This window comes from Tenacibaculum sp. FZY0031, assembly GCF_036350695.1.
Taxonomy (GTDB): Bacteria; Bacteroidota; Bacteroidia; order Flavobacteriales; family Flavobacteriaceae; genus Polaribacter.
Genome location: NZ_JAZDVY010000006.1, coordinates 1 through 57,671 on the forward strand (window position 1 = coordinate 1; position 57,671 = coordinate 57,671).

Consider the following 57,671-nt stretch of genomic DNA (forward strand, 5'->3'; position numbering starts at 1 on the left):
GCTTACCGCTGCTCCGTTTGCGGGTGCAAATATAGATACCTTTTTCTTTACAACAATGACTTTTTTTATCTTTTTTTTTAAAAAAAACACAACGTACTAATAACCAGTACTCTTCCTTGCAAACTATTTATTTTTCATGATAGAAAAGTAAAACGCAGCCCCTTTACCCTCTTCGTTCTTCAACCATATCCTCCCTCCTTCTCTCTTTAAAATCTTTTTAACCAAAGCCAACCCTAATCCTATAGACTGAAATGAAGATGTTTCTTCTAACTTTTGAAAAAGGTTGAAAATCTTTTCATGGTTTTTTTGATCTATCCCTGGACCATTATCTTTTACATAAAAAATATATTCTTCATCATATTCTTCACTCCCTATCTCTACATATATATATTCTTTATTATTATGCTTAACCGCGTTCTCTATTAAATTTTTAAATACTTGGGTTAGTTGAGACTCATTATACAGTACTGTTGGTAGTTTGTTCTTTACTACCATAGTGCAATTAGAATCAGAATTCAATTGTATTATTTGCTCTACAACACTGTTTACATTTACTTCTTGTTTTACTTCTCTATCATTCGCCCTTAAAGAATAATCGAGAATACCATTGATTAGTAAATCTATCTGTTCTACCTGTTCTTTCATCATTTGGAGCATATTAGAGTATTCGCTTTTTCCTCGATCATTTCCTTCATCACTCTCCAACATCCACTCTGATAAAGCATGTAAATTTCCTAAAGGAGTTTTTAGGTCATGCGACACTACATAAGCAAATTCTTCTAGGTCTTCGTTTTTTTCTGACAATTCTTTTGCTCTACTTTCTAAATCTCTTGTTCTTTCTTTTACTCTATTTTCTAATGACGAGTTTACTTCTTGTAATTTTTTTCGATACCTTATATGTCCATTCAAAATGATTATTGAAAAAATAAAAATAGTTGATGTAGATATCAATATGGCAGATTCTAATACAATATTTATATTTGACGTAAGGATCCAATAAGTCAGATGCAATAATTGAAAAGTACTAAAAGCAATTACAAACCCTCTATTATTTAGCATTAGTACAGCCCCAAACATCACAATAAAAGTTCCCAACAAATAATCAATTGAAAAATTATTTGTTTTTGTCGTATATATAAGGTAGTGTTGAAACAAGAACAGCACTAAAAAAACCACATAACCATAGTATTTTCTTGCCCATTTCTTTTTTACAAAAGGAATTAATCCTGCTACGAGAAAAACAACGGCAAAAATTTCTCTTAGATAAGGAAATTCTACTGCCTTTTTATTAAAATAAAAAATTAGAAGAGAATAAATATACAACCCAGGTGCCATTAACAACAGAACTGTACTACTATTTTTAATTTCAAACGGCTCAAGCTTACCTTTATTTTTAAAAAACTCAAAAAACATAACTAAAAAATAGATGCTTAAAAAATTAAAAGTAATTAATTCATTTTAAAAAGCATTGGCTCTTTATAATTATTGTAAGAGTGAAATTGATTTTACAATCTTTAATTATTATGTATTGCTTACAAAATGCTTTTACAATATCTTTGCGACTCAAAATTTCCACTTGTAAGGAAATTATAAAAATATACATATATAATGATTGAGATTACACTACCCGACGGGAGCGTCAAAGAATTTGAAATGAACAGCACTCCAATGGATGTTGCTAAAAGTATTAGTGAAGGTTTAGCTAGAAATGTTATTTCTGCTAGTTTTAATGGAACAACTGTTGAAACCTCTACACCTTTAACCACAGATGGCTCGTTGGTTTTATATACATTTAATGATGCTTCTGGTAAAAAGGCTTTTTGGCATTCATCTGCTCACGTATTGGCACAAGCTATTCAAGATTTTTACCCTCATGCAAAATTAACTATTGGCCCTGCTATTGAAAATGGTTTTTATTACGATGTTGATTTTGGAGAGGACACTATTTCTGAAAAAGATTTTGATAAAATAGAAAAGAAATTCTTAGAACGTGCTCGTGAAAAAGCAGAGTTTAAGATGCGTTCTATTTCCAAAGCTGATGCTTTGGCATACTACCAAGCACAAAACAATCAATATAAAGTAGAGCTTATTGAAGGTTTAGAAGATGGCGACATTACTTTTTGTGACCACAGTGATTTTACCGATTTATGCCGTGGAGGTCATATTCCGAATACTGGAATTATCAAAGCAGTGAAAATTATGAATGTTGCTGGAGCTTATTGGCGTGGTGACGAAAAGAATAACCAGTTAACTCGTGTGTATGGAATTTCTTTTCCTAAACAAAAAGAGTTAAAAGAATATTTAGAATTACTTGAAGAAGCAAAAAAACGTGATCATAGAAAACTTGGTAAAGAATTAGAGCTTTTTACTTTTTCTCAAAAAGTGGGGCAAGGCTTACCTTTATGGTTACCAAAGGGAGCTGCTTTACGTGGTCGTTTAGAAGATTTCTTAAAAGCTGCTCAAAAGAAAGCAGGATACGAAATGGTAATGACTCCACATATTGGACAGAAAGAACTATATGTAACTTCTGGGCATTATGCGAAATATGGTGAAGATAGTTTTCAGCCCATTACTACTCCAAAGGAAGACGAGGAGTTTTTACTGAAACCTATGAACTGTCCGCATCACTGCGAAGTGTACAACCATAAACCATATTCATATAAAGACTTACCTAAACGCTTCGCTGAATTTGGCACCGTATATAGATATGAACAGAGTGGTGAATTGCATGGTTTAACTCGTGTTCGTGGTTTTACTCAAGATGATGCACACATTTTCTGTACACCTGAACAATTAGATGAAGAGTTTAAAAATGTAATTGACCTAGTACTTTATGTATTTGGCTCTTTAGGTTTTGAAGATTTTACTGCTCAAGTATCTATTAGAGACATGGAAAACCTTGATAAATATATTGGTTCAGTCGAAAACTGGGAAAAAGCCGAACAAGCAATTATTAATGCAGCTAAAGACAAAGGTTTGGATTACGTAGTTGAAGAAGGTGAAGCTGCTTTTTATGGCCCAAAATTAGACTTCATGGTGAAGGACGCTTTAGGTAGAAGCTGGCAATTAGGAACTATTCAAGTGGATTATAACTTACCAGAACGTTTTGATTTACATTATAAAGGTGCTGATAACCAATTACACCGCCCGGTAATGATTCACCGTGCACCGTTTGGTTCTATGGAGCGTTTCATTGCGGTTTTACTAGAGCATACAGGAGGTAATTTCCCTCTTTGGTTAACTCCTGAGCAAGTTATTGTACTGCCAATCAGTGAGAAATATCAAAAATATACCGAAAAAGTTTTAACTTTGTTAGAAAATTCCGAAATTCGCGCCCTCGTTGATAACCGTAACGAGAAGACAGGAAGAAAGATACGTGATGCTGAAGTTAGCAAAATACCATTCATGGTTATTGTTGGTGAGCAAGAGGAAAAAGATGGCACAGTATCTGTAAGAAAACATGGTGAAGGTGATTTAGGAACATTTACTATAGAAGAGTTCATTTCTCTAATACAGAAAGAAGTTAGTAAAACATTGGTTCCTTTTGGAAGTTAAAAATAGATAGTAATTTAAAATTTATAAGTCATAGCAATTAGAAGAAAAGGCGGTAGAAGACCCGCGAGAGTAATTAAAGAAGATCAACATAGAATTAATGAAAAAATTAGACATGTTGATGAAGTTCGTCTTGTAGGCGATAACGTGGAAGTTGGTGTATATCCATTAGCTAAAGCTAAAGAGATTGCACGAGAGTTAGAATTAGATTTAGTTGAAATTTCGCCTAAAGCTGTTCCTCCTGTTTGTAAAGTTATTGATTACAAAAAGTTCTTATATGAGCAAAAGAAACGTGAAAAAGCTTTAAAAGCTAAAGCTACTAAAGTTACCGTTAAAGAAATTCGTTTCGGACCTCAAACTGACGAACATGATTACGAGTTCAAAAAAAAGCATGCAATTAAGTTCTTACAAGATGGAGCTAAATTAAAGGCTTTTGTATTCTTCAAAGGGCGTTCAATTGTATTTAAAGAACAAGGACAAATTTTACTATTAAAATTAGCTCAAGAATTAGAAGAATATGGTAAGGTAGAGCAAATGCCTAAACTAGAAGGAAAGCGTATGATTATGTTTATTGCTCCTAAAAAGAGTAAATAATACATACAATAATAATATAAGCAAGATAAAACTAAAAAACAAAGATGCCTAAAATTAAAACAAAATCTAGTGCTAAGAAACGTTTCAAGTTAACTGGTACTGGAAAAATCAAAAGAAAGCACGCGTTTAAAAGTCACATTTTAACGAAAAAGTCTAAAAAACGTAAGCTTGCATTAACACACGCTACATTAGTACACAAATCTGATGAAGCAAACATTAAGCAGCAATTAGTTTTAAAATAATTGTTAGCTCAGGGAATTTAATTATTAACCATGGAGTTAGGCTTGTTAAAGAATTATGAATTATGAATTTTAAATTATAGGGTTGTATCAATTCGTAATTATCAATTCACAGTTTCATAATCGCCTACTACAAAAACACATTTGAATTATGCCAAGATCAGTAAATTCAGTAGCTTCAAGAAATAGAAGAAAAAAAATCTTGAAGCAAGCAAAAGGTTACTTTGGACGTCGTAAAAACGTTTACACGGTAGCAAAAAATGCGGTTGAAAAAGGAATGCTATATGCATACCGTGACCGTAAAAACAATAAGAGAAACTTCCGTTCATTATGGATTCAACGTATTAACGCTGGAGCTCGTCTGTACGGAATGTCTTACTCACAGTTTATGGGGAAAGTAAAAGCTAATAATATTGAGTTAAACCGTAAGGTTTTAGCTGATTTAGCGATGAACAACCCAGAAGCTTTTAAGGCCATTGTAGAAAAAGTAAAATAAGTTTCATACCCTTGCTTATACTAAAAACCCAAACCTTAACGTTTGGGTTTTTTTAAACCATCCATATTCATCAATTGAACTAAAATATCAATATTATGAAATTTTTAAAAATAGTATTCATCTTTATCTTCACGCAAAGTATTATTGCTCAAAATAGCCCTTCTGAACAACCAAATACTGTTGAAAACCAATTTATAGAACTTTATAAAAAATCAAACAATTATCAAATTTATAAAGTTGTAAAAAAAAATGAGTACTTAAGACTACAGAATAGTATTTTAGATAGCATAAAAGTTATTAAAACTGATGCCAGTTCGAAACAAATTAAAATAAATGAGCAGCAAAAAAACATAACTGAATTACAAACTAAAATAGACACGTTAAACAAAGACTTAGCTACTTCTATCAACAAAGAAGATGCCATTTCCTTTATTGGTGTTCCATTAAGCAAAGCTACCTACAACTCTATTGTATGGGGTATTATCCTTGTTTTACTGGTTGGGTTGGCTTTCTTTATTTACAGGTTTAAGAATAGCAATGTGGTTACTAAAGAAACCAAAAGCTTGTTAGTTGAAACTGAAGAAGAGTTTGAACAGTACAAAAGAAAATCTATTGAAAAAGAGCAAAAACTACGTAGACAATTACAAGACGAGATCAACAAACAGCGCGGTGTAAGTTAACCTACCTTAACTTAATCATGAACTAGTATAAAACAAAATCCCGAGTATGAATTCGGGATTTTGTTTTATACTAATAAACTGTTGTAATCGATTGGAAAAATATTCCCAACCTCCTTTACAACTTTATCTTATAAATTCTAAAATATTTGTATTTGAGAAATGTTCAATTCCTAAAACTGTTACAGAAAACTGTGTTTCTTCTTTACTAAAAAATTTTACTTCAAAAGTAAGCAACAAGCTTTCATCAATAAATTCAGGATATTTCCATTCACAAAAACTGCTCTTTCTTTGTCAACAACATCTATAACCTTCCAAACATGCAAAAAGTTTTTTCTTCTGATAGCACATTGAACTCCGTGATAAATCCAACTATTAGTTCGAAAGCAGGAATGTTATCAAAAATCATCCTAGCATTAAAGAATAAGTAGTTATCGCTTCCCATACCCTTATCTGTTGAAATCTTCATTACTTAGTTTACAATAAGTAATTTCATCTTTAACACATTAAGATAACCCTGAAATTACCCCGTTATTATCAATGCTCATGTTTTCTGATGCAGGAGTGGCAGGCAACCCAGGCATACGCATCATTTTCCCTAAAATAGGGATGATAAACTGAGCTCCTGCTGCAATTTCTATCTCTCTAACATTTACTGTAAATCCTTCTGGCCTCCCTATTAATTTATCGTTATCAGAAAATGATTTTTGAGTTTTTGCCATACACACAGCAAAATCATTAAATCCTAAACGCTCTATTCTTCGCAAATTTAACTCAGCTTTTTTATCATAGGTTACAGTATCTGCCCCGTAAATTTCTTTAGCAATTTTTTCTATTTTCTCTTTTACAGGACTTTTCCAATTATATAAAGGCTTATATTGTGTAGCTTTATTTTCAACTACATCAACCACAGCTTCGGCTAAATTTTTAGTTCCTTCTCCTCCTTTAGCCCATCCTTCAGAAACAACAGCTTGTACACCTAAATTCTTGCAAGCGTTAATAACAAATTGTACTTCTTCATCAGAATCAGATATAAAAGAATTAATTGCTACTACAGGCTCAATATTGAATTTTCTAATATTTTCAATATGCTTTTCTAAGTTTTTAAACCCGTTTTGTACACGCTCTAAGCTTGGAGTATTGTATTCTTCTTTTGGTGCCCCTCCATGATGACGTAACGCTCGGATTGTTGCTACTAACACCACACATTTTGGATTTAACCCCGCGTATTGTGATTTTATATTTAAGAATTTCTCAGCTCCTAAATCGGCACCAAAACCAGCTTCTGTTACTACGTAATTTGATAACGACAATCCCATTTTAGTTGCAATAATTGTATTGGTTCCTTGCGCAATATTTGCAAAAGGCCCACCATGAATAATCGCTGGATTTTCCTCTAATGTTTGTACCAAGTTTGGTTTTACAGCATCTTTTAGCAAAATAGCCATTGCATCTTGTGCTTTTAAATCACGTGCAAAAACTGGCTTTTTATCAAAAGTAAATCCTATGAAAATATTCCCTAAACGTTCTTTTAAATCATCAAAAGAAGTTGCCATACAAAGAATAGCCATTACTTCTGATGCTGGTGTAATATTGAATCCATCTTCACGTGGTATTCCGTTTGCTGTTCCTCCTAAACCAATTGTAATTTGACGTAACGAACGATCATTCATATCAATTACACGTTTCCATAAAATGGTACGTGGGTCGATATGTAAGCTGTTCGTTCCGCTTTGCAAGTTGTTATCTATTAGAGCAGACAGTAGATTGTTAGCTTTCTCAATAGCGTTAAAATCTCCTGTGAAATGTAAGTTGATATCTTCCATAGGTACAACTTGCGAATATCCACCTCCTGCGGCACCTCCTTTAATTCCAAAAACAGGCCCTAACGAGGGTTCTCTTAACACCACAGTAGCTTGTTTTCCTATGGCATTCAATCCTTCTGTTACCCCTATAGAAACAGTTGTTTTCCCCTCTCCAGCAGGTGTTGGAGTTAATGCTGTTACCAACACTAAATTATTATCTTTTATTTTGTTTTCATCTATTAAGTTTAGAGGTAATTTAGCTTTGTATTTCCCATACATTTCTAAATCATCTTCTCTTACTTGTAACTTATTAGCTATGTATTTAATATGTTGTAATTCTTTTGCTTGAGCAATCTCGATATCGGTTAAATGCGCCATGGCAAATTATTTAAATTTTTAAGTTATTTGTTGTACTAAAAAAAGCAGGTAAATATACGTAATATAATCCCCATAAAAACTGACATTTGTTAGCAAATATTCCTTAATTATTATCTAATAACACAAATATGGTAAAAGAATTGGCTTTTCTTTTAATGAAACGCTATATTTGCACGTTTTTAAAATAAAGTCGATTTAAATTATTTACAATGCAAAACAAAGGATTAATTAAATTATTTGCTATACTTTTTGGTTTAGTAAGTATTTATCAATTATCGTTTACTTTCTTTGCCAATAAGGTAGAAGATAGTGCGAAACAGTATGCCAAGGCTAATGTTAGTGATAACAATGGTAGAGCTTTGGCTAGGTATGAACGAAAATACTTAGATAGCGTAGCTAACAAAGAGATCGTAAATTTAGGATTTGCAAAGTACTCTTACAACGACATCAGAAACAAGGAAATGAACCTTGGTCTTGATTTAAAAGGGGGTATTAATGCAATTTTACAGGTATCAGTAAAAGATATCTTAATTGGGTTATCTAACGATTCTCAAAACACAACTTTTAAGCAAGCATTAACAAATGCTGATGAAGCTCAAAAAGACAGTCAAGAGAATTATTTAGATTTATTCTATAACGAGTTCGAAAAATTAAGTAATGGTAGCGTTAAATTAAGCGACCCAAGTATTTTTGGAACCAAAGCTTTACGTGATAAAATAGACTTCAACAAAACAAACGAGCAGGTTAAATCGACTTTACAAGAAGAAATCAACACTTCTATCAACACTGCTTTTGAAGTATTGCGTAGCCGTATTGACAAATTTGGGGTTGTACAACCAAACATTCAACGTATTGGTAACTCTGGTAGAATTCAAGTAGAATTACCTGGAGCTAAAGATATTGACCGTGTAGAGAAGTTATTACAAAGTACTGCTGAATTACAGTTCTGGGAAGTACATACAAACGCAGACATTCAAAACTTTTTCTTTACAGCAAATGCTAAGGTTGCCGAAATGTTAAAAGATGATTCTGCTACTGAACAAGCAAAAGATACTGCTAAGGAAGGTAATGACATTGATGATTTACTAGGTGAATCAGCTGATTCAACAAAAGTTGAAACTCAAAAGAATTTATTTACATATTTATATCCTAACGTAGCTCAAAGTCCACAACAAGTAAGTTCTTTGGTCGCACAAGCTAGAGTTCAGGATACTGCAAAAGTAAATAGCTTCTTACACAACAAGGAGGTAAGAGCTTTGTTACCTAACAACTTAAAATACACTAAGTTTTTATGGGACTATAAGTCTCAAGCTGGTGCTGATGGAACTGAAATTATTGGTTTATATGCTATTAAATCTAACAGAAAAGACAAAGCTCCAATTGGCGGTGATGTAATTGCTGATGCTAAGCAAGAATACGACCAATTGAGTAAACCTGTAGTATCTATGTTAATGAATGGTTCTGGTACTAAACAATGGGCAAAAATGACTAGCGAAAATGTTGGTAAATTCGTTGCTGTAGTATTAGATAACTACGTATATACTGCTCCTGTAGTAAATGGAGCTATTACAGGTGGTAGTACTCAAATTTCTGGAGGAACAATGACAGTAACGGAAGCACAAGATATTGCCACCGTATTAAAAGCTGGTAAATTACCTGCTCCTGCTCGTATTATTCAAGCTGAAGTTGTTGGACCATCCTTAGGTAAAGAATCTATTGATGCGAGTATGTGGTCATTCGGGTTGGCTATTATTTTAGTCTTAGTTTGGATGTTCTTATACTATGGTAAAGCTGGTATCTATGCTAACATTGCATTAGTAGTTAACATCTTGTTCATTTTCGGGATTTTAGCTTCATTTAATTCGGTATTAACCTTACCTGGTATTGCTGGTATTATCTTAACCATAGGTATGTCGGTAGATGCGAACGTAATTATTTTCGAAAGAATTAAGGAAGCCTTATACGGAGGGAAAAGTTTAGGAGAATCGGTAGATGAAGGATTTAGTATTAAAGGTGCATTATCTGCTATTATTGATGCTAACATTACTACCTTATTAACAGGTATTATTTTATATACTTTTGGTACAGGACCTATTAAAGGTTTCGCGTTAACATTAATGATAGGTATTGCTACTTCTTTATTTACCGCCGTATTTATTACTCGTTTATTTATTGATGGCGCTGTTGAAAGAGGCACCAAATTAACATTCAATACTGGTTTCTCTAAAAATTGGTTTAACAACATTAGTATTGAATTCTTGCAAAAACGCAAGATTGCTTACATCATTTCTGGCTTCTTTATTGTTGTTGGTTTAGTTTCAATATTTACTGTAGGATTAAAGCAAGGAGTAGATTTTAAAGGAGGTCGTTCGTATGTAGTTCGTTTTGATGAGGCTATGAAAGGAAATGAAGTGGCTGAGCAATTAAAAGAAGTATTTGGTACTGCTCCTGAAGTAAAAACTTTTGGTTCTGATCATCAATTAAAAATTACTACTGCCTTTAAAATTGATGAAGAAGGTACTGATGTTGATGAAACTGTACAAAATGCCCTATACAATGGTTTAAAACCATATTTAGGTGATACATCATATGAAAACTTCAAACCTGGTTTTGAAAAAGCAGGAAATGGAATTATGAGCTATATGAAAGTAGAACCAACTATTGCAGATGATATTAAGCAATCAGCTTTATGGGCAGTTTTAGGTTCCTTAATTGTCGTTTTCTTATACATCTTATTACGTTTTAGAAAAATGGCATACTCTATCGGTGCTGTAATAGCAGTTTTCCATGATGTATTAGTGGTATTAGGAGTTTTCTCTTTACTATACAAGTTCATGCCATTTGATATGGAAATTGGTCAATCGTTTATCGCTGCCATCTTAACAGTAGTAGGATATTCATTGAACGATACCGTGGTAATTTTTGATAGAATTAGAGAGTTTACAGAAGGTAAAAACTCTGTTACTGCTAGTTTAGTAAACAAAGCATTAAATAGTACATTAGGAAGAACTATCAACACCTCTTTAACAACATTATTAGTAATGTTAGCTATCTTCTTCTTTGGAGGAGACAGTATTAAAGGATTTATGTTCGCATTAATCGTAGGTGTGGTAGTAGGTACTTACTCTTCTTTATTTGTTGCAACGCCAATTATGTTTGACGTTTCTAAAAAAGAAGAAAATAAGTAACTCATATAAAAGCATACATAAAACCGTTTTGAATAAACTTCAAAACGGTTTTTTCATTTAATATCAAGCAACTATCTTTGCAGTCTGATGAAAATTACAAAACTCCACGATTTATACTTTAAAGAATTTATTTCAGCTGATGAAATTTCTAAAATTGTTAGCTCATTAGCTGAACAAGTAAGAAAAGATTTACCTTCTGATGAAGTGCCTATTTTTATAGGGATTTTAAACGGATGCTTTGTTTTCACCGCTGATTTTTTACGTGAATATAAAGGAAACTGTGAAATTAGTTTTGTTAAGTTGTCTTCATACCAAGGTACTTCTTCAACAGAAAATGTAAAGAACTTAATTGGTCTTAATGAAGATTTATCTGGTCGAACCGTTATTATTTTAGAAGATATTATAGATACTGGTACGACTCTTCAAGAGATTTATGACATCTTTAAAACGAAAAATTTAAAAGAATTAAAAATAGTAACTCTTTTTTACAAACCAGATGTGTATCGTAAAGAGCTGCATATAAACTATATCGGAAAAAGTATTGATGATAAATTTATTGTAGGTTACGGATTAGATTACAAAGGTTATGGTAGAAACTTGCCTGCTATTTATCAATTAACAACACAACCCAATATGAAAAACGTCGTATTATTCGGTCCTCCTGGAGCAGGAAAAGGTACTCAAGCAGAAGTTTTAAGAGAAAAATACAATTTGGTACACATTTCAACTGGAGAAGTTTTCCGATTTAATATTAAAAATGAAACTGAATTAGGACTATTAGCCAAAAAGTATATTGATGCTGGAGATTTAGTTCCTGATGAAGTTACTATTAACATGCTAAAAGAAGAAGTAACTAAAAATGCAGATGCAGCAGGATTTATCTTTGACGGTTTCCCACGTACAGAATCTCAAGCAAAAGCTTTAGATACGTTTTTAGCCGAAAAAGGCGAGCGTATTAACGGAATGGTGGCTTTAGAAGTACCAGAAGATTTATTAGTTGAACGTTTATTAGAAAGAGGTAAAACAAGTGGTCGTTCAGACGACATGGACGAAAGTAAAATTCGTAACCGCTTTAATGAATACAATACTAAAACAGCTGTTTTAAAAGACTATTACCAAGCACAAGGTAATTATTACGGGATAAATGGTGTGGGTTCTATTGAAGAAATTACTCAACGTTTATCAGACGTATTTGATACATTATAACAAACACTTGTTTAATTGTTGAATCGTTTAAACGATTCAACAATTAAACAATTAAACAATTAACAATGACTGAAGGAAATTTTGTCGACTATATTAAAATCTACGCATCATCAGGTAAAGGTGGTCGTGGATCTGCACACTTACATCGCGAAAAATACATTGCGAAAGGTGGACCTGATGGTGGTGACGGTGGTCGAGGTGGTCATATTATATTACGTGGCGATAAAAATATGTGGACACTTTTCCATTTAAAATTTAAACGTCACTTTAGAGCAGAACACGGTGGTGATGGTAGTAGTAGTAGAAGTACTGGGCATGATGGTGCCGATGTTATCATTCCTGTTCCATTAGGAACTATTATTCGGGATGCTGATACTGACGAAATTTTATATGAAGTTATTGAAGACGAACAAGAGATCATCTTATTAGAAGGTGGTAAAGGTGGACGTGGTAACTGGCATTTTAAGTCTTCTACCAATCAAACTCCTCGTTATGCACAACCAGGTATTGATGGACAAGAAGGTTGGTACCGCATTGAATTAAAAATTTTAGCTGATGTTGGTTTAGTTGGTTTCCCTAATGCAGGAAAATCTACTTTATTATCTGTTATTACCGCAGCAAAACCGAAAATCGCTGATTATGCATTTACAACCCTAAAACCTAATTTAGGAATTGTGGAATATCGCAATCATCAAAGTTTTGTCATGGCAGATATTCCTGGAATTATTGAAGGAGCTGCTGAAGGAAAAGGTTTGGGGCATCACTTTTTACGTCATATAGAACGTAACTCTACCCTACTCTTTTTAATTCCTGCTGATAGCGAGGATATAAAAAAGGAGTATGAAATTTTATTGAATGAGCTTCGCAAACACAATCCTGAATTATTGGATAAGGATCGTTTGTTAGCTATTTCAAAATCGGATATGCTAGACGATGAACTAAAAGAAGAAATTAAACACGATTTGCCTGAAGGCATTGAAACGTTATTTATCTCTTCTGTTGCTCAACAAGGCTTAATGGAGCTAAAAGATAAATTGTGGCAAATGCTGAATTAGCTTTTGTTTAAAATACCCCTATAAAAAAACACCTCTACGAGGTGTTTTTTTGTTCTCTTATTCCATCTTCCAAATTCTTCTAAACATTTCTTGAAAAGCAGTTTTTGCATTCTCTTTGGCACTTTTTTCTACATACTCATTTATTAACGCTACCCTATCAGCTGCACTTGGATGCGTAAAAATTTCTGGTCCTAGGAGGCTTTGTAAAACTTCTATATTAGCTATCAACTCATTACCTAACGCTACTTCTTGTGTAGTGAATAAATACATTGCTATGATATCTGCAAGGTATTCTGCTTTCTTATACGCATTTGTTTTAGCTCCATTGGGAATTTCGGTTCCTAAATGAAATTGCTCTGCTTGTTTAAGTGTTACAAGATGCCCCAGCTCATGAGTCAATACAAAAACTTGTATATAATTTTTATCATACTCTATTAACCCCTGACTTACCTCAACATAATTCGTTGCTGCTCCTGCATTCACTGAGAGATCGTTTTTATCTATTCTAAACTCATTAGGAATATCTACTTCTGTAAACTCTTTAAATAACGGCTTTACTGTTTTTAAATATAGTTCCTTTAATTTTTCTTCTTTTGTTAAACTCTCTACAACTTCTTCTTTCTTAGTTTCGACTGTGTTACAGCTTATTACTATAAAAGTGATGATTATTGTTATGATATTTTTCATGATTTTTGGTATAAAAAAACACCCTTAAAATTAAATTTTAAGAGTGCTTACTAGGGGAAACATTAATTAATCAAAATACGTATATGTAATACTAGTATTAAGAAAACCGAATACAACATACGAAGCTGTTAATGGATATCCATCTGTATTATAGGTATAAGTTACTGGAGTATCGCTAGAAAAACTACCTTGTGCTGGATTATTTATATTTACTCCATCTAATCCTGTTCCTACATTAATTTTAGCAAAAGCTGTAGGATAAACTCCTTTAAAAGGATTGTTCTTGTCATCATAGGTGTTTTCTAATGTTTGAGTACCTATTGTCTCTGTTTTTACATTCCCTTCTTCATTGTATGTATAACTTGTGTTAGTTATTTTATCGTTTTCTTTATTTACTCTCTCTTTTTTCTCTAATTTATTTTCAGCATCATACATATAGGTATAAGTATAAGCTTCTATACCGTCTTCCTTCTCAACTGCACTTACAATTAAGCCTTTGTCGTTATACGTATATAGAGTGCTTTTTGTATCTGACTTTACTTCTATTACTTGATTTTTATCATTATAAACAACAGTATAAGTTGTAGTAGCTCCTCCTTCTTCTATAGTATACGAGCTGATAAAATTAGAATTGTCATCGTAGGTATATGTAGTAATACTCTCACTATAATCATCTTTAAAATGATATACTTTTATTTGAGAACCGCTACCTACTTCTCCACGAATGTTAATGGTTACATTGTATACTTTTTCATCACCATTTTCTGCTGTAACTGTAAAAGGCATTGCTTCTCCGTCTACAAAGTTTACTGCTTCTCCAGAAGCTGGTGAAATAGTTGCTTTGTCTGATATCGTGATGTTAGGAATTACTCCTGAAATATTTGTGTTGAAAGGAACACTAATCGTTATATTGTTTCCTAAATCATATATAACATCCTCTTCATTAACTCCTTCAAAATTTATTTTAAAACTTGTAATACTATTTAATGATGATTGTACTACTTTATCGCTATCATCACTAGAGCAACTTACAACTACAAGTGCTATAATTAAAGACAAAAAAGGGAAAACTTTTTTCATAATGTAAATATTTAAATATTAGTAATTGAGCATCAATTTATTTTATTCCGTTTGACACTTACCGGATGTGTATATTAAAAGTTTGGATTATTTATTTTAGCATCATTAGGAAATGGAACTACGTATCTACTATCATTTTGCTGTAATGTGTAGTTTTTTCCTTCATACCATTTTACAATTTCTGGTTGTATCGTTCTTTTTAAATCATTCCAACGTTGACCTTCAATAGCAAATTCACGTGCACGTTCCTCTAATATTTCTTCATACAACTCTTGTTTATTTAAAGCGTTGATATATGTAGTATAATCTGTTATTTTAGCTGGTGTATACCTGTTTTTAGCAAACTCTAATAATTGAGTTCTTGCTAAACTTAATTGATTCTGTTGTGTGTAGGCTTCAGCTAAAATCAAATATAACTCTGCTACTCTAAGGGTTGATTTGTATTTTATATTAGCTGTTTTGGTAGCTCTATATACCGTTCCATCTTTCTTAAAGTACATCTGGAATCGTAAGTCATTTGTTCTATCGTATTTATTGAGTAAATCGTCTGAGATAGCGGCATTACTTGCAATATCAAATGAAGATACCACGTCTAATGCTAAGATTGATTCTACTGAAGTAAACTCTGAAGGCATAATAGCACTATTTGTATTTAAATCTTGTAATGTATGCTGTATAGCCAATGCTTCTTTACTTGCATCAATAGCTTTTTGCCATTGTTTTTTATATAGGTATACTCTGGCTTTTAAACTTTTTAATGCAGCTTTTGAAAACCTGTAATTGAACCCTGTTTCTTGTCGCTCAATGGTTAAAAGTGCTTCTGCCCTAACAAGATCTTCTAAAACTTGCACATACACTTGTTCTAGCGATTGAATATCATATTTTTGATCTAAATTATATTCTGTAACAATAGGCACTCCATTATCACTACTAGCTGTAGTGGCATTATATGCTTTTGCATACAAATTAACTAATTGAAAATATTGTAAGGCTCTCAATGCATATGCTTCTCCAACCAATTGATTAATCTTTGTTACGTCACCTATTATTTCTGTTTGATTATCAATAATATGATTGGTGTGAAAAATTATTTTATAAAAACTGGCATATGAAAAAGAAGTCGTTAAGGGTGATGCACTAGTATCATTCCATAAATACATATCTTCATACTGTTCAATCCCTACAGAACTTTTACTCAACTGTAACTCATCAGCTCTATAAGTAGTTAGTAAATAGTTATTTTTTTCTGTTGCATAGGCTGTTGTTAAAAAGTTTCTATAATCTTCAACAGATTTAGGTATTACCTGTCCTATTGGTTCTACATCTAAGTAATCATCGCATGAAACCATGCTTACGACAGCTATAAATAATATATATATGTGTGTTTTCATTTCTATATTTTTTTTAAAAAGAAAGGTTAAATCCAAAAGAGATAATCTTTGGTATTGGTTGTGAATATGGACTCCCAAAAGTTTCAGGATCAAAATATCCATCATAATCCGTTCCGAAAACAAATAGGTTTCTTCCTTCTAGGTTAAAACTTAATCTCGAAACATGCATACTTTCCAAATACTTGGCAGGTACATTGTATCCAAACTTTATGCTATTAACTCTTATGTATGAAATTTTATCTACCCAAATATCTATATCTCTGAACGTATTCCCTGTATCGTAATTATGATACCAATTATACACTAAATCGGTTTCAAAACCAGGGGTTGTACTTCCTATCAACGCTGGATAATTTCCTGTACCTGCTTTTAAAATTTCCTTATTATAATTATATGTTGGACTTACTTGTGTTGGATGATACGAAGGCGTTCTTTTTACTGTTTGATTTAAATTAAAGTTTGTTGCAATACTTATACTAAATTCTTTATACTGTAACTTATTGATAAATCCTCCGCTAAATTCTGGGTCTCCATTACCTACATAGGTATATAAATTTCTGTGTTCTTCTCTCGTTAGTTGACTTCCGTCTACCCCTTCTGAAAGATTATAAAAATCGACAGCCGTTACTTGCTTTCCATCTTTCCAAAACAAGGGTAATCCATTGCTATCAAGCCCCGCTGTTTTAATAGCAAAAATTGCATTTACACCGTAACCTTGTAGAGAAGGTTTAAAGTCGTTATCTCTAATTTGAATTTTTTCTACCTCGTTTTTATTATGTGAAATATTAAAACTAGTGCTCCAGCTAAAATCGTCTTTAACTATATTTTTAGTATGAATAGCCAACTCTACCCCTTTATTACTTAACGTAGCCCAATTGGTGTTGATAAAATTAAAACCTGATTCTAACGGAATAGCTTGTAAACCTATTAGGTCTGAACTTTTACGGTAATAATAATCTGCCGAGATATAGATGTTATTTTTAAATAAACCTAGGTCAAACCCAACATTTGATGAAATTGTTTTTTCCCAACGTAAGTCTTTATTAGGAGCAGATATAACATTAATTCCTTGCTCAGAATTTCCTGGTAACACTGTTACATCTTCATAGGTTCCGACTACAAAAGGTGATGTTGATTTATCTATATTTCCTTGCACTCCATATGATCCTCTTATTTTAAACTCATTAATTGCTGTTACATCAAAAAAGTTCTCTTTTGTTACATCCCATGAACCAGCAACTGACCATAATGGCAAGTATCTAAATTTTGGATTTACACCAAATAAGTTAGACCCATCGTATCGTAAGCTTCCAAAGATTGTATATTTTCTATCATAGGTATACGAAGCAGTTCCGAAGAAAGAAGCATACGCATTTTCGTTCTTTGTTTTTCTATATGGATTAAACAACTCATTTCCTAAGGCCCTTTCATCTGTTATTGGTATGGTTCTTAAAGTATTACTATTAAATCCAAAGCCCTTTGTATGAATTTCTGTACGCTTATCTTCTCTAAATTCAGTACCTAACATAACATCTACTTCATGTATATTGTTTATTGATGTGTTGTAATTTAGCGTTGTTTTCCAGTTATATTGGAAAGCATCACTATTCCAATTTTGAATTATTCCTCCTTCAGGTAAAAAATACGCATCATTTCCACTTACATCTTGATATCTAGATCCAAACCTATATTTTCTTGTATAGTAACTGTTTTGATCAGCAAATTTTTCTGTTTGATCAAAATCAAACTGCATTCCTAATTGAGTATATAATTTTAAACTATTGTCAAATTTATAAGTAAGATCAATGATAGGCTTAATAGAATATGATGTGAGTTCTTGATTTGTATTTTGTCTTTCTTCTAACGGGTTGTAACGTAGATTTAAATCGGATCTTTCGACTAAATCAGGATCATAATTATATGTACCATCTGCATTGAAAGGCATAAAATAAGGGTTTACCCTTCTTGAGTAATATGCAGGGTTTGTATAAGCGTCTGCTCCAGTAATATAAGATGTACTTTTATTTCTACTTGCAAAAACAGATACTCCTACATTTAACTTATCATTTACGTCGTAATCGTTTTTAAACGTAAGGTTGTATCTATTTAAACCAGTACCTTTGGTTGTTCCCTCTTCATCAAAATATCCTAAAGAGAAATAATACCTCGATTTTTCACTTCCTCCAGAAAGTGTTAGTCCATATTGTTGGTTTATTGCTGCTTGGTACAACTCATTCCCCCAATTGGTTTGTTGGTTTCTTAAACTATTAATTGCATTTTGTGCTAAGGGGCTAATGTTTGAAAAACCATTGTTTTGGAAGTTATCATAAGCTCCATAAGCTTGTAAAATGCGAGCTACTTCTCCTCTTTCCTTTTGATACGTTAAATCTGATCTACGGGCTAAACCTAGTTCAAAGTCTACTTTTTCGCTAGCATTCATTAAGTTTAACTTATCAAAATTAGGACGTAAAGTTAAGAAAGTACTGGCGTTAAAGTTAACTCTCATAGCTCCTTCTTTACCTTTTTTGGTTGTAATTACAATTACTCCATTTGCTGCTCTTGCCCCATATATAGAAGTTGCCGAAGCGTCTTTTAACACTGTTATTTCTTCTATATCTTCTGGGTTAATCCCTGCAATAGGAAAAGATTTTAAATTATCGATATTATCTTTATCTCTAAAATCTTTTGGAATATCATTTCCTTGTAAAGGGATTCCATCTAAAATCCACAAAGGGTCAGAAGAGCCGTTTAAAGTCGACGTTCCTCTAATTTGAATTTTAGCGGGAGCTCCTGGCGCTCCATTAGTGGGTTGTACAAGTACTCCTGAAATTTCCCCAGAAAGCATCTGGTCTATATTAGCTGTACCAGCACGCTTAACATCGTCTGTTTTAATTTTAGCAAATGACGAAGTGATTTTTCTTTTCTCAATTTTTTGATATCCCATAACAATAACCTCTCCTAAAAGTTCTTCTTTCTCTTTTAAGGTTATAATCATGTTAGTGCTTCTATTTTCTACGTTTACTTTCTCTGTTTCAAAGCCTATATATGAGATTATAATATATTTTGTTTCCGCTGGTGCTTTGAATGAAAAATTTCCATCAAAATCAGTAGTTGTTCCAATCATTGAAGCTTGAATAACGCCATCAATATTGGTTTTATTTCCAATCATTTTTGTTGAAGCATAAATACTAACTCCTGGTAAAGTTTCATTTCTAGCTTCGTCGATAACTGTTCCACTTATTGTTTTTGTGTTCTGCGCAAAAACTGAAAAAGGTATAAGAAGCAGTAAGTAAATTATTTTTTTATTCATCATCCTAATTATTCAAATTATACTCAATTCTGGCTATTAAATCGTTGTAATGATTTTTAGTCGTCTTGTTTCCTTTCTTTCTTTTCTTTTTTAATAACTTTAAGATTCTTTCTAATTCTGCTCTTTTATTGGAACCAACATCAGACACTCTTGGTATATAAGAAAAGTGTACATTTTTAAAGCTCTTTTCTGTATGGGTTAATGCTGCTTGTTTCGTCTTTTTTAATAAGGTGTTTCTATCTACAGTTAGTACATCTACATAATTTTTTTGAGTCATGCGATCTAACATGTCTAGCGGTTCATTTTTGATTGTTTTTTTAAAAATGGCCTTGTAAAGTTGATCAAATAAATATTCTTCTGTAAAAATTTCTTCTGTGTTAGAAGCTAGCACCTTGTTTTCTGTAATACGCATTAATCTATCTGTTTCAACCAAGCGATAAATCATATTTGTTTGATATGCACGATGCATCGATATTGGAGAATAAAAACGTTCTCCATCTGGTGCATCTCTTACTGGAAATACCTTATGTATTACATTTGGAGTAAACAACCATTCTTGTGGTAATATCGCCTCATTTATGATGTATTCTAAGGCCTCTTTTTGGATTTTAGCTGGTACTGAGACAAATGTGTTTTTACCATCGCCATAAATGGTGTTGTTAATATACATCCCACCAATATTAGCCATTACATGTCCACTGTATAACTGCCATTGGTCTATTACAGCTTTGTAAAGTTTTGCTGCTTTATAGTAATCTTCCCCTTCTTCTTCTGTCCAACTAATAATATTTGGCACTATTCTTTTTAAGTTTTTTAATCCATACTCACTTGCTTTAACTGCATTATTCCCTAGGTCTTCACTTTGTGATCTTGGATCGATAACTTTACTTTGCTGTGGCCCGTAAAAATACAATGAATCATTTTCGTGTTTTCTTATCCATTGATTTAATATTGGCAACTCTTCATGAGGTGTTTTTACCTCTAACCAACGATACCCCCAGTTAATTGCATACTTATCATACACTCCTATTTTAGGACTAACTTCTGTTATCTTATCTTCAGGTTGTGCAACATAATTATACCGAGCATAATCCATTATAGAAGGTGCTGTTCCTCCCATTTTTTTGGTAAAACTCGCTGATCTCAAAGAATCTACAGGATAACTAAATGATGCTCCCATATTATGCTTTAACCCAAAAGTATGCCCAACTTCATGAGAGGATACAAATCTAATAGATTCCCCCATAATCTCATCTGAAAAAACATTTGCTCTTGCCTCAGGGTTTATAGGACCTGTTTGCACACGAATCCATTGATGTAGTCCTTTCATTAGGTTATGCCACCAAATGATATCCGATTCCAAAATCTCACCACTTCGTGGATCAACAATTGAAGGGCCCATTGCATTTTGTCTTTCTGAAGCCACATAGGTAATTACAGAGTAACGAACGTCATCAATATCGAAATCTTTGTCTTCTTTGGTTACTTCTTTAACAACCACAGCATCTTTAAATCCTGCTTGTTCAAAAGCTTTGTTCCAGTCGTATACTCCATTTTTTATATATGGTATCCATTTTTTAGGAGTTGCAGGATCTATATAATACACTATTTGTTTTTTAGGAGTTACTACAGCTCCTTTTTTATATTTTTCAATATCCTCTTCTTTAGGCTCTAATCTCCAACGAGTGATTAAATCACGGTGTTCTACCTCATGTTGTCTATCAGAATAATAATCCATGGGTTTACTAAAGTACCCTATTCTTTTATCTCCAAAACGAGGTTTCATTATATTTGTTGGTAACAAAACGATATTTGTTGTCACCCCTATAGATAATGGTAATGCTGCACTTTTACCTTCTTTTACAGAAGTTGTTAAAAGTGATTTTACCACAATGTTTCTCGAAAAAGTTTTCACTTTTTCTATCTTAGACAGTTTTGTTTTAATACTCCCTCCTAACCCAATATTCGATAACAAATCATTAAAACTTTTATCTTCCCCATTAAAAACTCTATTTACTTTGATAAGCACCGAGGTAGCGTCTTCGTTTTCAGATTCTATTTTAAATTCTTCTATAATAGATTCTCCAAAATTTTCGTGTACTGAAAGAGTTATAGCGTTGTTCTTTGGTGAAGTTACTCTGGGATTAATTGTTTTTACCCACACCTTTTTTAAGAGTGTATCTTTATAAAATCTAATTAATTTCGTTTCATAAGCCATTCCTTTGTTCAATCCATGTCCATTAAGCGCATATGGAACTTGAGAAACTTTGTTAACTATTAAAAAGTCTTTTGATAATAATGAGTCTGGTATTTCAAAATAGATGTCTTCTTCTAATCTATAAATATTAAATACCCCTCTTTTTTTATTTCCCTCTTTTTGTAGTTTCTTATAAGAAACCTTACTTGTACTCTTAATAGTATCTTTTTCTTCTTCTTTTTGTGCTACAGCTATTGTAGTAAAAAATAAAAAAAACAAGATTAGTACTTTTACATTAATGTTCTTCATCTGAGAATACCTCTTCATAAATTAGTTGTGATTAAGAAGAAACCAAATGTAGCGCTGAAGTTGCTTTTTTAAAATTAAACTAGAGTGAAGTGTGTTATTAAAGGAGTGAATTTTATTATTTTGACAATAAAGGAAGATAACATTTAAAATCTTTATCAAAAACTTCTGTTTTAAATGAGGTTACATTATAAAATGCATAAAAATTACTTAAATAACTCAAACCAACACCATGGCTTTTTTCTTTTTTACTTTTTCTTGGGTTGTAATTATTACTTACCACTATCTTATCCCTTTCTATTAAAACATTAATAAAAAGAGGGTTCTTTTTTGTTATTTCATTATGCTTAATAGCATTTTCAATTAGTGTTTCTAATGCTAAAAATGGAATTTTCTTTAGCAAAGCTTTTCCTTCACTCCTGTCTGTAACACTCAAGTTTATACTGTTATTAAATCTAATTTTTTGCAAAAAGAAATACTGTTCTAAAAAATGCAATTCTTCTTTAACTGTAGTAAAATTAGCTTCTCTATCTTTTAATAAATACCTATAAACTTCAGAAAGCTTTAGAACAAACTGCTGAGACATTGTTTTATCTAGCCCTATTAAAACATGTAAAGAATTTAATGTGTTAAATAAAAAGTGGGGATTTAATTTTTTTCGTAGTTGACTGAGCTGTAATCGTGCATTTTTTTGTTGGTATTGCTCATTACTTATTGCCAATCGTTTTCTTTCTTGTTCGTATTGAAGTGTTCTTAAATGCTGACTTCTTAACTGACTACGCGAGAATCCTAAAATTAACATAAATGTTAGTAATGCTAATAAACTCATCCAAAGCAAATACTGTTTTATATCATTTACAGACTCTTTAATTAAGATATTTAAAGGAAAACTTGTTATTAAAACTAACTCTGACTTACCTACTTGTAATACATTATAATACCTTAATACCTCCAAGTTTAAGTACTCTGAGGTAACAGTTGATTTAATTTGTTGGTTATTTTTTGCTTCCCTGACCTTAAAAGACTTAATAATTTTACTTGGCGTAACGTTGTTAAAAAAAGATTTTTCATATTTCCCTATATAACTAGTATCTGGATGAAGTATACAAACACCTTCCTTATCTGTAACGATAACATAACCTCCATACCCTTTATACTTTTGTGAAAAATAGTTCCAATATTTTAATAAGTTAACATTGTAACCATATATTACCATTGTACCATCTGGTAATTGGTGCGTAATAATTTTTTGATAGTATGTAATACTATTTAACTCTAGTACTGTGTTAAAGGTTTCGTTCTCATTTTTTAATACTGTTATTTTTTCAAGTGTTTTAGCTTCTAACTCCTCAGCCCCTAAAAAGGATGCATAGGTAACTTTATTTTCTTTTAAAAAGTAAATAAAACTGACATCAATTACTTCTTCAGAAAAAGCAAGTTCACTATTAAATAACAATCTATTTTTAAATTCAGACTCCTCTAAATCTGCCCCTTTTTCTAAAATTTTTTCTGCTCCTGAAATAAACTTATCAAACTCATTAAAATCAAATTGTAATATATTTTTCTTTTCTCTTACAGTTTGACTCACTACTTCACTCACTAACCTCTCGGCTTCTAATGTAATTTTATTGGTTATTAATCTATAACCAATAAAAAATAAAACGATTAAAGAGATACTAACGGCAAAGTAGTACTGGTGCTTTCTTTTTTTTAACAGGAATTTCATAAAAACTAATTATCTAACCAGTTTTTAAAGTCTTTTATTCTTTGAGCACTCACCAATAACATTTCCTCCACTTGTAAACTAGATTGTAAGTCTATTTTTATGCGATTGTTACTATATTTAGAAATGTTTTTAATTGCTGAATGCTGAATAATGTATTTCCTATTAATCTTGAAAAAATATTTTTCAGACAATTCTTCTTCTAAACTGGAAATGGTTCCGTCATAGAGGTAGCTTTCATTATCAAAGGTAAATAAGAACAAATACTTACCTTGTGCCATAAAATAAGCAACATCTTCTCTTTTTATAGAAATTGATAAGCTTCCTTTTGACACCAAAAAGCGTTCTTTTTCTTTTTGATGCTGTATTCTATTATTCATTTGTAATAGTAATTGCTCTAGCTTATCGGTATAGTTTTTATTTTCGTTAAGATTTATATATTTTTCAATTGCTTTATTAAGCAACTCTTCACTGTAGGGTTTTAATAAATAATCTATTGCAAAAAACTGAAAAGATTTAATTGCGTATTCATCAAAAGCTGTGGTAAAAATAATCGGAATTGAAATTTTCAAACGTTCAAAAATTTCAAAACTATATCCATCTCCGAGGTGAATATCACTTAGAATTAAATCACATGTATTTTCTTGAAGCCACAGAATTGAATCTTCAACACTTTCTAACCTTTTTTTTACAGAAATTGAATAAGGACTTTTAAGTAATAAATTCTCCAAAGAAGATGCTGCTAAATCTTCATCTTCTATAATAACAACATCTAATGTCTTCATTTTCTAAAGTAGGTTTTAAGAGGTATTGCTCAAAAGTATTAAATTATTTTTATCTTTATTAAAAAGTTGTATTTCTACTAACCTATAAACACCTGTTTCAAAACAGATAAAACCTAACCAAAAATTTGTTAACCGGATATTTGGCGAGTATTACAACACTCGCTTTGCCTTGATAAAAGCTCGTTTCCAGTAATTTTCATACAATGAAGTAACAATTACACCTTGTGAGGTAGTAGAGTGAATAAATCGAATGTCACCATTCGTTACCGATGTTACTAATCCTACATGGTTTATTCTACCTCTTTTTCTAGAGGTTTTAAAAAAGAGCAAGTCTCCTCTTTGAACCTCTCGTAACGAAATACTTTCACCTTGTACATACATTTGATGCGATGTTCTTGCAATAGGTATATTTCGTTGCTTAAATGATGTAAAAATTAATCCCGAGCAATCCATTCCTCTTTTTGTCATCCCTCCAAAACGATATGGAACTCCTTTATAAGTAACCGCAGTCCATACAATTTTATCTGCGATGGTTACTCCTGCTGCTTTTTTGGTAGTTTTTACGGCTCTTTTGTTCTCTATTCTCGTGATGGAATTTTTTCTTGTTTTGTATGTATTACTTATGTTTTTTGATGACCCACAAGAAATCATTAAAAGCGAAACTATACATATAAAAAAGATTTTTTTCATCATGCTTTTTTTTATTTTTTTACTCCAGCAACAATCAACTTTGCTGTTTTTTCAGAAGCTCCTTTTCCTCCTAATTTTTGCTCCAAATCAAAATATGACAAAAATAATTCCTGACGGTGTTCTGGCTCTAAAATACGTGTTAATTCGTGCTGTAAATTTTCTTTAGTAAACTCATTTTGTATCAACTCTTTTACCACTTCCCTACCCATTATTAAATTTACTAACGATATATACTTCAATGTTATTATTCGTTTGGCTATTTGATAAGAAATATTACTTCCTTTATAACACACTACTTGAGGCACTTTAAACAAAGCTGCTTCTAGTGTTGCTGTACCTGATGCTACCAAAGCAGCATGTGAAATACTCAACAAATCATACGTCTTATTATTAATAAATTTTACATTGGCATCTCCAATAATTTCTTTATAAAACTCATACGATTGACTCGGCGCTCCTGCCACTACAAATTGATATTTTGGAAAATCATCTACCAACGAAAGCATCACCGATAACATTTTTGTTATTTCTTGTTTCCTACTTCCTGGTAGCAGTGCTATGAGCTCTTTGTACCCTAAATTGTGCTCTCTTCTAAATTTTTCTATAGAAACTTGTTCTCTTCCAGCTATCCCATCAATTAAAGGGTGTCCTACAAAATGAACAGCATAATCATATTTTTTATAAAACTCTTTTTCAAACGGAAGAATTACAAACATTTTATCGATATCTCGTTTAATATCTTTTACTCTTCCTGCTCTACTTGCCCAAACTTGTGGTGAAATATAATAGTTTGTTCTAAAGCCTTGTTTTTTTGCCCATTTAGCAATACGAAGATTAAAACCTGAGTTATCAATAAAAATAATTACATCAGGATTGAATTGAGCAATGTCTTTTTTACAAAAAGAAATCATTCCTAAAATCTTACGCAAATTCATCAATACTTCAACAAAGCCCATAAAAGCACGCTCTTTATAGTGCTTAACAAGCGTACCGCCAACTTCTTGCATTAAATCTCCTCCCCAAAAACGAATATCTGCTTTCGGGTCTTTCTTTAGCAAGGCCTTCATCAAATTGGCTCCGTGTAAATCGCCCGAAGCTTCACCTACAAGAATGTAATATTTCATGTATTAAAATTAGAAAAACTTTAAATATGCAGTTAATAAAGCTACAGCAATGGTAGTTATTAATACTCCTCTTGCTCTATAATCTTGCTTTTTCTTTAAAAACACCCAAAAAACAAATAAGTTGGGGATTGCAGCCAAAGCAACTACAGATCCTAAAACTCCCCCCTCTCTTACAGTAGCAATAGTTTTAGAAATACTAAGCTCAGAGATATACTGTAAATAGACAAAAAAGCCACAAGTGGTTGCTAATAACGATACTAAAATTCCTATTACTATTTCTCTTTTTATATGTCCCATGTATGTAATTTTTGAATAGCGTGATGTGCAGTCATATCAAATTGAACAGGCACTACCGATATAAAACCATTTTCTAATGCCCAAATATCTGTATCTTGTCCTTTATCTCTATTAACGAACTCTCCAGAAAGCCAATAATATTCTTTACCAAAGGGACTTTTACGTTTATCAAATGTTTCTTTCCAATAACCATTTGCCTGTCTACAAATACGAACTCCTTTAATTTCGTCTTCTTTTAGTTTGGGAATATTTACATTTAAAATTACTCCATCAGGTAATCCGTTTAACAAAACATTTAACGCTATTTTTTCAATAAACTTACGCGCTGCTCTAAAGTCGGCATGCCAATCAAAATCTAGCAAAGAAAACCCTATTGCTGGAATTCCTTCAATACCAGCCTCAACAGCTGCACTCATGGTTCCTGAGTATATTACATTAATTGATGAGTTTGCTCCATGGTTAATTCCTGAAACACACAAATCGGGCGTACGATTTAAAATCTCGTTCTTTGCCATTTTAACACAATCTGCTGGTGTCCCTGAACAACTATACTCTATCTGCGGACCTTCATCAATGGTAATAGGATTACAGTGCAACACATTATTAACTGTAATGGCATGTCCCATACCACTTTGTGGACTATCAGGAGCCACCACTACTACATCCCCTATTTTATTCATAATCTCAATTAACATACGAATACCAGGAGCGGTGATTCCATCATCATTTGTAACTAAAATCAAAGGTCTATCTTGCATAGTAAGTAAGTTTTACAACAAATGTAACATAAAAAATGGATTCTATTTTTAACATTTTGTAAAGACAGATTGGTTAATTTTATATGTAAAATTGTGGTAATCAAACCCAAACATTATGGTACGGATTATTGTTTATGTAACTATTTTTATTATTTCTTCTTTTTTTTCAATCATTTCTGCACAAAACATCCCCACAATACCATGTAATGAAATAAGCTACACTCAATTTGATTTTTGGGTCGGAAATTGGAATGTTTATAACACTAAAGGAAAATTAATTGGTCATAACAATGTTATAAAAATGCCAAATGCTTGTGCTATTCAAGAAAACTGGGACTCAAAAACATCTAAAAGTAAAGGAACTAGTTACAATTATTACAATAAAAAAGACGATACTTGGAATCAAGTTTGGATTGATAACACTGGTTTTTCATTAGTTTTAAAAGGTCGTTTTAAAGATAATTCTATGATGTTAAAAAGTGATCTTATAGAAAACGATAAAGGCAATTATTACAATCAAATTACTTGGACAAAAAACAAAGATCATTCTGTAACGCAAGTATGGAATCTTCTTGACGAAAACTTCAAAAAAACCAAAGAAGTTTTTAGAGGTATTTATAAAAAGCAATAAAACTAAAAAATTGGCATTATTTTAGTAGCTTAGCAACACAACGACTCAACACAAATTAAAAAGACAGAAGGTTTTATGAAGACGAAATTTATCATTCCATTTTTAGCAATTACTCTTTTATTTTCTAACTCTGTTAGTTCGAATACACTTCCTAACAACGACCCTGAAAAAGACCGTGTAATTGTTTATATTTTAAAAAATATTTTAAGTAGGTATCATTACGTTCAAAAAAAATTAAATGACGATTTTTCAGAACATGTATATACTACATTTATAGACGGGCTCGATCCTAGTAAACGTTATTTTACGCAAGAAGACTTAAAAGAATTTTCTCAATATAAATATCAAATAGACAATCAATTAAGAGAGTCTAATATTGACTTCTATAAGTTAGTATATCAACGTTTTCTCGAAAAAATGGAATCGGGTAAAAAGACCTACCGTTCTTTATTAAAACAACCTTTCAATTATAAAAAGAAAGAAACTATTGATATTGATTACGACAAAATTCCGTATGCTCAAAACGAAACTGAATTAATCGACTATTGGCGAAAACAATTAAAGCTATCTATTTTAAGTAACATTGAAGACGCTGAAAACCAACAAAACGAAAAAGCTAAAAAAGACAAAACTTTTAAAAAGAAAAGCTTTAAAGAGTTAGAGTTTGAAGCGAGAAAGAAAGTCCTAAAAAACATGGATGATTTATACATGCGTATTGGTGAACTTGAAAATTCTGATTGGTATTCTACATTTTTAAATAGTGTCGTAAGTGGTTTTGATCCACATACAACCTATATGTCTCCTCGAATTAAAACACGTTTCGATCAAGAGATGTCTGGTAAGCTAGAAGGAATTGGAGCTCGTTTACAGAAAAAAGGAATTTACACCCATATTGTTGAATTAATTTCTGGAGGTCCAGCATGGAAACAAGGAGAGTTAGAAGCTGACGATATTATTTTAAAGGTTGCACAAGGTGATGAAGAGCCTTTAGATATTGTTGGTATGCGTTTAGATGATGCCATAAAATTTATCAAAGGGAAAAAGGGAACTGAAGTTCGTTTAACTGTAAAGAAAAAAATTGACGGTTCTATTAAAGTAATTCCTATTATTAGAGACGTTGTTGAACTTGAAGAAACTTTTGTAAAGTCGAGTATAGTTGATAAAAATGGTAAAAAATACGGGATTATCAATCTTCCAAGATTTTATATAGATTTTAACGATTTAAGCCGCAGAGATGCAGCAAAAGACATGGAAAAAGAAATTGAACGTTTAAAAGAAGAAAATGTTCAAGGTTTAATTGTTGATTTACGTGATAACGGTGGTGGATCATTAAAAACAGCTATTGAAATTGGTGGTTTATTTATTAATAAAGGACCAATAGTTCAAGTTAAATACCGTGGTGAAGATCCTTTAGTAAAGGTTGATACTGATCCAAAAATTCAATGGGAAGGACCTTTGGTGGTAATGGTAAATGAATTTTCTGCTTCTGCTTCTGAAATTTTTGCTGCAGCAATGCAAGACTATAAGCGTGGGGTTATTATTGGTGGTAAACAAACTTACGGTAAGGGAACTGTACAAAATGTATTACCTATAAACCGTTTTTATGAACAATACCCAAACGATCTGGGCGCTTTAAAAATGACCATTCAAAAATTCTATAGAATTAATGGTGGGTCTACTCAAATTGAAGGAGTTTATTCTGATATTTCTTTACCTACCCGATATAGCTATATGGATTTTGGAGAGCGTGATTTAGACGGTGCTTTGCCTTGGGATAAGGTACAACAAGCAAAATATACTGCTACGAATTCATACAGTAACTTTGCTGATGTAGTATACAACAGTAAACAACGTGTAATGAATAACGAAAAGTTTAATAAAATAAATGATTACGCTAAATGGCTAAAGAAAAACCAAGATGAAAGAGTGTATTCTTTAAACTATGAAGCCTTTAAAGAAGAAAGCAAGGCTAAAACGAAAGAAGGAGAACAGTTTAAAGACATTTTTAAGTTTGATTCTCATCTAACTTTTGTATCTCCTAAATATGAGTTAAACTTGTTTAAAAAGGATACTGTTTTAGAAGAAAAACGAGTTGCGTGGCATCAAAACCTTCGAAAAGACATTTATGTAAATGAAGCCTTAAACGTTCTTAGTGAATTGAAAATGAATGATAATCATGTGGCTGTTAAACATTAAAAAAAGGGTTCGAATGAACCCTTTTTTCTTTTTACTCCTTTTTTGTTTATGCTAAAAAATACTTTTTTAAACCTGCTAGCCAACTATTCAAACGACAACAGTTTCAATATCTTATTATGGCAAGAAATAGAAGAGCATTATACTCGTAAAAAAAGACATTATCACACATTAGAACATCTTGAAAATTTACTTTTTCAATTAGCTCCTATAAAAACCAAAATAAGTCATTGGAACACAATTTTATTCACACTGTTTTATCATGATATCATCTACAACTCTTTAAAAAGTAACAACGAAGAAAAAAGCGCTGAATTAGCTATTAAAAGAATGAAACAACTTTCAGTGCCTAAAGAAATGATAGAGAGTTGCTGCACTCAAATTTTAGCCACTAAATCTCATAATGTGGCTGAAGATTCAGACACCAATTATTTTACTGACGCTGATTTATCAATCTTAGGTCAAGACTGGAAAATATATACTCAGTATTATACAAATGTTCGAAAAGAATATGCCGTTTATCCTAGTTTGGTTTATAACTCAGGGCGTAAAAAAGCTCTTCAACATTTTTTAACGATGAAAAAAATATTCAAAACAGAATACTTTTTTCAAAAATTCGAAGATACAGCACGAAAAAATATTCAGAAAGAAATTGAACTGTTATAAAAGTTCAATTTTAACGACCAACCCTTCATTAGAACGAACATTAAACACTGTTTCGTCCTCAAAAATTAAGTACTGTCCTTTAATTCCTACCAATTTACCTGTATAGGTTTCTTCTTTCTCTAAATTTAAGCTTTTAGGCTTTAGGGGAAATTTTTCAACTGGAAATTGAATATTCGTTTCAGTGTTATTAGCTATGTAATATTCTTTCGCTTCATCAGGAATAAACTCTTGTAATCGCTCACGCCATTCAACCAAGTTTTCATCCTTAATATCATTTTTCAGCATGGTTCTCCAGTTCGTTTTATCAGCTACATGTTCTTTTAAAGCCACCTCTGTAATTCCTGCCAAATAACGATTCGGTACCTCCACTATTTCAATCGCTTCATGTGCGCCTTGATCTATCCAACGAGTGGGAACTTGCTGTTTTCTTGTCACTCCCACTTTTACATTACTTGAATTTGCTAAATACACAATATGCGGTTGTAACTGTACCTTTTTCTCATACTCCAAATCCCTATCTTCTTCTCCTAAATGTGCTTTACTCAACTCAGGGCGCATAATCCAATCTCCTGCAGTTGGAGTCTCAAAAAAGCATTTTTTACAAAACCCTTGGCGGTATATTTTTTTTTCTAAATGGCAATTTAAACACTCGTAAGTAACAAAACTCAACTTCAATTCTTTATTTAATAACTGATTCATATTCAAAAAATCAGCCCCCATATCTAAGTAGTATTGAACTGTATGTAAATTTTCGGTAGGCATTTTTTTTAAAACTCCTTGGTATTGCATGTCTTAAATTTTGTTACATTTAGCTTCACAAAATTACAGTAAAAAAATTGAATTAAGAGTTAATCTATGACGTTTCCATTTATAAATTCAATCATTTCTTGGTTTTTAAAAAAGCGTAAACATCAGGTAGAGCTATTTTTAAAATACCCTATTGATGTTCAAAATGAACTATTGTTAAAACTTGTAAGTGCCGCTAAGAATACTGAGTTTGGAAAGCTACAAAACTTCTCTTCAATTAAGAGTTATACTGACTTTACCAACAATGTTCCTATTCAACGTTATGAAAGCATTGAACCGCTTATTGAACGTTGTAGGAAGGGAGAACAAAATTTATTTTGGCCTACTCCTATACGTTGGTTTGCCAAATCTAGCGGTACTACCAATGCCAAAAGCAAGTTTATTCCTGTAAGTGACGAAGCTATTGAGTATTGTCATTTTAAAGCCGGAAAAGACATGTTGTGTTTATACATTAACAACAATGAAAACGCAAATCTTTTTACAGGAAAAGGACTTCGTTTAGGAGGAAGTTCTGCGGTATATGAAGACAACAACACCTACTTTGGTGACTTGTCGGCAATTATTATTGAAAACATGCCTTTTTGGGCAGATTTTAGCTCGGCTCCAAAACAAGAAACGGCATTGATGAGTGAATGGGAAACTAAAATGGAAGCTATTATTAACGAAACTATAGACGAAAACATCACAAGTTTGGTTGGTGTTCCTTCCTGGATGCTGGTTTTATTAAACAGGGTATTAGAAAAAACAGGAAAGGATCATATTTTGGAAGTTTGGCCCAATCTAGAGGTTTATTTTCATGGAGGTATTAACTTTAACCCATACAGAGAGCAATATAAGAAGCTCATTCCAAGAGACGATTTTAAATATTATGAAACCTATAATGCATCAGAAGGTTTTTTTGCCATTCAAGACCGAAATAATTCTGATGAGATGTTATTAATGCTAGACTACGGAATCTTTTATGAGTTTATTCCAATGAGTGAATACAACGGAGAAAACTCAAAGACAGTTCCCCTTTCTGATGTACAAAAAGATGTTAATTACGCCATTGTTATTACCACTAATGGTGGTTTATGGCGTTATTTGATAGGCGACACTATTAAGTTTACCTCAACCGATCCTTACCGTATAAAAATTACAGGACGTACGAAGCATCATATCAATGTTTTTGGAGAGGAATTAATTATTGAAAATGCTGAAGATGCTTTAAAAATAGCAAGTGACAAAACCAACTGTGAAATTAAAGAATATACGGTGGGACCTGTTTTTATGAATGGTAAAGAGAATGGAGCTCATGAATGGATTATTGAGTTTAAAAAATCGCCTAAGGATATTACTTTTTTCACTGAAGCACTAGACAATGCTTTAAAAAATTGTAATTCTGACTACGAAGCTAAACGTTATAACGATATGACTTTAGCAATACCTAAAATACATCAAGCTCGTGAAGGATTGTTTTATGATTGGATGAAGAAAAAAGGAAAACTAGGAGGACAGCATAAGATTCCTCGTTTATCTAATAGTCGTGATTTTGTTGAAGAGCTTTTGAAATTATAACCAACTACTCTGTTTTTATTTTAATTGGCAATTGGTATTTTGTTACTACAGGTATTCCTCTTTTAGTTGCTGGAGTTATGGTGGGTAATTTCTCTATTGTTAGCTTTATAATACTATCCAATTCGGGTAATTGATTGACAACAATTTCAGGGGCTATTACCTTTCCTAAGACAAACTTACCTTCCTTATTAACTAGAACATCAATAAACACCTCTTCATCTAAACTATTTTTAGTTACGAACTTGTACTCTAGTAAACTGGTTGTTATTCTTTTATAAATCTCTTCTCTAAAACAATTAATTCTCGCTTCATTAAACAAATTTTTACATTTATTAAAAGAAGGAGATTCATCTACTTTTGTAAAATCTACAATAGTATCTATAACCTTTGCATTCTCTTTTTTAAAAAATGGAAAGAAATCGCAAGAAGAACATAGCAAAGCACAAACCCCAAAAGCTACATAGCGAAAATTCATCTTGTTGATTTTAAGATGAATATACAAAATTAAATACTATTGTAAAATCTCTCCTTGTAAGAAATAGTACTTTTTAATTTCTTTTACTCTTTCTTTAGCATGTTTTGTCATTACCGAATCTTTTCTTTTAAAACGATTTACATAATCTTTGTAATGCTTGTAAGCTATTCTTTTATCTTTGTAATAAGCTTCACTTGTTTTAGCCAGTTGATACAGCGCTTTGTAGTTTTCCCTATTCTCTTCAAAGGCCCTTTTATAGGACTTTAATTCTTCTTTAGGGTTTCCTAACTCTTCATAAACTCTCGCCAATTGGTAGTATTCAACATCTCTGGGTTCTTTACCCGTAAAAATTGCCACCATATAGTCTAACTGAGCTTTGTAAAACTTTTTCTTTTCAAAATTAATATCTCCCAAGTAAGTATAGGCTTTAAAGTCTGACCGATCAATTCTTATAGCGTTATTAAAATACTTTTTTGCTTCATCGTATTTCTTTAGATTAAAATAGCTACGTCCTAACATTTTTTGTGTGTAGTGTTCGTTAGGTTCTAACGTATCTAGTCTTTGTAGATATTGAATGGCTTCAATAAACTTCTCTTCTCTATATAAATTATTAATTTTTAGCTTATTTAAGTTGATATGATTTGGGTTCACTACCAAACCTCTATTTACAAAAATGTTTGCCGAGTCTTGATCTCTTAAAAAAGTATAAGCCAAAGCTAATTGATGAATCGATTTGATATGCTCGTTATCATTTTTATACGCCTCTAAAAAACTATTTATTTGTAGGTTACGCTTTTTCAACATTCCGTAAGCAATTCCCAATCGATAATGATAATTTGCGTTCGTACTATCTTGCTGAATACTATTTTTAAAAGTATCTATTGCTTTTGCAGGTTGCTTTGTTTGTACGTATAATTTTCCTAATTGGTACTGAATAAGTAAGTTTTCAACATCTCCTTTTACAATGTTTTCATAAACATCAATGGCTTTTTGTAATTTTTTTTGTTGTTGATATGCTTTAGCTAACCTTACTTTAACAGAGTAATCATCTTGTAAGGCTAAGGCTTGTTCATAATACTTTGATGCTTGCTTGTAATTATCTATAGACGCATAAATTGCGGCTATTGTTGAAGTTGATTGGAAAGTAGTATCCATAGCATGTAACTTAGTCAATGCTGTTTGATAACGTCCTATATTTACTAAACTATCAATCGTTTTAAAAGTCGAAACTTGCGCTTCGACTTTTAGTATTCCTAGTACAAAAACAATAAGTAAAATTTTATTTCTCACGTTTCTATTTTTGGTTTTATCTGTTGCTTTGCTGCAACCAATATACTTAATTTATTCTACGGTAAATGTAATGGGTAAGGTATAACTCACTCGTACTTTTTTCCCTTTATGTTCACCTGGTTGCATTTGAGGCAATTTTTGTACCAACGCTTCTACATGTTGTTTTAATGTTACGTGAGGTGCTCTTGCTTTTACATCAACGACTTTTCCTTGTTTATCTATTTTAAACTGAACATAAATTCGTTTTTTTCCAGCGGATACCCCTAACGTTTTCGATAAAGAAGTATCAAAATTATCTGCTACAAATTGTTGTAAACTTCTAGCGAAGCAAGCTTTATCTCCTTCAGCACAGCCTGGAAAAGTTGGTACTTTTTCCATTGTAGAAAAAGAAACATCTTCTGAGTCTTGGCTATTGGTTTTTCCTTGATTTTTATTTTTCTCCATAAAGTCAAAAGCAACCATTTTTCTATCATTTTCAGCTTCAAAAACTCTAATGTTTAATTGAGGCATTCCTTCTTTACTAAATCCATTTAATAAAGCTAAATATTCTCCTCTTTCTTCTTCTGTCAGGTCATCTATAGAGTATTCTTTAGTATTTGGAAGTTCTTTTCCTAAAAACAAATCAAGATATTTACTTTGGTAGCCCGTAGATGGTTTTTTTACAATTTTACCTTCCTCACTTTTATATATTGTTATAGGTTGTTTTTCAACCTTATTCATTTTAACTTCTTCACTTGAACATGCTGTATATAAAATCATACTTCCTAAAAGCGGAATTAGCAGTAAATACTTTAGCTGTTTTACTTTTTTTGACTTCTTTTTTGTCATCATAATAATTCGTTTTTTGATTAATGAATGTTTGTAAAATTGATTAATGAATGAAATATGCTCAACCTGAAAAATATCAGCGAGTAAATGGTTTATATAATTTTCTTTCTTATCAGATTTGCTAGCTACAGCATCTGAAATATATTCATGAACTAACGAAATACGATGTTGGTATACATACACCATTGGATTAAACCACATTACTATTTTTAAAAGTTCAAAAAACAATAAATCTATCGTGTGTTTTTCCTCACTATGCACCAATTCGTGCTGAATAATTTTTTCTTGCTTTGATGATGGAATATCCTTTCCTAAAAAAATATAATTGAAGAATGAAAACGCCTTTGTTTCTTTTGGAAGGAATATCAATTTATAATTGTCTTTTCGAGTAGTTCCGTATCGTAAAACTAATCGTATGATACGCTCTAACTTTACTAAAAACACAACTAAAAACAAGGCACACCCAACCCAAAACAATACATCTAAATAAGTAATAGATTGATACCAAGCCGCTTTTTCAATTACTTTTTGAGGTGACAATACTACCTCTGGTAATAGAATGTAATATTCTTGCGGTACTGCTTTTTGAACTGTTGAAATTTTAAACAAAGGCAACACAAACGATAGTAATGCAGTACCTAACAAATACCATCGGTTTTTGGTAAAAAAGGTTTCTTTGCTTAAAAAGAAATCGTACACCGCTACAAAAAGCACTTGGAATAATACAACTTGAATGATATAGTTTATCATGACTTCTTGTTTTTATTTACTTCCTTTAAAATACTCTCCAGCTCTTGGATATCCATTTTGTTTTCTTTCATAAAAAAAGACACCATGCTTTTAAATGAACCTCCAAAATAGCCGTTCATTAACTTATGTAAACTTTCATTACTATACGCCGACTTTTCTACTAACGGATAGTATACGTAACCTCTACCTTTGGGTTCGTGTCCCACAAACTCTTTAGTTTCTAAAATCCTTATAATTGTTGAAACAGTATTGTATGCTGGTTTTGGCTCGGATAATTCAGTTATTACTTCTTTTACTGAAGCTTTTTTTAACTTCCATACTACTTGCATTATTTGTTCTTCTGCTTTCGTTAATTGCTTATTCATTCTTTTTTTTCTTTTTAAAATCCCAAAATACATTAATAATTTGCCATTTATCATCCAACTTAACTAAGTGAATATACTCTACCCATCTTGTTTTAGAGTATCCTGTAATTAAACTGGCTTTTGCCATATTTCCCATAACAATGATACCTTCTACCACATTTTTTTGATCCTTTTTTGGAAAAGCCCTTTTTGAGTCCATTAACTCTTTTAACTTTTCTATAGGAAAATCTTCACTTAAAGTACCGTTGGGATTTAATCCTCTTTTTGATAACCTAGGATGCAGGGATACTTTCATCTCTTCAAACTTATTTTCAAAAAAATTCTCTATATAATTAATAATAGTCTCTTCAATTAATTGATTATCCTTATCACTTTCTTGTGCATTCATTGCTACTGTAAAAAACAGTAGCAATATTATTATTTTTTTCATTTTACCCTATTTAAAGTTTTTTATCAACTCTTACTTACACAACAGCCTCTACCTCTCCTTCTTTCCTATGACATCATGCTTACAAATATAACTAAAAAATTAGTTTAAACTAATTTTTTAGTTATAAAATATGTAACAAAGCTTTTATATTTTCGTCTTATCAATAAAAAGTTAATGGATATATTTTTAGTTATACTCGGGTTTGTTTTTGCTTGCTTAGGGATAATAGGTTCCTTTTTACCCATATTACCAGGGCCTATTACTGGATGGGTAGGTTTGTTATTATTGCATTTAACAAAAGCTATTCCTCAAAATTGGACATTTTTAGGAATCACTTTAGCTATTGCTGTTATTATATTTTTTCTTGATTACTTTATACCTGCTATGGGAACTAAACGTTTTGGCGGTACCAAATACGGAGTATACGGTACTACTATCGGTTTAGTTATTGGATTACTCTCCCCTATTCCCTTTGGAATTTTAATAGGTGCTTTTGTAGGGGCCTTAGTTGGTGAATTAATTTATGACAGCAAAGACACTAACAGAGCGATTAAAGCTTCTTTTGGTGCCTTTTTAGGTTTTTTAGCTTCAGCAACCATTAAATTTTCAATTTCTATGGTATTCTTAGTGTTATTTATTGTTAAGTTTTTTGAATACAGTAATTCTTTCTTTTAGAAGCAAGCAAGCTATATCTAAGTTTTACTTCTAATCATGAGGTTCCTATTCGCACCTAGTTCGGAATGACAGGTATTAATGATTTAAAAAGTTAGCAAATACACTTAGCCCCGATTGGAGCATCTGTTTGAGCTCCTCGAAGAGAGCGAGTGCGGAAAGCGGGAAATAGCTTCTAAATAAACATAAATAAAATGCAAAAAAAAAAGCAACCCATCTAAGGGAAGCTTTCCATTGGTTAACAAAACCATGATACTATTTAAAGTATCTAACAACACAACTAAATGCTGTCTTTTTAAAATTAGACAGCCTGCAAATATACATTCTTTTCAGAAACTCACAAATAAAAAATAACTTTTTTTATAAAATCTATGTGATACTACCGTTGTCTAATTTTGTAATTGATTGTATCTTTGCACCTTTAAATTAAAATTACTTAAAAATTAAGTCAATGCAATTATCAGAACAAGAAGTTGTACGTAGAGAAAAACTATCAAAATTACGTGAATTGGGTATCAATCCATACCCCGCAGATTTATTTCCATTAGATACGAATTCCAAACAGATTAAACAGGAGTTTAAGGAAGGTAAGAAGGTAGTGATTGCTGGTAGGTTAATGTCTCGTCGTATTCAAGGAAAAGCTTCTTTTGCTGAATTGCAAGATAGTGAAGGACGTATTCAAGTATACTTTAACAGAGATGAGATTTGTACAGGTGAAGACAAAAATTTGTACAACGAAGTGTACAAAAAGTTATTAGATATAGGTGATTTTGTAGGTATTGAAGGAGAGTTATTTAAAACTCAGGTTGGAGAAATCACTGTCATGGTAAAAGATTTTAAACTATTAAGTAAATCGTTAAAGCCATTACCATTACCAAAAGTAGATGCTGAAGGAAATACCTTTGACGGATTTACAGATCCTGAGATGCGTTACCGTCAGCGTTATGCTGATTTGGTAGTAAACCCACAGGTAAAAGAAGTGTTTGTAAAACGTACTAAGTTATTCAACGCCATGCGTCAGTTTTTTAATGATGCAGGATATTTTGAAGTAGAAACACCTATTTTACAACCTATTCCAGGTGGTGCCGCTGCAAGACCATTTATTACACATCACAATGCCTTAGACATTCCATTATATATGCGTATTGCGAATGAGTTATACTTAAAGCGTTTGATTGTTGGTGGTTTTGATGGTGTATATGAGTTCTCTAAAAACTTTCGTAATGAAGGAATGGACAGAACGCACAATCCAGAATTTACCGCCATGGAAATTTATGTAGCGTACAAAGACTACAACTGGATGATGGAGTTCACCGAAAAATTATTAGAGCACTGTGCTTTAGCTGTAAACGGAACTACGGAAGCTACTTTTGGAGAGTATAAGGTAGATTTTAAAGCTCCGTATGCCCGTGTTACGATGGCTGATTCTATCAAGCACTTTACCGGTTTTGACATCAACGGAAAATCGGAAGATGAAATCCGTAAAGCCGCTCAAGACATGGGTATCGAGGTAGACGACACCATGGGTAAAGGAAAATTAATTGATGAGATTTTTGGTGAGAAATGTGAAGGAAACTACATTCAACCAACCTTTATTACCGATTACCCGAAGGAAATGTCTCCATTATGTAAAGAGCACCGTGACAATCCTGAATTAACTGAACGTTTTGAGTTAATGGTATGTGGTAAAGAAATTGCCAATGCATACTCTGAATTAAACGACCCAATCGATCAGCGTGAACGTTTTGAAGCTCAGTTAAAGTTAGCAGCACGTGGAGATGATGAAGCGGGTGAGTTTATCGATCAAGATTTTTTACGTGCCTTAGAATATGGGATGCCTCCTACTTCTGGATTAGGAATTGGAATGGACCGTTTAATTATGTATTTAACAAACAATCCGTCAATTCAAGAAGTATTATTCTTCCCGCAAATGAAACCTGAAAAGCAAGCTCCTGCTGTTGAATTAAACGATGACGAAAAAGCATTGCTAGCATTGATAGAAAAAGCTGAAAAAATAGATTTAAACGAGTTAAAAACTCAAAGTGGTTTGTCTAATAAAAAGTGGGACAAAACCATTAAAGGATTGACTAAAAACAATCTTGCTAAAGTTGAAAAAACGGAGGAAGGTTTATTTGTAGAAATTATATAAATTACTTTTTAAAGTTTATAATAAATAAAAAGCAATCTTACTGGTTACTGAGCGTAGCCGAAGTAAGGTTGCTTTTTCTTTGGTTTCGCTTTATTTTTAATAAACTAGCTATGAATGAGTATAAATTGTTAAAATAAATCCACACCCTCAGTAACAATAGCTAAACTTCTTATATTCAAAGTTTTTCATAACTTTAAGGGACTATGAAAAAATTGTTAGAATACCCTCCTTTTCACTTTTTAGTGTGCCTTGTTATTGGGATTATGCTTCAATTCTATATACAGGTTTGGCGATATAGTTTTATTTATTTAGGCAGTTCCTTATTAGGTTTTTTAATCATTCTCTTTTTTTCAAAAAGATTACAAAAACGAAAAATATTTAGTATCGTTAGCTTACTCCTTTTTGTTTTTATTGGGGTTAGCACCACCTATATTCATAATCCGAAGAATTATACGAATTATTATGCATTTCATTTGACTAACACCTCCTCTTCTATAGTCACTATACAAAAAGTATTAAAACCAGGTAATTACTATACAAAATACCTAACTGAAGTTTCACAAGTAGATACTACCAAAACTACTGGAACTATTCTTCTAAACATTCAAAAGAACAGTTCATCACCCATATTAAAGGTAGGTAATCGGATTTTTATCAAAACTCCTTTTAAAGAGCTGATTCCACCTTTAAATCCGCATCAATTTGACTACAAACAGTATTTAGCAAAACAGTATGTTTATTATCAAGTGTTTTTAAGCAAGCAAGAATTTAAACAGCTTAGCAACTCAAACTTTTCTTTAGTTGGTTTATCGGCTAGCATCAGAGAAAAAGTACAAACTTCCTTAAAACAATATCACTTTTCCAATGATGAATTTGCTGTGATTAATGCTTTATTACTCGGTCAGCGTCAAGAAATATCTAAAGAGCTATTAGAAAGCTATACCAATGCAGGCGCGATTCATATTTTAGCCATTTCAGGATTACATATTGGTATTTTACTGTTATTGCTCTCCTATGCATTCAAACCTATGGAAAAACTTCCTAACGGAATACTCGTAAAAACCATCTGTATTGTATTACTCTTATGGTCTTTTGCTTTTATTGCTGGATTATCAGCCTCAGTAGTTAGAGCTGTAACCATGTTCACTTTTGTCGCAATTGGACAATCATTCAAACGAAAAAAGATGATTGAGTATTCTTTAATCAGTTCTATGTTCTTTTTACTTTTAATAAAACCCATGTTTTTATTTGATGTTGGTTTTCAACTGAGTTATCTGGCTGTTTTTGGTATTGTCTGGGTGCAACCATTACTCTACAACCTCTGGAAACCTAAACTTTGGTTACTAGATAAAGGCTGGAGCTTATTTACCGTTTCAATAGCTGCACAAGCAGGCATTTTACCAATAAGTTTATATTATTTTCATCAATTCCCAGGCTTATTTATTTTATCTAACTTAATAATTATTCCTTTTTTAGGCGGAATTTTACTCTTCGGAATTGTAATTATAGTATTGGCAGTACTGAACATCTTACCTCAATTTATAGCTAATATTTACGGGTTTATTATCTCAACAATGAATTATTTTGTTGATTGGGTTGCTCATCAAGAAGATTTTTTATTCAAAGAAATTTCCATGTCTTTTGAAGCAATGCTAGCTTGGTATGTTTTTATTATTTTCTTATATCAAGCGTGTATTCGAAAAACTTATAAAAATGCAACTTTACTTTTAGCTTCTATCCTCTTACTACAGGGAATTTATTTTTATGAAAAGTTTCAAATTAACAGAAAAAGTGAATTCATTGTATTTCATAAAAGCCGACACTCATTTTACGGAAAGAGAAATGGGAAAGAATTATCAATCATTAGTTCTTTGAATAAAACTATTTTACATCAACAAAAACCAATACAGTCGTATAGAATTGGAGAACATGTTTCTTCTAAAATTATTGACTCTACCTTAGCTGTTTTCTCATATAAAAGTAAGCAATTTTTAATTGTAGATAGTGTAGGAATTTATCGAATAGACGGACTTAAAAACCCGATAGTTCTCCTACGAAACAGTCCTAAAATAAACTTAAATAGATTAATTACTACCTTAAAACCTCAACAAATTATTGCTGATGGAAGTAATTATAAATCATATATTACTAGATGGAGAGAAACTTGTTATAAACAAAAAACACCATTTTGGTATACTGGTCAAAATGGTGCTTATATTTTAAGAGAATAGACTTTACATGGCGCTTTTAAAGTTTTTTTCAAACTCTTTCCATGGTGTATTCTTGTAATTATCTTTGTTAAAATACGCTAGTATTTTTTCAAACTTTTTTTCTTCCAAATACCCTGGTACGTTTTGTAACAATTGTCTTTCTGTATTAAAAAAAGCAGTTGAAGGATAACTTAACTGTCCTTTCATTATAGCCGCTGCTAACTGGTGATACCCTCTTCTTCCTTGAGCTTGGTACTTAAACGTTTTTCCTTGAAACGTAATATCATCTTTTGCTTCTCCGTTTAACTTTACTGGATAATAATGTGTATTGATATACTCAATAATTACTTTGTTTTTATAGGTTGTTTTATCCATTTTTTTACACCAACCACACCAGTCAGTATAAATGTCTACTAAAATTGGCTTTGGCTCTTTCTCGCTCATTTCCATCGCTTCTTCAAAGCTTAACCAGTTTACTTTATCTTGCGCCTTTACTCCAAATGAAATAAAGATTAAAACTGCTACTACTATTATTTTTTTCATACTCCTTAAGTCTCAATAAGTGTTCCAAATTTACAAAAAAACCTGCCAACATTTAAAATTGACAGGTTGTAAAATATTGTTTTAACGTTTATTTAGAGTTATTTAACTCCGTGCATTAATTTTTTAATTACTGGATAAAGTACTGCTGATAATACTGCTAAACCTAAAGACACAAAAGTTAACAACCAGAAAAAGCTACTTAATCCTTTTTCTTGTGCTATTGCCTCTGAAGACTCTGCAAATACACCTGCTAATTTCATACCAATGGCTACTGCTAGGTACCAAATACCAAACATAAAAGCAATCATACGTCCCGGTACCAGCTTAGATACATACGATAAAGCTACTGGAGACACACATAATTCTCCCATAGTATGAAATAAATACACTAAAATTAACCATATCATACTTACTGATGCTGTTTTAGCTCCTACGGGTATTCCTGCAGAACCAATGGCAACACACGCCATACCTAATCCTAATAACCCCATACCTATTGCCCATTTCATATTTGCATTAGGATTGTATTTACTTTCCCACCATTTAGAAAATAATGGCGCTAACGTAATAATAAATAGTGAGTTTAATATTGAAAACCATGATGCTGGCACTTCTGTTGTGTCTTTTAAGAACTCAGCATATAACATCCAAAGAGCTATTCCCCATACAATTAAAAAACTTAATGCTAAGAAAATATTTGAAAGTGCATATTTTCCAAAAGTCTTTTTAAATAACAAATATAAAACCCAAGTAATAATACCTAAAGGAACAATGGTCATTAAAGAATTTACTACTTTAAAAATTGTTCCTGCACTTCCTTCTAATGTTCTTTGTGTATAATCTTTAGCAAAAACAGTTAATGAACTTGGAGATTGTTCGAAAATCGCCCAGAAAAATATAGTTACAAATGCAAAGAAAACAACAGCTAACATTCTGTCTCTTAACACTGGAGCATACTTAGGTATTCTAATTACCAAAAGGGCTATAAAAAGACCTAAGGCTACTAAGATAGCAACATTAGAACCAGACAAGCCCACTGCTTCGAATGGGAATAGGTTATATTTTCCTTCGGAAATTTTTGAAATAGGATCGTTAAATATCCAAGCCAAACCTAATAATGAAGATATAGCAATCATTATTTTTTGAACACCTGTAAACGAATTTCTATCTTCATCTTCAGAAGCTTCTTCATCGATTATATCATCGATAATATCAATATTTTTATTCTTAGGTCCATCTCCTATCTTGCCAAAAATTCCTTGGGCAAACCAGAATTGTAACATTCCAAATAACATAAAAATACCTGCTACTCCAAATCCCCAAGACCATCCTACTTTTTCTCCTAGATATCCACATAAAAGTATTCCTAAAAACGCTCCTGCATTTACTCCCATGTAAAAAATAGTATAAGCGCCATCTTTCTTTTCTTCTTTCCCTTTATACATTTCTGAGATAATAGAAGTCATGTTTGGTTTAAAAAAACCACTACCTACAACTAATAAGCCTAAACCTGCGTAGATAAAAAATGGAGTTTCCACAGCCATACATCCGTGACCTAAAGTCATTAATACAGCCCCCAAAACTACAGCTTTTCGAATACCAATAACGTTATCAGCAAAATATCCACCTACCATTGTAGATAGGTATACCAAAGAGGTATAAGTACCAAAGATTGCGTATGCCCATTCACGTGGCCACCCCCAACCTTCATCCATTAATGAAGCGGTAAAAAATAATATTAATAGGGCTCGCATTCCATAATAAGAAAAACGTTCCCACATTTCTGTAAAAAACAAAACGAACAACCCTGCTGGGTGCCCTAAAACCTTGTCTTTAAATAAATTTTCGATATCTGTACTCATTTTTTTGATATATAGTTTATAATAGAAAGAAGCCTTGGTAGTAATTTCATACTATCAAGGCATATTTTTTTAATTATTATCTGCTAATTCAAATCCTTCAGCTTCTTCTTGTGAAGTTTTATTAAACTCTTCTGCTCCATGAGTTAAACGCTTCAGAGGTTTTAAAATTGCTAAAATTAACAATCCAAAAACTGTACAAAATATAGCAATTCCAGTAAACACTTGGAATTCTCCTGCCCCTTCTGAAAGTTCACCTACAAAACCAGCTACTTTATTTCCTAAACCTGTTGCTGCGAAATAAGCTCCCATCATGAATGAAGCGTACTTAATTGGCGCTAATTTAGTAATAAACGACAGAGCTACTGGCGAGGCACATAATTCTCCAATTGTATGAAATAAATATGCTAACACCAACCATATCATTGCTGATTTTTCTACTATTTTATCTCCATCCATAACCACTTCCATACTAGCTTTACTCATAAAGAAAAAACCAAATGCCATGATAATAACACCGATGGCCATTTTAAATAACGAAGAAGATTCTTTTCCTTTTTTACCCCACTTATACCAAAAATTAGCTACTAGAGTTCCTAGTGTAATGATGAAAAATGCATTTATTGATTGAAAAACAGCCGCAGGAACTTCATTTCCTATAAGTGGTAATGAAAAAGAAAGTGCTCTATCTGTTTTTTGTTCTGTATATAAACTCATTAAACCTCCTGCTTGCTCAAACGCTCCCCAGAAAACAATGATAATTAAGAAAGATAAAAACATAACTAACATCCTGTCTTTCTCTACTGCAGTAAGAGGTTTTTTCATTAAATCTTTATCTGGAGAATCTTGTTTTCCTAAAAAATCACCTACGCCTTCTAAGTATTTTAAACCAAACATGTATACCACTTGGCCTAAAGCCATTCCTATACCTGCTAATCCAAAACCATAATGCCATCCCCATTTAGCAGCTACTGCCCCTACAATTAAAGCACCTAAAAAAGCGCCAAGGTTAATTCCTATATAAAAAATATAAAACCCTTTATCTCTTCTATCATCTCCTTTTTTATAAAGTCCTCCAACCATTGTTGAAATGTTCGGCTTTAAAAAACCTACACCAATTACAATTAGTATCAATCCAGTAAAGAATGCCCATTGAGCATCAATTGCCAAAATACCGTGTCCTATACATAGTAACAATCCACCAAGCATAACGGCTTTTTTCTGGCCAATAAATTTATCAGCAATCCAACCTCCAGGAATAGACATTAAATAAACAAACATAGTATAGGTTCCGTAGAATGATAACGTTTCTGCATTAGACCAACCATAGCCTGATTGTGGATTTTCTAAAAGAACGGGTGCTGCTAAAAAAAGTGTTAGAATAGCTCTCATACCATAGTATGAAAAACGCTCCCACATTTCTACGAAGAATAATACATAAAGTCCCTTGGGGTGCCCCAAAAACTCACTTTGGTTTGTTTGTTTAACTGTACTCATAGTTGTTGAATTTTATAAGTTGTTTTTAATAAAGTTAGTCATTTTGGTATACAAGTGTAAACGAGTGTTTCCTCCATAAATACCGTGATTCTTATCTGGATACATTCCCCATTCAAATTGCTTATTTGCTTGAATTAACGCTTCTGCCATTCTATAAGCATTTTGTACATGTACATTGTCATCACCTGTACCGTGAATTAACAAATACTTTCCTTTTAATAATTCTGGATAATTTAAAGGTGAATTGTCATCATACCCTGCTGGGTTTTCTTCTGGTGTACGCATGTAACGCTCTGTATAAATAGAATCATAAAAACGCCATGTAGTAACTGGTGCTACTGCAATTGCTGCAGCAAAAACATCATTTCCTTTTAATAAACAGTTGGTACTCATATGTCCTCCAAAAGACCATCCCCAAATACCTATTCTATTCGCATCTACATATGGTAATTTTGCTAACTCTTTAGCCACAGAGATTTGATCTTCCGTTTCATACTTTACCAAATTCATGTAAGTAACTTTCTTAAAATCACGACCTTTAAAACCTGTTCCTCTACCATCTACACAAACAACTATATAACCATTTTGCGCTAACATTTGGTGCCAGTAGTCATTTGAACCATTCCAACTATTTTTTACATTTTGAGAACCTGGTCCTGAATATTGATACATTAAAACTGGGTACTTTTTATTAGCATCAAAGTTTGCAGGTTTCATAGTGTACATATTTAAGTCGTTTCCGTTTACATTAATTGTAGAAAACTCTTTTTTACTTAAATTATATCCTGCAATAGTTTCTTTTAAGTCTGCATTATCTTTTATAGTCTTTAACACCTTCCCTTCATCATTTCTTAACGTGTACACCGGTGGTGTATTTACATCAGAAAAAGTATTGATAAAATAGTGCATATTTTTACTAAAAGCAGCATTATTTGTTCCTGTAGGATTACTCAATAACTTTTTGTTTTTACCATCTAAAGAAATACTGTATACTCCTCTATTAATAGAACCATTTTCTACTGATTGATAGTAAATAGTTTTCTTGTCAGCATTGTATCCGTAGTAAGAAGTAACTTCCCAATTTCCTTTCGTTACCTGATTTAATAACTTACCGTCCTTATCATAGTGATAAATATGGTTGTACCCATCTTTTTCACTTGTCCAAATAAAACTATTATCGTCTAAGAAAGTTAAATCATCAGTAATATCTACATACGCCTTATCTGTTTCGTTTAAAACGATAGCACTATTAAAAGTAGTCGCATCAACAAAATACATTTTTAAATCATTTTGATGACGGTTTAATGTTCTAACTGCTAAAATATTTGGATTGTTTGTCCAGTTAATTCTTGGAATGTATTCATAATCTCCAACTCTAACTTCAGCCGTTTTATTCGTTTCTAATGAAAATATACGCAAAGCTACTTTTGCATTTTCTTCGCCAGCCTTTGGATATTTGAACACATGCTGTGTTGGGTATTTTTCTTTTCCATATACGTCCATTGAAAAAGTTTTAACCTTACTTTCATCAAAACGTAAATAGGCTAAGTTTTTGCTATCTTTACTCCATTCAAATGCTTTTACGAAACCAAATTCCTCTTCATAAACCCAATCAGTAATACCGTTAATGATTTCATTCTTTTTACCGCTATTGGTAATTTGAATTACCACATTGGCATCTGAATAATCTTTAATAAATAAATTATTGTCTTTAGCGTATGCTATTTTTTTACTATCTGGAGAAAAAGTTGGCTCTTGAATATCTGTACCAATTAAGTCTAACGATTTTTTTGCTATGTCATACACATAATACGTACCTAAATATGAATGACGGAAAATTTGTTTGAAGTTCGTTCCTAAAATTAATTTGGTTTCATCATTATTAAAGCTATATGATTGAAAATATTTCAATCCTGCTAAATCTTTACTATCAACTATTGTTGCAACTTTTTCTAGAGTTTCATAACTGTACTTATCTACAGTAGAACTTCCATTCTCATAATTTAATAGCGAATAAAAATCTCCATTCATAGAATTTAAAGAGTTCATATAATCGGCTCTAAACGTGCCTTTTCGCCATATATCCTCTAAAGAAATATCTTTTTTTTGTGCTTGTACTAGCGAAGATATCCCTATAAACAATAATAATAATTTCTTCATGTTAAGTTGTTGTTTATCTAAAAAGTTTGCCAAGTTTACGGAAAAATAGCCAAAAATCCCCTCAAAAAAATCATAAAAACCAAATAACATAACCATTTTAACAGGATTCACGTATCTTTGAACCATCAAAAATGAATTGAGAATGTCTAAAACGATCTCTGGTTTTTCTAAACTTACCAAAGAAGAAAAAATAGACTGGTTGGCAAAAACTTACTTTAATAATCAACCAGAAATTATACAAACTATTACACAATATTGGAATGTAGATGGCAAGCTACAACAGCTGCACGATGATTTTATTGAAAATACCATTTCTAACTTTTACATGCCTTACGGTATTGCTCCGAATTTTATTATTAACGGACGCAGTTATGTAATACCAATGGTAGTTGAAGAAAGCTCTGTAGTTGCTGCTGCTTCTTTAGTTGCCAAGTTTTGGAGTACTCGCGGTGGATTTAAAACAGAAGTAATTTCTACTACTAAAATTGGTCAGGTACATTTTATGTATGCTGGCGACAAAAAAGAGTTAGAGACCTATTTTAATCAACAAAAGACAGAATTACACGCAGCTACCGCATCCATTACCAAAAACATGGAAAAACGCGGCGGTGGAATTTTAGATATTCAATTAGTTGATAAAACAAATAAGCTTGCAAACTACTATCAATTACATGTTACGTTTGAAACAAAAGATAGTATGGGGGCTAACTTTATTAATTCTTGTTTAGAAGCTATTGCAAAGACTTTTAGAAAAGACGATATTGAAATAGTTATGAGTATTCTTTCTAACTACGTTCCTGAATGTTTAGTTAGAGCGGAAGTAAGCTGTAGAGTTGAGGAACTAGGTGGTAAAGACCCTGAAAAGTTTGCTCAAAAGTTTGAACAAGCTGTTAAAATCGCAGAGATAGAACCGTACCGTGCAGTTACACACAATAAAGGTATTATGAACGGAATTGATGCTGTTGTATTAGCTACTGGAAATGATTTTAGAGCCATTGAAGCTGGTGCACATGCGTATGCATCTAAAGACGGACAATATAAAAGCCTAACTCACTGTGAGGTAAAAAACGGTATTTTTAGGTTTTGGATTGAAATCCCTTTAGCATTAGGAACTGTGGGTGGATTAACAGCATTACACCCAATGGCAAAACTATCGTTAGACATGATGCAAAAACCAAGCTCACGCACCTTAATGCAAATTATTGCTGCTGCTGGTTTAGCTCAAAATTTCGCAGCTTTACGTGCCTTAACAACCAAGGGAATTCAACATGGACATATGAAAATGCACTTGATGAACATCTTAAATCAACACAAAGCTACTAATGAAGAAAAGGAAGCTGTGGTAGCTTATTTTGATAATAGAACTGCCTCACATAGTGCTGTGGTAGAAAAATTAAACGAGTTACGTAAACCCAAAGTACAATGGGTCAATTTTTTAAATAAGGAGGAAGTACGTAGTACACTTGCTAATTTAAAGACTGATGCAAAACCTTTATTTGGAAAAATGAATGGACAGCAAATGGTAGAGCACCTAAGTGCAGTAACTCAAATAGCGAATGGAAACTGGAAGGTTGACTCCTATGTTTCTGATGAGAAATCAGCTAGAAGAAAACCATTTTTAAATTCTGATAGTGAATTACAAATCGGATTTAAAGCTCCATTTTTATCGGAAGACCCAACTCCGTTAAAGTTTAACTCTATGGAAGAAGCTATTACCGATTTGATTGAACAAGTACAGCACTTCGAAACTGTTTTTAATGAAGACCCAAGCCGAAAAGTAGTACATCCATTTTTTGGAGAGTTGGATTATGAGTATTGGAAAAAATTCCAAGTAAAACATTTTACACATCATTTTAAACAATTTGGATTGTGACTTCGACTACGCTCAGTCACCAATTAATTCGACTACGCTCAGTCACCAATTAATTCGACTACGCTCAGTCACCAGTTAACATCAAAATTATTAAATGCCTAAAGGTTTTGTTTACATACTAGAATGCTCAGACGGAAGTTTCTATACCGGTAGTACTATTAATCTAGAAAAAAGACTTAGCGAACACCAAAATGGTGAAGGTGCTCGCCACACTCAAAAAAGATTACCTATCAGCTTAGTTTATGTTGAAGAATTCCAACAAATACATCAAGCTTTTTATAGAGAAAAACAAATTCAAGGTTGGTCTAGAGCTAAAAAGATAGCTTTAATCGATAATAATTATGAAATACTACCTAAGCTTTCCGAATGTCAAAACGAAAGTCATTATAGAATTCAAAAAAGAAGAGGTTTAGTTTAAACATGAAAGAAGATACAAACCAATGGGTAGCTGAACGTAGTCGAAGCTACTCTAACGGAAAATTATTACTGACTGGAGAATATGTTGTTTTGAATGGTGCAACATCATTAGCTGTTCCTACTAAGTTTGGACAAGATTTAATTGTTGAACCAATTAAAGATTCACAACTTATCTGGGGAAGTTTTACACATACTGGAGAATGCTGGTTTGAAGCTTCATTTGATTTACCAAAACTACGATTGACCTCAGCAACATTTAATTCTGATAAAGAAGGAAGTGCTGAATTTATTGCTGAAACACTACGTGATATTTTACTAGAAGCGAAACGTTTGAATCCAGAATTTCTAACTACTGAACATGGTTTTATTGTAAAAACCAATTTAACTTTTCCACAAAACTGGGGATTAGGAAGTTCTTCAACTTTAATTAATAATGTTGCTACTTGGGCAAATGTAAATCCGTTTACCTTACTTTGGAATGCTTTTTCTGGAAGTGGCTACGATATCGCTTGTGCAAAACATAACACTCCGATTCTATATCGATTAATGATGACTGAGCGTAATCCAAGTCAACAACCTCATATTGAAGAAGTAAATTTCAATCCACATTTTTCTGAGGAATTGTTTTTTGTGCATTTGAATCAAAAACAAAATAGCCGAGAAGGAATTGCGCATTATAAAAAACACAAAGAAGAAGCCAAAGTCTTAATTCCTGAAATTGACAATTTAACTCAAGAATTTTTAAAAGCCAACACTTCTAAAAATTTAGAAAAAATCATTATTGAGCATGAACGAATCATTAGTTCAATTATAAAACAAGACGCTGTAAAACAAAGATTATTTCCCGACTATTTTGGTGAAATAAAAAGCTTAGGCGCTTGGGGTGGTGATTTTATTTTAGCTACAGGAAATGAAGATACTACAAGCTATTTTCAACAAAAAGGATTCAATACAATCCTTTCCTATAAAGAAATGATTTTATAAAATTAAGCCTGTCGCATCGAGTGAATTTATTGAAGAATGAAATAAATTTGTATCGAGATGATTTAAAAAAGTTCTCGATATAATTTCTACTGAAAATTACTCGAACTGATATAAAAAAGATGAAAAAAGTTATTATTATTGGTGGTGGAGCTGCAGGTTATTTTACTGCAATTAATGCAAAAGAACTCAATCCAGAATTGGACATTACTATTCTTGAGAAAGGAAAAGAGGTTTTACAAAAAGTAAAAATTTCTGGTGGAGGTCGTTGCAATGTTACGCATGCTTGTTTTGAACCTAAAGAACTAACAAAATTCTACCCAAGAGGCGAAAAAGAATTATTAGGCCCTTTTCATAAATTCATGACGGGCGATACTTTTGAGTGGTTTGAAAATCGCGGAGTTCCTTTAAAAATAGAAGAAGATAATCGAGTATTTCCAGAAGCGAACATCTCACAAGCGATTATAGATTGTTTCCAAAACGCTGTTGATAACCTCGGAATTAGCGTGTTAAAAAACCATGGTGTGAATTCTGTTTATCAACAAAATGACAAATGGATTATCAACACAAAAAATCAAGATTTTGAAGCTGATTTCGTAGTGGTTGCTGCAGGAAGCAGTAAAAAAGTATGGGATTTATGTAAAACACTAGACCATACGATTATTGAACCCGTTCCTTCTTTATTTACTTTCAACATAAAAGACAAACGAATTATTGATTTAGGCGGAATATCAGTTCCAAATGCGGAAGTTACACTTGTTGGAACTAATTTAGAAAACTCTGGTCCTTTATTAATTACGCACTGGGGGTTAAGTGGACCTGCTATTTTAAAATTATCTGCTTTTGGAGCCAGAATATTAGCAGACAAAAATTATCAATACAACGTACTGGTAAATTGGTTAGGACAAGATACCGATTCGGTTTTTTCGGCATTACAAGAGTTAAAAAAATCGCAAGCTAAAAAACAAGTTAGTTTAAAATCTCCTTTTAACAACATTCCTCGCCGATTATGGGAGCGTTTGGTTGCAGCTTCAGAAATAAAAAACAGTCAGAATTGGGCTGATGTAAGTAATAAACAGCTTCAAAACTTAACTGACCAATTGACAAAAGGATTATTCAATGCAAATGGCCGTACTACTTTTAAAGAGGAGTTTGTTACTGCTGGTGGTGTAGATTTGAAAGAAATTAACTTTAAACGTTTTGAAAGTAAAAAACACAAAAACTTGTTTTTTGTAGGTGAAGTATTAAATATTGATGCCGTTACTGGTGGCTTCAACTTTCAAAATGCTTGGACGGGTGGCTTTATTTGTGCAAATGCGATTGCTGAATAAATAAAAATCATTTCGAACAAAGGCTTAAGAATACTTTGTTCGAAATGATCTTATTTTTTAGTCTTCGTCTTCTCCTTCTTCTTCGTAACAGTTAAAAATAATAGAATACCCATACTCTACTGCTTCTTCATACAGTTCTTTTTGCTCATCTTCTTCAACATCATCTACCGTGTCTAATGTAAAGTATTCATCTTCTATTTCTATTACTTTCCAGTCTTCATTTTTGATGTAAAACTTTGCTAATCGCATAGCTCCTTCAATATCTTTATAATCGATATACAAGCTTACGTAAGCTCCGATAACTTCATCGTAATGTTCAGAAGATTTTTTTGGTTTTGCTAAGGCATTAATTAAAAACATAGATTTATTTTTTGTGTTATATTATGCTAATTCTCCTCTGTGAGGTTTTAATGCATCTCTAAAGGTTTTCATGTATTCTTCATCAACCACCATAAAAGCAATAGTGTGCATTTCGTTTAAAGATACAAAATTTACTTCATGATAAGGCAAACTATCAATCTGAGCAAATTCTTTTAGATGGACACAGTGATGCTTTGCTGTTTCAAGACCATCTGGTCCTTTAAAATCCCAAATCAGTTTAATTTTTCTCATAAAACAAAAATACCCATTTCTAAAATAGAAACGGGTATTTTATAGCTAGATTGACTGTTTTACTTTTGCGCTACACTCCAAGTATAATTAATCTTTCTTTTTAAATATTCTTTTAAAGGTTCCAACCCTATTTCTTTTCTCCTTTTATCTACATATTCAGGGTTTTCTATAGGAAACGGTTCTAATTTCCTTTTATCATTATAATGAAACTGCATTCCAAACAACTGTTTTTTCCCTGTATTCACCAAAATTCTATCTTGAATTTTTGCATACTCTAAACAACTTCCTTCTTTATTTATACAAGCTTTTTTTATTTGAGGAAGATACTTAACTCTAACAGCTTCATCTTGATGATGATTTATAATTAGAAGTGGGCTATCAGCAGCTAACTTCCCTAAAGAACTATATGTTGGCCAACCATTTTCTAAAATTAGTTTTTCCATTTTATTAAAGTTTCCATTCCCAATCTCTTTTTTCATTTGAGCTATAGGATAATACCAATGAGGTGCTTTACCATTTTTCATAAAGTACTGCTTAGCCATATCTAACTGATAATCTAAAGCCTGATCTTTCATTATCAATCTTAATAATTTCAGTACATACTTTGGTTTTTGCACATTCCCATTTTGTTTTTGGTATTTTTCTAATTGTTGTCTTTCTATTACCCTCCACCTTTTATCTGAGGTAAGAGCATATAAATCATTATCTGCCAAAGCCCATAAAGAATTGTCTTTATTTAACGCTACATTCAAATAATGAAAAGCACTATCTTTTTTATACTGAATAGCATATGCACAAGCTAGATTATATGTATTATCTTGATTTTTTGGATTCTTTTGATATATCTCTTTATACGCTTTAATTGCCTCATCTAACCTTCCTTCGCTCCTTAACCTATCTCCTTTATTTTTTTGTTGACCAAACAAGCTATATGAAAGCATTATAAAAAATACTACAATTTTTTTCATAATCATTATTTCTTTGCTTCTGATGAAAGATAGGTTTGTAATATTTGAATAGCTGTTGGGGTTGTAGGTACATTAGTTGCATTGAATGTAAAAGCTATTGATATTTTTTGCACAGGTAGATAGAGTGCTAAAGATTGGAATCCATCAATCCCCCCATCATGTCCATAAATAATCATACCTTGAAAGTTTACTACAGATATTCCTAACCCCCATTCATTCTCTGGTGTTGTCATTTTTTTTATCATCTCATTTGAAATAATTTGTCCCATAAACAAAGCATTAAAGAATTCATTTACTTCTTGAGCGGTAGAAGCTATCCCTCCAGCGCCCATAGTTGACTTTAAGTTTGTCTCCTGATAAATTGGAGTCCAAACATTTTTATTTGAATAATAAGAAAAAGCTTCGTTTTTATTCGGGTTCAATTCGGTACCGAAAGAGGTTCTCTCTAAATTAAGGGGCTCAAAAATTCTTTCCTTCAATACTCTTGCAAACGGTTTCTTTTCTATATCCTCTACGATATAAGACAGTAGTATAAAGTTAGAGTTTGAATACCTTGTTTGTGTTCCTACTTCAAATACCAATCCTCCTTTTACAATTTTACCTATCATCTCTTTTCTATTTCTTGGTTTGCGAATCCAAGTATCAAAACCTTCTTCATCGGTAATGTTAAATAGTCCACTTTGATGACTTAACAAATGTTTTATCGTTATCTCATTTGAGTTAGGAATTTCAGAAAAATATGCACTTAACGGTGTACTTAATTGCAATTTCTTTGCTTCAATAAGTTTTAGTACCATACTAGCTGTAAAAACTTTTGATATAGATCCTATTCTATATATAGTATTTTCATCTGCCATTTTATTTAAAGCTAAGTTTGCTTTACCAAATGACTTATTATATACCTCGGCTCCGTTTTTAAAAACAGAAACCGTACCCATTGCCTTATGCTCTGCTTCAAAAGAATACAAAAGTTGATCTAAATTTACTTGTTGTCCATAGGTAATAACTGAGCATACCAATCCTATAAAAACAATTAGTTGTTTCTTCATTTTTTTAAATTTAATAAGTTATTTGATTTTTTAAGCTTCTTTTTTCTTGAGTGTTAACCCAATTATACCTAATCTAGCGATTAAAAAAACTAACATTCCAAAAGATGGGGCTAACAACCCTATTTTTAATCCTGCAGCTAAAACAGGAGTTGCTATATCTCCTTGCATTGAACTAATATTATCAAACGCACCAATTAACCCAAAAAACAGCCCTAAAAATCCATAAACTAAAGCAAACAAACTTACATGTTTAAGCAAGCTCATTGTTTTCCCAGTACTATCACCCTTCAGGAATAACTTTAATAGTAATGCAACACAAAGTAATAGCATTAATAATATTGGATACATAAACATTGATCCGCCTTCATTCAAAAGGTTTGAGAATAAGAATTTCATAATTTTAATTTTTTAAGTTATTTACAACACAAACCTATGCTTATAGTTCTTTTGAGTTTTATAATATCGATAGCATTCCTTTTTCATCCCTTAAACTACACATTATCGTCCTTTTTCAACCAAATAACAGAAAACCGTTATTCGTCTACAATTTCAGGGATTTTACCGCAAAAACCTATCTCTTTCTTCAAAAAATATGATATTGCAACTTAATGAAAAGATTTACATCAATAGCTAAGCGCTTTATATTCTTCTTATTCAATATTATATTTTGGGTAGGTGTTTATTTCTTTTACACATACTTCTTAGGCTATGGAAGTTCTAACACGGCTTATGTAGATGCTTTTTCTGCATACTTAATGCCTATAACTATATTCTTAAGTTATTTCATTATTTTATATTTAATTCCTAACTACCTGCTTAAGAAAAAGTATTTTCTTTTTATCATATACAGTTGCTACACTTTTATCATATCATTTACAGCTATTCTGCTCTCTATTTTCTTTGGCTTAGTATTTTCTTCTTTTTTAGAAGGAAGCAACGCGAAGACCTTAACGAAGTCTTTACCATTAGTTATAATTGGGGTTTACTTTATTGTTATAGTAGCCACCTCTTTAAGCTTAATTATTTACAATTACCTATCTAACATAAAAAACGAAAACTTAAAAAATAAGTTCTTACAAACCCAACTACAACTAAAAGAACAAGAACTAAAGTTTTTAAAAATGCAAATCCACCCACATTTTTTATTCAACACATTAAATACCTTATACGGATTTGCTTTAAAAAAATCGGAAGAAGCTCCTGATATGATTTTAAAGCTCTCTAATTTGTTAGACTATATTTTATACCAAGTGGACAAACCCTCTGTTCTTTTAAAGAATGAGATTCAACATATAGATGATTATATTTCATTAGAAAAAACACGTTTTCAAGAAAGTTTGTACGTTAACTTTACTAAAACCCTATACGATGAGACTATTCAAATTCCCCCTATGTTATTATTACCTTTTGTCGAGAACGCTTTTAAACACGGAGTACAAACTGATGGGGTATTAAATGTTGATATCAATTTAAAAACAACTGAAGACATTTTATTGTTTCATATTAAAAACACCTCTATAGACAACAAGGTAAATAAAAATGGAATTGGCTTAGAAAATATTCAAAAGAGATTGGAAATGCTTTACGGTAACCTATCAAAACTTTCTATTTCTTCTATAAAAAATCAATTTATTGTCGAATTAAAAATCCCGCTAAAAAATGGCTATTAAAATAACTTGTGTCATTGTTGATGATGAACCGATTGCTAGAGAAATTCTCGAGTCATTTATAAAGAAAACTCCTAACCTAGAGCTAATTTCAAGTTGTAAAAATGCAGTAGAGGCATTACAAATTGCGCAAACAAAACACATCGATTTATT

Annotated in this window: 50 protein-coding genes (1 of these 50 running past the window's edge); 21 read left to right on the forward strand and 29 right to left on the reverse strand. The window is 32.0% G+C overall.

Going from position 1 to position 57,671, the window contains the following annotated elements:
• Positions 1–123: 123 nt before the first annotated feature.
• Positions 124–1,413 (reverse strand): sensor histidine kinase, encoded by a 1,290-nt coding sequence (locus tag V1T75_RS09560; RefSeq protein ID WP_330488323.1) that lies wholly within the window; start codon positions 1,411–1,413, stop codon positions 124–126.
• A gap of 195 nt (positions 1,414–1,608) precedes the next feature.
• Here V1T75_RS09560 and thrS point away from each other — a divergent pair, with 195 nt between their 5' ends.
• From thrS to V1T75_RS09585, 5 genes are all read left to right on the forward strand, one after another.
• Positions 1,609–3,555: a threonine--tRNA ligase gene (gene thrS, locus V1T75_RS09565; protein WP_330488324.1), complete on the forward strand. Its 1,947-nt coding sequence runs from the start codon at positions 1,609–1,611 to the stop codon at positions 3,553–3,555.
• A 72-nt stretch (positions 3,556–3,627) separates the two neighbouring features.
• A complete protein-coding gene (gene infC / locus V1T75_RS09570; RefSeq protein WP_262706669.1) occupies positions 3,628–4,146 on the forward strand; it encodes a translation initiation factor IF-3 in 519 nt (172 codons plus the stop codon).
• 44 nt (positions 4,147–4,190) lie between these two features.
• A complete protein-coding gene (gene rpmI, locus V1T75_RS09575) occupies positions 4,191–4,388 on the forward strand; it encodes a 50S ribosomal protein L35 (protein ID WP_047790515.1) in 198 nt (65 codons plus the stop codon).
• A 148-nt stretch (positions 4,389–4,536) separates the two neighbouring features.
• Positions 4,537–4,881 carry a 50S ribosomal protein L20 gene (rplT, locus tag V1T75_RS09580; protein WP_330488325.1) on the forward strand — a complete coding sequence of 115 codons (345 nt, stop codon included), beginning with the start codon at positions 4,537–4,539 and terminating at the stop codon, positions 4,879–4,881.
• A gap of 95 nt (positions 4,882–4,976) precedes the next feature.
• Entirely contained in the window at positions 4,977–5,561 is a 585-nt protein-coding gene (locus tag V1T75_RS09585; protein ID WP_330488326.1) for a tRNA (guanine-N1)-methyltransferase, read from the forward strand.
• Positions 5,562–5,862: 301 nt separating this feature from the next.
• Here the strand turns inward: V1T75_RS09585 and V1T75_RS09590 are convergent, their stop codons facing one another.
• On the reverse strand, positions 5,863–6,027 hold the full coding sequence (locus V1T75_RS09590; protein WP_330488327.1) for a hypothetical protein: 165 nt from the start codon (positions 6,025–6,027) through the stop codon (positions 5,863–5,865).
• Positions 6,028–6,064: 37 nt separating this feature from the next.
• The gene (locus tag V1T75_RS09595) at positions 6,065–7,741 is read right to left on the reverse strand and encodes a formate--tetrahydrofolate ligase (RefSeq protein ID WP_330488328.1); all 1,677 of its coding nucleotides are present in this window, start codon (positions 7,739–7,741) and stop codon (positions 6,065–6,067) included.
• 209 nt (positions 7,742–7,950) lie between these two features.
• Between V1T75_RS09595 and secDF the strand changes: the two genes are divergently transcribed.
• The 3 genes from secDF (at position 7,951) to obgE (ending at position 13,190) form a co-directional block, all read left to right on the forward strand.
• The gene (gene secDF / locus V1T75_RS09600) at positions 7,951–10,929 is read left to right on the forward strand and encodes a protein translocase subunit SecDF (protein WP_330488329.1); all 2,979 of its coding nucleotides are present in this window, start codon (positions 7,951–7,953) and stop codon (positions 10,927–10,929) included.
• Between the two features lie 87 nt (positions 10,930–11,016).
• Positions 11,017–12,135 (forward strand): adenylate kinase, encoded by a 1,119-nt coding sequence (locus V1T75_RS09605; RefSeq protein ID WP_330488330.1) that lies wholly within the window; start codon positions 11,017–11,019, stop codon positions 12,133–12,135.
• 65 nt (positions 12,136–12,200) lie between these two features.
• Entirely contained in the window at positions 12,201–13,190 is a 990-nt protein-coding gene (gene obgE, locus V1T75_RS09610; RefSeq protein ID WP_330488331.1) for a GTPase ObgE, read from the forward strand.
• Between the two features lie 57 nt (positions 13,191–13,247).
• Here obgE and V1T75_RS09615 read toward each other — a convergent pair whose 3' ends face one another.
• From V1T75_RS09615 to surE, 11 genes are all read right to left on the reverse strand, one after another.
• Positions 13,248–13,877 (reverse strand): hypothetical protein, encoded by a 630-nt coding sequence (locus V1T75_RS09615; RefSeq protein WP_330488332.1) that lies wholly within the window; start codon positions 13,875–13,877, stop codon positions 13,248–13,250.
• A gap of 66 nt (positions 13,878–13,943) precedes the next feature.
• Positions 13,944–14,957, reverse strand: a complete 1,014-nt coding sequence (locus V1T75_RS09620; RefSeq protein WP_330488333.1) for a hypothetical protein — start codon at positions 14,955–14,957, stop codon at positions 13,944–13,946.
• Positions 14,958–15,031: 74 nt separating this feature from the next.
• Positions 15,032–16,348 (reverse strand): RagB/SusD family nutrient uptake outer membrane protein, encoded by a 1,317-nt coding sequence (locus tag V1T75_RS09625; protein WP_330488334.1) that lies wholly within the window; start codon positions 16,346–16,348, stop codon positions 15,032–15,034.
• 13 nt (positions 16,349–16,361) lie between these two features.
• Positions 16,362–19,658, reverse strand: coding sequence for a SusC/RagA family TonB-linked outer membrane protein (locus V1T75_RS09630; RefSeq protein ID WP_330488335.1), 3,297 nt, complete (start codon positions 19,656–19,658; stop codon positions 16,362–16,364).
• 4 nt (positions 19,659–19,662) lie between these two features.
• A complete protein-coding gene (locus tag V1T75_RS09635; RefSeq protein ID WP_330488336.1) occupies positions 19,663–22,164 on the reverse strand; it encodes a zinc-dependent metalloprotease in 2,502 nt (833 codons plus the stop codon).
• A gap of 115 nt (positions 22,165–22,279) precedes the next feature.
• Positions 22,280–23,887 (reverse strand): histidine kinase, encoded by a 1,608-nt coding sequence (locus V1T75_RS09640; RefSeq protein ID WP_330488337.1) that lies wholly within the window; start codon positions 23,885–23,887, stop codon positions 22,280–22,282.
• A gap of 5 nt (positions 23,888–23,892) precedes the next feature.
• Positions 23,893–24,669 (reverse strand): LytR/AlgR family response regulator transcription factor, encoded by a 777-nt coding sequence (locus V1T75_RS09645; protein ID WP_330488338.1) that lies wholly within the window; start codon positions 24,667–24,669, stop codon positions 23,893–23,895.
• Between the two features lie 150 nt (positions 24,670–24,819).
• On the reverse strand, positions 24,820–25,359 hold the full coding sequence (locus tag V1T75_RS09650; protein WP_330488339.1) for a C40 family peptidase: 540 nt from the start codon (positions 25,357–25,359) through the stop codon (positions 24,820–24,822).
• Between the two features lie 11 nt (positions 25,360–25,370).
• On the reverse strand, positions 25,371–26,483 hold the full coding sequence (lpxB, locus tag V1T75_RS09655) for a lipid-A-disaccharide synthase (protein WP_330488340.1): 1,113 nt from the start codon (positions 26,481–26,483) through the stop codon (positions 25,371–25,373).
• 9 nt (positions 26,484–26,492) lie between these two features.
• Positions 26,493–26,780 carry a hypothetical protein gene (locus V1T75_RS09660; RefSeq protein ID WP_330488341.1) on the reverse strand — a complete coding sequence of 96 codons (288 nt, stop codon included), beginning with the start codon at positions 26,778–26,780 and terminating at the stop codon, positions 26,493–26,495.
• The gene (gene surE / locus V1T75_RS09665) at positions 26,768–27,538 is read right to left on the reverse strand and encodes a 5'/3'-nucleotidase SurE (protein ID WP_330488342.1); all 771 of its coding nucleotides are present in this window, start codon (positions 27,536–27,538) and stop codon (positions 26,768–26,770) included. Before surE ends, V1T75_RS09660 begins: the two co-directional genes overlap by 13 nt.
• Positions 27,539–27,653: 115 nt before the next feature.
• Between surE and V1T75_RS09670 the strand changes: the two genes are divergently transcribed.
• From V1T75_RS09670 to V1T75_RS09680, 3 genes are all read left to right on the forward strand, one after another.
• Positions 27,654–28,169 (forward strand): hypothetical protein, encoded by a 516-nt coding sequence (locus V1T75_RS09670; RefSeq protein WP_330488343.1) that lies wholly within the window; start codon positions 27,654–27,656, stop codon positions 28,167–28,169.
• Between the two features lie 75 nt (positions 28,170–28,244).
• Positions 28,245–30,365 carry a carboxy terminal-processing peptidase gene (locus tag V1T75_RS09675; RefSeq protein WP_330488344.1) on the forward strand — a complete coding sequence of 707 codons (2,121 nt, stop codon included), beginning with the start codon at positions 28,245–28,247 and terminating at the stop codon, positions 30,363–30,365.
• A gap of 48 nt (positions 30,366–30,413) precedes the next feature.
• On the forward strand, positions 30,414–31,028 hold the full coding sequence (locus tag V1T75_RS09680) for an HD domain-containing protein (protein ID WP_330488345.1): 615 nt from the start codon (positions 30,414–30,416) through the stop codon (positions 31,026–31,028).
• Here the strand turns inward: V1T75_RS09680 and V1T75_RS09685 are convergent.
• Complete coding sequence (locus V1T75_RS09685; RefSeq protein ID WP_330488346.1) at positions 31,023–31,817, reverse strand: DUF2797 domain-containing protein; 795 nt, start codon at positions 31,815–31,817, stop codon at positions 31,023–31,025. The genes V1T75_RS09680 and V1T75_RS09685 overlap by 6 nt on opposite strands.
• Positions 31,818–31,883: 66 nt before the next feature.
• Between V1T75_RS09685 and V1T75_RS09690 the strand changes: the two genes are divergently transcribed.
• Complete coding sequence (locus tag V1T75_RS09690) at positions 31,884–33,392, forward strand: GH3 auxin-responsive promoter family protein (protein ID WP_330488347.1); 1,509 nt, start codon at positions 31,884–31,886, stop codon at positions 33,390–33,392.
• 4 nt (positions 33,393–33,396) lie between these two features.
• Here V1T75_RS09690 and V1T75_RS09695 read toward each other — a convergent pair whose 3' ends face one another.
• From V1T75_RS09695 to V1T75_RS09715, 5 genes are read right to left on the reverse strand one after another with little or no spacing between them, the layout of a single operon-like run.
• Positions 33,397–33,867, reverse strand: a complete 471-nt coding sequence (locus V1T75_RS09695; RefSeq protein WP_330488348.1) for a hypothetical protein — start codon at positions 33,865–33,867, stop codon at positions 33,397–33,399.
• A gap of 36 nt (positions 33,868–33,903) precedes the next feature.
• A complete protein-coding gene (locus V1T75_RS09700) occupies positions 33,904–35,157 on the reverse strand; it encodes a tetratricopeptide repeat protein (protein WP_330488349.1) in 1,254 nt (417 codons plus the stop codon).
• A 51-nt stretch (positions 35,158–35,208) separates the two neighbouring features.
• Positions 35,209–36,735: a M56 family metallopeptidase gene (locus tag V1T75_RS09705; protein ID WP_330488350.1), complete on the reverse strand. Its 1,527-nt coding sequence runs from the start codon at positions 36,733–36,735 to the stop codon at positions 35,209–35,211.
• A complete protein-coding gene (locus tag V1T75_RS09710) occupies positions 36,732–37,100 on the reverse strand; it encodes a BlaI/MecI/CopY family transcriptional regulator (RefSeq protein WP_330488351.1) in 369 nt (122 codons plus the stop codon). Before V1T75_RS09710 ends, V1T75_RS09705 begins: the two co-directional genes overlap by 4 nt.
• Positions 37,093–37,530 (reverse strand): nuclear transport factor 2 family protein, encoded by a 438-nt coding sequence (locus V1T75_RS09715; RefSeq protein ID WP_330488352.1) that lies wholly within the window; start codon positions 37,528–37,530, stop codon positions 37,093–37,095. The genes V1T75_RS09710 and V1T75_RS09715 overlap by 8 nt, the downstream gene beginning before the upstream one ends.
• Positions 37,531–37,704: 174 nt before the next feature.
• Here V1T75_RS09715 and V1T75_RS09720 point away from each other — a divergent pair, with 174 nt between their 5' ends.
• The 3 genes from V1T75_RS09720 to V1T75_RS09730 all read left to right on the forward strand — a co-directional run bounded on the left by V1T75_RS09720 (position 37,705) and on the right by V1T75_RS09730 (position 42,582).
• Positions 37,705–38,205: a DUF456 domain-containing protein gene (locus V1T75_RS09720; RefSeq protein ID WP_330488353.1), complete on the forward strand. Its 501-nt coding sequence runs from the start codon at positions 37,705–37,707 to the stop codon at positions 38,203–38,205.
• A 448-nt stretch (positions 38,206–38,653) separates the two neighbouring features.
• Positions 38,654–40,351, forward strand: a complete 1,698-nt coding sequence (lysS, locus tag V1T75_RS09725; protein WP_330488354.1) for a lysine--tRNA ligase — start codon at positions 38,654–38,656, stop codon at positions 40,349–40,351.
• Between the two features lie 203 nt (positions 40,352–40,554).
• Complete coding sequence (locus tag V1T75_RS09730; protein WP_330488355.1) at positions 40,555–42,582, forward strand: ComEC/Rec2 family competence protein; 2,028 nt, start codon at positions 40,555–40,557, stop codon at positions 42,580–42,582.
• A 3-nt stretch (positions 42,583–42,585) separates the two neighbouring features.
• Here V1T75_RS09730 and V1T75_RS09735 read toward each other — a convergent pair whose 3' ends face one another.
• From V1T75_RS09735 to V1T75_RS09750, 4 genes are all read right to left on the reverse strand, one after another.
• A complete protein-coding gene (locus tag V1T75_RS09735) occupies positions 42,586–43,104 on the reverse strand; it encodes a thioredoxin family protein (RefSeq protein ID WP_330488356.1) in 519 nt (172 codons plus the stop codon).
• A gap of 98 nt (positions 43,105–43,202) precedes the next feature.
• Positions 43,203–44,966 (reverse strand): peptide MFS transporter, encoded by a 1,764-nt coding sequence (locus V1T75_RS09740; RefSeq protein ID WP_330488357.1) that lies wholly within the window; start codon positions 44,964–44,966, stop codon positions 43,203–43,205.
• Positions 44,967–45,035: 69 nt separating this feature from the next.
• Complete coding sequence (locus V1T75_RS09745) at positions 45,036–46,460, reverse strand: peptide MFS transporter (RefSeq protein ID WP_330488358.1); 1,425 nt, start codon at positions 46,458–46,460, stop codon at positions 45,036–45,038.
• Positions 46,461–46,472: 12 nt separating this feature from the next.
• A complete protein-coding gene (locus V1T75_RS09750; protein ID WP_330488359.1) occupies positions 46,473–48,620 on the reverse strand; it encodes a S9 family peptidase in 2,148 nt (715 codons plus the stop codon).
• Between the two features lie 142 nt (positions 48,621–48,762).
• Between V1T75_RS09750 and V1T75_RS09755 the strand changes: the two genes are divergently transcribed.
• From V1T75_RS09755 to V1T75_RS09770, 4 genes are all read left to right on the forward strand, one after another.
• Entirely contained in the window at positions 48,763–50,493 is a 1,731-nt protein-coding gene (locus V1T75_RS09755) for a hydroxymethylglutaryl-CoA reductase, degradative (RefSeq protein WP_330488360.1), read from the forward strand.
• Between the two features lie 94 nt (positions 50,494–50,587).
• Positions 50,588–50,911: a GIY-YIG nuclease family protein gene (locus tag V1T75_RS09760; RefSeq protein ID WP_330488361.1), complete on the forward strand. Its 324-nt coding sequence runs from the start codon at positions 50,588–50,590 to the stop codon at positions 50,909–50,911.
• Positions 50,912–50,913: 2 nt separating this feature from the next.
• Entirely contained in the window at positions 50,914–51,894 is a 981-nt protein-coding gene (locus tag V1T75_RS09765; RefSeq protein WP_330488362.1) for a GYDIA family GHMP kinase, read from the forward strand.
• A gap of 119 nt (positions 51,895–52,013) precedes the next feature.
• Complete coding sequence (locus V1T75_RS09770) at positions 52,014–53,222, forward strand: NAD(P)/FAD-dependent oxidoreductase (RefSeq protein ID WP_330488363.1); 1,209 nt, start codon at positions 52,014–52,016, stop codon at positions 53,220–53,222.
• Between the two features lie 57 nt (positions 53,223–53,279).
• On the opposite strand, the gene V1T75_RS09775 is transcribed toward V1T75_RS09770, so the two are convergent.
• Genes V1T75_RS09775 through V1T75_RS09795 form a run of 5 tightly spaced genes read right to left on the reverse strand, consistent with a single transcriptional unit; the run spans position 53,280 to position 56,247 of the window.
• Positions 53,280–53,582, reverse strand: coding sequence for a hypothetical protein (locus tag V1T75_RS09775; protein WP_330488364.1), 303 nt, complete (start codon positions 53,580–53,582; stop codon positions 53,280–53,282).
• Between the two features lie 21 nt (positions 53,583–53,603).
• Positions 53,604–53,834: a hypothetical protein gene (locus V1T75_RS09780; RefSeq protein WP_330488365.1), complete on the reverse strand. Its 231-nt coding sequence runs from the start codon at positions 53,832–53,834 to the stop codon at positions 53,604–53,606.
• A gap of 59 nt (positions 53,835–53,893) precedes the next feature.
• Positions 53,894–54,802: a DUF6624 domain-containing protein gene (locus V1T75_RS09785; RefSeq protein WP_330488366.1), complete on the reverse strand. Its 909-nt coding sequence runs from the start codon at positions 54,800–54,802 to the stop codon at positions 53,894–53,896.
• 5 nt (positions 54,803–54,807) lie between these two features.
• Positions 54,808–55,851: a serine hydrolase domain-containing protein gene (locus V1T75_RS09790; RefSeq protein WP_330488367.1), complete on the reverse strand. Its 1,044-nt coding sequence runs from the start codon at positions 55,849–55,851 to the stop codon at positions 54,808–54,810.
• 30 nt (positions 55,852–55,881) lie between these two features.
• The gene (locus V1T75_RS09795) at positions 55,882–56,247 is read right to left on the reverse strand and encodes a hypothetical protein (protein ID WP_330488368.1); all 366 of its coding nucleotides are present in this window, start codon (positions 56,245–56,247) and stop codon (positions 55,882–55,884) included.
• Between the two features lie 212 nt (positions 56,248–56,459).
• Between V1T75_RS09795 and V1T75_RS09800 the strand changes: the two genes are divergently transcribed.
• Complete coding sequence (locus V1T75_RS09800; RefSeq protein WP_330488369.1) at positions 56,460–57,521, forward strand: sensor histidine kinase; 1,062 nt, start codon at positions 56,460–56,462, stop codon at positions 57,519–57,521.
• A protein-coding gene (locus V1T75_RS09805; protein ID WP_330488370.1) for a LytR/AlgR family response regulator transcription factor crosses the window boundary here: on the forward strand, positions 57,511–57,671 show its start. The gene runs 550 nt beyond the window's last position; the window shows 161 of its 711 coding nt (coding positions 1–161); the start codon lies at positions 57,511–57,513; the stop codon falls past the right edge of the window. The genes V1T75_RS09800 and V1T75_RS09805 overlap by 11 nt, the downstream gene beginning before the upstream one ends.

Bases quoted from the DNA above. Each gene is read 5' to 3' on its own strand.
- V1T75_RS09630 (WP_330488335.1), bottom strand. From the start codon at position 19,658: ATGAATAAAAAAATAATTTACTTACTGCTTCTTATACCTTTTTCAGTT.
- V1T75_RS09585 (WP_330488326.1), top strand. From the start codon at position 4,977: ATGAAATTTTTAAAAATAGTATTCATCTTTATCTTCACGCAAAGTATT.
- V1T75_RS09780 (WP_330488365.1), bottom strand. From the start codon at position 53,834: ATGAGAAAAATTAAACTGATTTGGGATTTTAAAGGACCAGATGGTCTT.
- V1T75_RS09590 (WP_330488327.1), bottom strand. From the start codon at position 6,027: ATGAAGATTTCAACAGATAAGGGTATGGGAAGCGATAACTACTTATTC.
- V1T75_RS09560 (WP_330488323.1), bottom strand. From the start codon at position 1,413: ATGTTTTTTGAGTTTTTTAAAAATAAAGGTAAGCTTGAGCCGTTTGAA.
- rplT (WP_330488325.1), top strand. From the start codon at position 4,537: ATGCCAAGATCAGTAAATTCAGTAGCTTCAAGAAATAGAAGAAAAAAA.
- V1T75_RS09645 (WP_330488338.1), bottom strand. From the start codon at position 24,669: ATGAAGACATTAGATGTTGTTATTATAGAAGATGAAGATTTAGCAGCA.
- V1T75_RS09710 (WP_330488351.1), bottom strand. From the start codon at position 37,100: ATGAATAAGCAATTAACGAAAGCAGAAGAACAAATAATGCAAGTAGTA.
- V1T75_RS09720 (WP_330488353.1), top strand. From the start codon at position 37,705: ATGGATATATTTTTAGTTATACTCGGGTTTGTTTTTGCTTGCTTAGGG.
- V1T75_RS09770 (WP_330488363.1), top strand. From the start codon at position 52,014: ATGAAAAAAGTTATTATTATTGGTGGTGGAGCTGCAGGTTATTTTACT.
- rpmI (WP_047790515.1), top strand. From the start codon at position 4,191: ATGCCTAAAATTAAAACAAAATCTAGTGCTAAGAAACGTTTCAAGTTA.
- V1T75_RS09730 (WP_330488355.1), top strand. From the start codon at position 40,555: ATGAAAAAATTGTTAGAATACCCTCCTTTTCACTTTTTAGTGTGCCTT.
- surE (WP_330488342.1), bottom strand. From the start codon at position 27,538: ATGCAAGATAGACCTTTGATTTTAGTTACAAATGATGATGGAATCACC.
- V1T75_RS09715 (WP_330488352.1), bottom strand. From the start codon at position 37,530: ATGAAAAAAATAATAATATTGCTACTGTTTTTTACAGTAGCAATGAAT.
- secDF (WP_330488329.1), top strand. From the start codon at position 7,951: ATGCAAAACAAAGGATTAATTAAATTATTTGCTATACTTTTTGGTTTA.
- V1T75_RS09625 (WP_330488334.1), bottom strand. From the start codon at position 16,348: ATGAAAACACACATATATATATTATTTATAGCTGTCGTAAGCATGGTT.
- V1T75_RS09800 (WP_330488369.1), top strand. From the start codon at position 56,460: ATGAAAAGATTTACATCAATAGCTAAGCGCTTTATATTCTTCTTATTC.
- V1T75_RS09695 (WP_330488348.1), bottom strand. From the start codon at position 33,867: ATGAATTTTCGCTATGTAGCTTTTGGGGTTTGTGCTTTGCTATGTTCT.
- V1T75_RS09750 (WP_330488359.1), bottom strand. From the start codon at position 48,620: ATGAAGAAATTATTATTATTGTTTATAGGGATATCTTCGCTAGTACAA.
- V1T75_RS09670 (WP_330488343.1), top strand. From the start codon at position 27,654: ATGGTACGGATTATTGTTTATGTAACTATTTTTATTATTTCTTCTTTT.
- V1T75_RS09790 (WP_330488367.1), bottom strand. From the start codon at position 55,851: ATGAAGAAACAACTAATTGTTTTTATAGGATTGGTATGCTCAGTTATT.
- V1T75_RS09795 (WP_330488368.1), bottom strand. From the start codon at position 56,247: ATGAAATTCTTATTCTCAAACCTTTTGAATGAAGGCGGATCAATGTTT.
- lpxB (WP_330488340.1), bottom strand. From the start codon at position 26,483: ATGAAATATTACATTCTTGTAGGTGAAGCTTCGGGCGATTTACACGGA.
- V1T75_RS09760 (WP_330488361.1), top strand. From the start codon at position 50,588: ATGCCTAAAGGTTTTGTTTACATACTAGAATGCTCAGACGGAAGTTTC.
- V1T75_RS09680 (WP_330488345.1), top strand. From the start codon at position 30,414: ATGCTAAAAAATACTTTTTTAAACCTGCTAGCCAACTATTCAAACGAC.
- V1T75_RS09640 (WP_330488337.1), bottom strand. From the start codon at position 23,887: ATGAAATTCCTGTTAAAAAAAAGAAAGCACCAGTACTACTTTGCCGTT.
- V1T75_RS09735 (WP_330488356.1), bottom strand. From the start codon at position 43,104: ATGAAAAAAATAATAGTAGTAGCAGTTTTAATCTTTATTTCATTTGGA.
- V1T75_RS09785 (WP_330488366.1), bottom strand. From the start codon at position 54,802: ATGAAAAAAATTGTAGTATTTTTTATAATGCTTTCATATAGCTTGTTT.
- lysS (WP_330488354.1), top strand. From the start codon at position 38,654: ATGCAATTATCAGAACAAGAAGTTGTACGTAGAGAAAAACTATCAAAA.
- V1T75_RS09745 (WP_330488358.1), bottom strand. From the start codon at position 46,460: ATGAGTACAGTTAAACAAACAAACCAAAGTGAGTTTTTGGGGCACCCC.
- V1T75_RS09740 (WP_330488357.1), bottom strand. From the start codon at position 44,966: ATGAGTACAGATATCGAAAATTTATTTAAAGACAAGGTTTTAGGGCAC.
- V1T75_RS09675 (WP_330488344.1), top strand. From the start codon at position 28,245: ATGAAGACGAAATTTATCATTCCATTTTTAGCAATTACTCTTTTATTT.
- V1T75_RS09705 (WP_330488350.1), bottom strand. From the start codon at position 36,735: ATGATAAACTATATCATTCAAGTTGTATTATTCCAAGTGCTTTTTGTA.
- V1T75_RS09690 (WP_330488347.1), top strand. From the start codon at position 31,884: ATGACGTTTCCATTTATAAATTCAATCATTTCTTGGTTTTTAAAAAAG.
- V1T75_RS09775 (WP_330488364.1), bottom strand. From the start codon at position 53,582: ATGTTTTTAATTAATGCCTTAGCAAAACCAAAAAAATCTTCTGAACAT.
- V1T75_RS09605 (WP_330488330.1), top strand. From the start codon at position 11,017: ATGAAAATTACAAAACTCCACGATTTATACTTTAAAGAATTTATTTCA.
- V1T75_RS09620 (WP_330488333.1), bottom strand. From the start codon at position 14,957: ATGAAAAAAGTTTTCCCTTTTTTGTCTTTAATTATAGCACTTGTAGTT.
- V1T75_RS09685 (WP_330488346.1), bottom strand. From the start codon at position 31,817: ATGCAATACCAAGGAGTTTTAAAAAAAATGCCTACCGAAAATTTACAT.
- V1T75_RS09595 (WP_330488328.1), bottom strand. From the start codon at position 7,741: ATGGCGCATTTAACCGATATCGAGATTGCTCAAGCAAAAGAATTACAA.
- V1T75_RS09635 (WP_330488336.1), bottom strand. From the start codon at position 22,164: ATGAAGAACATTAATGTAAAAGTACTAATCTTGTTTTTTTTATTTTTT.
- V1T75_RS09615 (WP_330488332.1), bottom strand. From the start codon at position 13,877: ATGAAAAATATCATAACAATAATCATCACTTTTATAGTAATAAGCTGT.
- thrS (WP_330488324.1), top strand. From the start codon at position 1,609: ATGATTGAGATTACACTACCCGACGGGAGCGTCAAAGAATTTGAAATG.
- V1T75_RS09755 (WP_330488360.1), top strand. From the start codon at position 48,763: ATGTCTAAAACGATCTCTGGTTTTTCTAAACTTACCAAAGAAGAAAAA.
- V1T75_RS09650 (WP_330488339.1), bottom strand. From the start codon at position 25,359: ATGAAAAAAATCTTTTTTATATGTATAGTTTCGCTTTTAATGATTTCT.
- V1T75_RS09660 (WP_330488341.1), bottom strand. From the start codon at position 26,780: ATGGGACATATAAAAAGAGAAATAGTAATAGGAATTTTAGTATCGTTA.
- V1T75_RS09765 (WP_330488362.1), top strand. From the start codon at position 50,914: ATGAAAGAAGATACAAACCAATGGGTAGCTGAACGTAGTCGAAGCTAC.
- obgE (WP_330488331.1), top strand. From the start codon at position 12,201: ATGACTGAAGGAAATTTTGTCGACTATATTAAAATCTACGCATCATCA.